The organism is Mycobacterium sp. E342 (genome assembly GCF_001667665.1).
GTDB lineage: Bacteria > Actinomycetota > Actinomycetes > Mycobacteriales > Mycobacteriaceae > Mycobacterium.
This window is the reverse complement of the sequence record NZ_LZJM01000240.1, coordinates 1-56928: the sequence shown is the minus strand read 5'-3', so window position 1 is coordinate 56928 and position 56928 is coordinate 1. Positions and strand designations below refer to the sequence as shown.

The 56928-nt window shown below is 67.3% G+C and carries 54 protein-coding genes, 3 tRNA genes and 1 pseudogene (1 of these 58 only partly in view); 27 read left to right on the top strand and 31 right to left on the bottom strand.

Annotated elements, in window-relative coordinates:
• Both A5692_RS18950 and A5692_RS18945 read left to right on the top strand, forming a co-directional pair.
• Positions 1-47, top strand: the 3' end of a protein-coding gene (locus A5692_RS18950; protein ID WP_068058611.1) for an MFS transporter. The gene continues 1273 nt to the left of window position 1, outside the view; 47 of the gene's 1320 nt are visible here — the last part of the coding sequence; its start codon lies off the left edge, out of view; its stop codon occupies positions 45-47.
• Positions 47-820: a TIGR03084 family metal-binding protein gene (locus tag A5692_RS18945; RefSeq protein WP_068058609.1), complete on the top strand. Its 774-nt coding sequence runs from the start codon at positions 47-49 to the stop codon at positions 818-820. The genes A5692_RS18950 and A5692_RS18945 overlap by 1 nt, the downstream gene beginning before the upstream one ends.
• A gap of 174 nt (positions 821-994) precedes the next feature.
• Here the strand turns inward: A5692_RS18945 and A5692_RS18940 are convergent, their stop codons facing one another.
• Positions 995-1315: a DUF2710 family protein gene (locus tag A5692_RS18940; RefSeq protein WP_156766161.1), complete on the bottom strand. Its 321-nt coding sequence runs from the start codon at positions 1313-1315 to the stop codon at positions 995-997.
• 67 nt (positions 1316-1382) lie between these two features.
• A complete protein-coding gene (locus A5692_RS18935) occupies positions 1383-3410 on the bottom strand; it encodes a DUF5631 domain-containing protein (RefSeq protein ID WP_068058594.1) in 2028 nt (675 codons plus the stop codon).
• Positions 3411-3492: 82 nt separating this feature from the next.
• Here A5692_RS18935 and A5692_RS29540 point away from each other — a divergent pair, with 82 nt between their 5' ends.
• A complete protein-coding gene (locus A5692_RS29540) occupies positions 3493-3636 on the top strand; it encodes a hypothetical protein (RefSeq protein ID WP_197514505.1) in 144 nt (47 codons plus the stop codon).
• 16 nt (positions 3637-3652) lie between these two features.
• On the opposite strand, the gene A5692_RS18930 is transcribed toward A5692_RS29540, so the two are convergent.
• The 6 genes from A5692_RS18930 to A5692_RS18905 form a co-directional block, all read right to left on the bottom strand.
• Positions 3653-3964: a DUF2694 family protein gene (locus tag A5692_RS18930; RefSeq protein ID WP_068058592.1), complete on the bottom strand. Its 312-nt coding sequence runs from the start codon at positions 3962-3964 to the stop codon at positions 3653-3655.
• Positions 3961-4278, bottom strand: coding sequence for an ESX-1 secretion-associated protein (locus A5692_RS18925; RefSeq protein WP_068058590.1), 318 nt, complete (start codon positions 4276-4278; stop codon positions 3961-3963). The genes A5692_RS18930 and A5692_RS18925 overlap by 4 nt, the downstream gene beginning before the upstream one ends.
• A gap of 51 nt (positions 4279-4329) precedes the next feature.
• Positions 4330-5712 carry a DUF4226 domain-containing protein gene (locus A5692_RS18920; protein WP_068058588.1) on the bottom strand — a complete coding sequence of 461 codons (1383 nt, stop codon included), beginning with the start codon at positions 5710-5712 and terminating at the stop codon, positions 4330-4332.
• A 146-nt stretch (positions 5713-5858) separates the two neighbouring features.
• Positions 5859-6221: a DUF4226 domain-containing protein gene (locus A5692_RS18915; protein ID WP_068058586.1), complete on the bottom strand. Its 363-nt coding sequence runs from the start codon at positions 6219-6221 to the stop codon at positions 5859-5861.
• 16 nt (positions 6222-6237) lie between these two features.
• Positions 6238-7053 (bottom strand): C40 family peptidase, encoded by an 816-nt coding sequence (locus tag A5692_RS18910; RefSeq protein WP_068058584.1) that lies wholly within the window; start codon positions 7051-7053, stop codon positions 6238-6240.
• A complete protein-coding gene (locus tag A5692_RS18905) occupies positions 7050-7820 on the bottom strand; it encodes a helix-turn-helix domain-containing protein (RefSeq protein WP_068058582.1) in 771 nt (256 codons plus the stop codon). Before A5692_RS18905 ends, A5692_RS18910 begins: the two co-directional genes overlap by 4 nt.
• A gap of 143 nt (positions 7821-7963) precedes the next feature.
• On the opposite strand from A5692_RS18905, the gene A5692_RS18900 reads away from it, so the two are divergent.
• The 4 genes from A5692_RS18900 (at position 7964) to A5692_RS18885 (ending at position 11180) form a co-directional block, all read left to right on the top strand.
• The gene (locus A5692_RS18900) at positions 7964-8380 is read left to right on the top strand and encodes a WhiB family transcriptional regulator (protein WP_068058580.1); all 417 of its coding nucleotides are present in this window, start codon (positions 7964-7966) and stop codon (positions 8378-8380) included.
• Between the two features lie 91 nt (positions 8381-8471).
• Positions 8472-9854: an acyl-CoA dehydrogenase family protein gene (locus tag A5692_RS18895; protein ID WP_068058578.1), complete on the top strand. Its 1383-nt coding sequence runs from the start codon at positions 8472-8474 to the stop codon at positions 9852-9854.
• A 25-nt stretch (positions 9855-9879) separates the two neighbouring features.
• The gene (locus A5692_RS18890) at positions 9880-10851 is read left to right on the top strand and encodes a pirin family protein (RefSeq protein WP_068058576.1); all 972 of its coding nucleotides are present in this window, start codon (positions 9880-9882) and stop codon (positions 10849-10851) included.
• A complete protein-coding gene (locus tag A5692_RS18885; RefSeq protein WP_068058574.1) occupies positions 10848-11180 on the top strand; it encodes a GNAT family N-acetyltransferase in 333 nt (110 codons plus the stop codon). Before A5692_RS18890 ends, A5692_RS18885 begins: the two co-directional genes overlap by 4 nt.
• A 161-nt stretch (positions 11181-11341) precedes the next feature.
• Here the strand turns inward: A5692_RS18885 and A5692_RS29185 are convergent, their stop codons facing one another.
• The 3 genes from A5692_RS29185 to A5692_RS28465 all read right to left on the bottom strand — a co-directional run bounded on the left by A5692_RS29185 (position 11342) and on the right by A5692_RS28465 (position 13703).
• Positions 11342-11653, bottom strand: a complete 312-nt coding sequence (locus tag A5692_RS29185; RefSeq protein ID WP_156766159.1) for a hypothetical protein — start codon at positions 11651-11653, stop codon at positions 11342-11344.
• Between the two features lie 13 nt (positions 11654-11666).
• The gene (locus A5692_RS18880) at positions 11667-13214 is read right to left on the bottom strand and encodes a hypothetical protein (RefSeq protein WP_068058572.1); all 1548 of its coding nucleotides are present in this window, start codon (positions 13212-13214) and stop codon (positions 11667-11669) included.
• A gap of 99 nt (positions 13215-13313) precedes the next feature.
• Positions 13314-13703 carry a hypothetical protein gene (locus A5692_RS28465; protein WP_082962866.1) on the bottom strand — a complete coding sequence of 130 codons (390 nt, stop codon included), beginning with the start codon at positions 13701-13703 and terminating at the stop codon, positions 13314-13316.
• A gap of 528 nt (positions 13704-14231) precedes the next feature.
• Here A5692_RS28465 and A5692_RS18875 point away from each other — a divergent pair.
• Positions 14232-16847 carry an AAA family ATPase gene (locus A5692_RS18875; protein WP_068058570.1) on the top strand — a complete coding sequence of 872 codons (2616 nt, stop codon included), beginning with the start codon at positions 14232-14234 and terminating at the stop codon, positions 16845-16847.
• A 154-nt stretch (positions 16848-17001) separates the two neighbouring features.
• On the opposite strand, the pseudogene A5692_RS28460 reads toward A5692_RS18875, so the two are convergent.
• A pseudogene (locus A5692_RS28460) lies at positions 17002-17205 on the bottom strand (recombinase family protein); the annotation flags it as partial.
• A 320-nt stretch (positions 17206-17525) separates the two neighbouring features.
• Positions 17526-17608: transfer RNA gene (locus tag A5692_RS18870), tRNA-Leu, on the bottom strand.
• A gap of 242 nt (positions 17609-17850) precedes the next feature.
• On the opposite strand from A5692_RS18870, the gene A5692_RS18865 reads away from it, so the two are divergent.
• The 7 genes from A5692_RS18865 (at position 17851) to pknB (ending at position 27678) form a co-directional block, all read left to right on the top strand.
• Complete coding sequence (locus A5692_RS18865) at positions 17851-19494, top strand: DUF3662 and FHA domain-containing protein (RefSeq protein ID WP_068058568.1); 1644 nt, start codon at positions 17851-17853, stop codon at positions 19492-19494.
• A 128-nt stretch (positions 19495-19622) separates the two neighbouring features.
• On the top strand, positions 19623-20090 hold the full coding sequence (locus tag A5692_RS18860; RefSeq protein ID WP_046183038.1) for an FHA domain-containing protein: 468 nt from the start codon (positions 19623-19625) through the stop codon (positions 20088-20090).
• Positions 20087-21604, top strand: a complete 1518-nt coding sequence (locus A5692_RS18855; RefSeq protein WP_068058566.1) for a protein phosphatase 2C domain-containing protein — start codon at positions 20087-20089, stop codon at positions 21602-21604. Before A5692_RS18860 ends, A5692_RS18855 begins: the two co-directional genes overlap by 4 nt.
• A complete protein-coding gene (locus tag A5692_RS18850) occupies positions 21601-23010 on the top strand; it encodes an FtsW/RodA/SpoVE family cell cycle protein (RefSeq protein WP_068058565.1) in 1410 nt (469 codons plus the stop codon). Before A5692_RS18855 ends, A5692_RS18850 begins: the two co-directional genes overlap by 4 nt.
• Complete coding sequence (gene pbpA, locus A5692_RS18845; protein ID WP_068058563.1) at positions 23007-24485, top strand: D,D-transpeptidase PbpA; 1479 nt, start codon at positions 23007-23009, stop codon at positions 24483-24485. The genes A5692_RS18850 and pbpA overlap by 4 nt, the downstream gene beginning before the upstream one ends.
• Positions 24482-25807 (top strand): serine/threonine-protein kinase, encoded by a 1326-nt coding sequence (locus tag A5692_RS18840; RefSeq protein WP_068058561.1) that lies wholly within the window; start codon positions 24482-24484, stop codon positions 25805-25807. Before pbpA ends, A5692_RS18840 begins: the two co-directional genes overlap by 4 nt.
• Positions 25804-27678: a Stk1 family PASTA domain-containing Ser/Thr kinase gene (gene pknB, locus A5692_RS18835; RefSeq protein ID WP_068058559.1), complete on the top strand. Its 1875-nt coding sequence runs from the start codon at positions 25804-25806 to the stop codon at positions 27676-27678. The genes A5692_RS18840 and pknB overlap by 4 nt, the downstream gene beginning before the upstream one ends.
• On the opposite strand, the gene A5692_RS18830 is transcribed toward pknB, so the two are convergent.
• A complete protein-coding gene (locus tag A5692_RS18830; RefSeq protein WP_068058557.1) occupies positions 27656-28342 on the bottom strand; it encodes an aminodeoxychorismate/anthranilate synthase component II in 687 nt (228 codons plus the stop codon). The two genes, pknB and A5692_RS18830, sit on opposite strands and share 23 nt — an antisense overlap.
• Before the next feature lie 26 nt (positions 28343-28368).
• Positions 28369-29112 (bottom strand): DUF881 domain-containing protein, encoded by a 744-nt coding sequence (locus A5692_RS18825; protein ID WP_068058555.1) that lies wholly within the window; start codon positions 29110-29112, stop codon positions 28369-28371.
• A gap of 118 nt (positions 29113-29230) precedes the next feature.
• On the opposite strand from A5692_RS18825, the gene crgA reads away from it, so the two are divergent.
• Entirely contained in the window at positions 29231-29512 is a 282-nt protein-coding gene (crgA, locus tag A5692_RS18820; RefSeq protein ID WP_068058552.1) for a cell division protein CrgA, read from the top strand.
• Between the two features lie 155 nt (positions 29513-29667).
• Entirely contained in the window at positions 29668-30093 is a 426-nt protein-coding gene (locus tag A5692_RS18815) for a PH domain-containing protein (RefSeq protein WP_068058605.1), read from the top strand.
• Between the two features lie 22 nt (positions 30094-30115).
• On the opposite strand, the gene A5692_RS18810 is transcribed toward A5692_RS18815, so the two are convergent.
• Complete coding sequence (locus A5692_RS18810; RefSeq protein ID WP_067919596.1) at positions 30116-30664, bottom strand: peptidylprolyl isomerase; 549 nt, start codon at positions 30662-30664, stop codon at positions 30116-30118.
• A 128-nt stretch (positions 30665-30792) separates the two neighbouring features.
• On the opposite strand from A5692_RS18810, the gene cwsA reads away from it, so the two are divergent.
• A complete protein-coding gene (gene cwsA / locus A5692_RS18805; protein WP_068058550.1) occupies positions 30793-31227 on the top strand; it encodes a cell wall synthesis protein CwsA in 435 nt (144 codons plus the stop codon).
• A 4-nt stretch (positions 31228-31231) separates the two neighbouring features.
• Here the strand turns inward: cwsA and A5692_RS18800 are convergent.
• The 9 genes from A5692_RS18800 to dnaA all read right to left on the bottom strand — a co-directional run bounded on the left by A5692_RS18800 (position 31232) and on the right by dnaA (position 42430).
• A tRNA-Ala gene (locus tag A5692_RS18800) sits at positions 31232-31304 on the bottom strand.
• Between the two features lie 151 nt (positions 31305-31455).
• Positions 31456-31529, bottom strand: a tRNA-Ile gene (locus A5692_RS18795).
• A gap of 59 nt (positions 31530-31588) precedes the next feature.
• Positions 31589-32488, bottom strand: coding sequence for a DUF3566 domain-containing protein (locus A5692_RS18790; RefSeq protein WP_068058548.1), 900 nt, complete (start codon positions 32486-32488; stop codon positions 31589-31591).
• Positions 32489-32602: 114 nt separating this feature from the next.
• Positions 32603-35122 carry a DNA gyrase subunit A gene (gyrA, locus tag A5692_RS18785; protein WP_068058546.1) on the bottom strand — a complete coding sequence of 840 codons (2520 nt, stop codon included), beginning with the start codon at positions 35120-35122 and terminating at the stop codon, positions 32603-32605.
• A 38-nt stretch (positions 35123-35160) separates the two neighbouring features.
• Positions 35161-37194 carry a DNA topoisomerase (ATP-hydrolyzing) subunit B gene (gyrB, locus tag A5692_RS18780; protein ID WP_068058544.1) on the bottom strand — a complete coding sequence of 678 codons (2034 nt, stop codon included), beginning with the start codon at positions 37192-37194 and terminating at the stop codon, positions 35161-35163.
• Positions 37195-37449: 255 nt separating this feature from the next.
• A complete protein-coding gene (locus tag A5692_RS18775) occupies positions 37450-38007 on the bottom strand; it encodes a DUF721 family protein (protein WP_068058543.1) in 558 nt (185 codons plus the stop codon).
• The gene (gene recF / locus A5692_RS18770; RefSeq protein ID WP_068058541.1) at positions 38004-39161 is read right to left on the bottom strand and encodes a DNA replication/repair protein RecF; all 1158 of its coding nucleotides are present in this window, start codon (positions 39159-39161) and stop codon (positions 38004-38006) included. The genes A5692_RS18775 and recF overlap by 4 nt, the downstream gene beginning before the upstream one ends.
• Positions 39162-40361, bottom strand: a complete 1200-nt coding sequence (gene dnaN / locus A5692_RS18765; RefSeq protein ID WP_068058539.1) for a DNA polymerase III subunit beta — start codon at positions 40359-40361, stop codon at positions 39162-39164.
• 539 nt (positions 40362-40900) lie between these two features.
• Positions 40901-42430, bottom strand: a complete 1530-nt coding sequence (dnaA, locus tag A5692_RS18760) for a chromosomal replication initiator protein DnaA (protein ID WP_068058603.1) — start codon at positions 42428-42430, stop codon at positions 40901-40903.
• A 600-nt stretch (positions 42431-43030) separates the two neighbouring features.
• Here dnaA and rpmH point away from each other — a divergent pair.
• The 9 genes from rpmH (at position 43031) to A5692_RS18720 (ending at position 49418) form a co-directional block, all read left to right on the top strand.
• Positions 43031-43174, top strand: coding sequence for a 50S ribosomal protein L34 (rpmH, locus tag A5692_RS28455; RefSeq protein ID WP_073880743.1), 144 nt, complete (start codon positions 43031-43033; stop codon positions 43172-43174).
• Between the two features lie 23 nt (positions 43175-43197).
• Positions 43198-43560, top strand: coding sequence for a ribonuclease P protein component (gene rnpA, locus A5692_RS18755; RefSeq protein WP_068058537.1), 363 nt, complete (start codon positions 43198-43200; stop codon positions 43558-43560).
• A 29-nt stretch (positions 43561-43589) separates the two neighbouring features.
• Entirely contained in the window at positions 43590-43889 is a 300-nt protein-coding gene (gene yidD / locus A5692_RS28450) for a membrane protein insertion efficiency factor YidD (RefSeq protein WP_082962868.1), read from the top strand.
• Positions 43873-44982, top strand: a complete 1110-nt coding sequence (gene yidC / locus A5692_RS18745) for a membrane protein insertase YidC (RefSeq protein WP_156766158.1) — start codon at positions 43873-43875, stop codon at positions 44980-44982. The genes yidD and yidC overlap by 17 nt, the downstream gene beginning before the upstream one ends.
• Before the next feature lie 70 nt (positions 44983-45052).
• Positions 45053-45622, top strand: a complete 570-nt coding sequence (locus A5692_RS18740; RefSeq protein WP_068058531.1) for a R3H domain-containing nucleic acid-binding protein — start codon at positions 45053-45055, stop codon at positions 45620-45622.
• Positions 45623-45677: 55 nt separating this feature from the next.
• The gene (gene rsmG, locus A5692_RS18735; protein ID WP_068058529.1) at positions 45678-46409 is read left to right on the top strand and encodes a 16S rRNA (guanine(527)-N(7))-methyltransferase RsmG; all 732 of its coding nucleotides are present in this window, start codon (positions 45678-45680) and stop codon (positions 46407-46409) included.
• Positions 46406-47404 carry a ParA family protein gene (locus tag A5692_RS18730; protein WP_082962862.1) on the top strand — a complete coding sequence of 333 codons (999 nt, stop codon included), beginning with the start codon at positions 46406-46408 and terminating at the stop codon, positions 47402-47404. The genes rsmG and A5692_RS18730 overlap by 4 nt, the downstream gene beginning before the upstream one ends.
• Positions 47405-47427: 23 nt before the next feature.
• The gene (locus A5692_RS18725; protein ID WP_068058525.1) at positions 47428-48411 is read left to right on the top strand and encodes a ParB/RepB/Spo0J family partition protein; all 984 of its coding nucleotides are present in this window, start codon (positions 47428-47430) and stop codon (positions 48409-48411) included.
• A gap of 254 nt (positions 48412-48665) precedes the next feature.
• Positions 48666-49418, top strand: coding sequence for an acetyltransferase (locus A5692_RS18720; RefSeq protein ID WP_068058523.1), 753 nt, complete (start codon positions 48666-48668; stop codon positions 49416-49418).
• Here A5692_RS18720 and A5692_RS18715 read toward each other — a convergent pair.
• The 6 genes from A5692_RS18715 to A5692_RS18690 all read right to left on the bottom strand — a co-directional run.
• Positions 49415-50635 carry an N-acetylmuramoyl-L-alanine amidase gene (locus tag A5692_RS18715; protein WP_068058521.1) on the bottom strand — a complete coding sequence of 407 codons (1221 nt, stop codon included), beginning with the start codon at positions 50633-50635 and terminating at the stop codon, positions 49415-49417. The two genes, A5692_RS18720 and A5692_RS18715, sit on opposite strands and share 4 nt — an antisense overlap.
• A gap of 134 nt (positions 50636-50769) precedes the next feature.
• Positions 50770-51123, bottom strand: a complete 354-nt coding sequence (gene trxA / locus A5692_RS18710) for a thioredoxin (RefSeq protein ID WP_068058520.1) — start codon at positions 51121-51123, stop codon at positions 50770-50772.
• On the bottom strand, positions 51120-52127 hold the full coding sequence (gene trxB / locus A5692_RS18705; RefSeq protein WP_068058518.1) for a thioredoxin-disulfide reductase: 1008 nt from the start codon (positions 52125-52127) through the stop codon (positions 51120-51122). Before trxB ends, trxA begins: the two co-directional genes overlap by 4 nt.
• A 90-nt stretch (positions 52128-52217) precedes the next feature.
• The gene (locus A5692_RS18700) at positions 52218-52946 is read right to left on the bottom strand and encodes a hypothetical protein (protein ID WP_068058516.1); all 729 of its coding nucleotides are present in this window, start codon (positions 52944-52946) and stop codon (positions 52218-52220) included.
• Positions 52939-53550 (bottom strand): RNA polymerase sigma factor SigM, encoded by a 612-nt coding sequence (sigM, locus tag A5692_RS18695; protein ID WP_068058514.1) that lies wholly within the window; start codon positions 53548-53550, stop codon positions 52939-52941. Before sigM ends, A5692_RS18700 begins: the two co-directional genes overlap by 8 nt.
• A gap of 64 nt (positions 53551-53614) precedes the next feature.
• Positions 53615-56928: murein biosynthesis integral membrane protein MurJ (locus tag A5692_RS18690; RefSeq protein ID WP_068058512.1), on the bottom strand; the 3314-nt coding region annotated here is incomplete at its 5' end.

Sequence of the window (56928 nt, the reverse complement as noted above, 5' to 3'; positions counted from 1 at the left end):
CGAATAATCGCTACCCGGCGGGGGCGATGGACGAGCGGAGGCAATGATGGCGGGTCCCGAACTGATCGTGGCCGATCTACGTGCGGAAAGCGATGAGCTTGACGCCCTGGTGGCGCCGCTGCCGGCCGAACGCTGGGCCGATCCGACGCCCGCGCCGGGCTGGACCATCGCGCATCAGATCGGCCACCTGTTGTGGACCGACCGGGTCGCGCTGACCTCGGTCACCGACGAGGCGGGGTTCGCCGAACAGCTCAAGGCCGCCGCGGCCGATCCCACGGGCTTCGTCGACGCGGGCGCCGCGGAGTTGGCGACTCTGGCGCCCGCCGAATTGCTCGCCGATTGGCGGGCCACCCGTGGCCGGCTGCACGACGAGCTGCTGAACGTTCCCGCCGGCCGCAAGCTTCCCTGGTTCGGGCCGCCGATGAGTGCGGCGTCGATGGCGACCGCGCGGTTGATGGAGACCTGGGCCCACGGGCTGGACGTGGCAGACGCGCTGGGCGTCAAGCGGGTGGCGACCGACCGGCTGCGGTCGATCGCCCACCTGGGGGTGCGCACCCGCGACTACGCCTTTTTCGTCAACAATCTGCCCGCTCCGGCCGAGCCGTTTCTGGTCGAGCTCCGCGCACCCGGCGGCGACACCTGGAGCTGGGGACCTCCCGACGCGGCGCAGCGGGTCACCGGTTCGGCCGAAGACTTCTGCTTTCTGGTCACGCAGCGCCGCCCGCTCAGCGCCCTGGACATCACGGCGCACGGGACCGACGCCCGGCGCTGGCTGGAGATTGCGCAAGCCTTCGCGGGGCCGCCCGGCGCCGGTCGATGAGCGCGCGCGCGAAGAGAGCCGGCGCCCATCCAACCCAAGCGCCGGTCGATGAGCGCGCGCGCGCGCGAAGAGAGCCGGCGCCCATCCAACCCGGCGCCGGTCGATGAGCGCGCGCGCGCGCGAAGAGAGCCGGCGCCCATCCAACCCGGCGCCGGTCGATGAGCGCGCGCGCAGTTAGTGGAGCGGGCCGCCGTAACTTGCCCGGTTCTCGGCCTCGGCCTCTTCGCGCAGCGCCGAGATCGCCAGATTTAGCCTCTCGGCGAGCTCGCCGTGGGCATATCCGGTCATCACGCTCGGGTGCAGGGTCAGCTTGAGTAACCGTCCGTCGGAGTTCGCCACGGCATAGATGTCGCCGAGGTCGACGCTGTAGGTGACGGCCTCGGCCTGGGCCACGAGGGCTTCCCATTTGTCGGCGGCCTCGCTCAGTTCGCGAAGAACTGATTCGACGAGATCCTTATCGCTGAGATTCGCGCGCCTGCCCGAACCCGACACGATCACAGTATGTCGACCCCTCCCACCAGCGTCAATTCAAAAATCGCGGTTGCGCGCAACCACTCGTGGCCTATGTCCCGGGCGGCGGACTGGCGAGTTTCTGATACCAGGCGAGGTGATAGTTCGCCGACACCGGGTCTCCGCTCGCAATGCCTTCAGTGGCGGCCATCAACAGACACTTGAGCAGAAGTGCCGGATTCACGGCCGGGTACTGGACCAGAAGCTGGTAGCGCGCCGTATCGAGGTGCACCCGCAGCACGTCGACCTCCTGGTCGATGATCACGGCATCCGCTGCGGCCGCGTCGGCCAGCCTCTGCACGATCCGGGGGAGTCCGTCGAAGCGGCGCGTGGTCGCGCTCAGCACATTGCCCAGGTCCTCGATGGCCGGCAGCTCGCGCGGTTCCAACGAAGATTTGGTCGCGGCGAAGTCGACCGAGCGGCGCAGCGAATCACCGGGCGCGTAGGTCACGACGCGCACAGCGTCCCCGATCAACGCAGTGACCCTGCCGCTGCGCTGCTCCGGTTCCAACAACCGCACGCCGGCCGGGAGGGTGATGCCGGCCGGTATCCATCCGTGGGCGAGGTCGGTGACCAACACCGTCGTACCGTCGGCACGATCACCGACCGCCCAGTTCAATCGCGGCTCCTGGCGGACCACAAACTCGAGGAGCCTGTTCAGTCGCTCGACATCGAACCCCGTTGCCGCCATGCTCTTTTCGGACGCCGGGTGCGGCGGCTCCGGGCGTGGCTGAGGCTCATCCCGGCTCGCGACGGGCTCGCCGACGACCGCATGGTGACGACCGCTGTCCGCCGGCTCGTCGGCGACGGGCAGGGCCTCGGTGATCGCGGGGATGATCTGCGTCTCATCGAGGGAAGCCACTTCCGCGTCGTCGGCGGGCGGCGGTTGCTGGGCCCGCCGCGACTCGTCGGGGACCGGCGCCGCCTCCGGCGCCTCCACGTGGTGGCGACCGTTGCCGACGGGCTCCGCGCTCCCGGCCGGCTCATCCATGACGGGCACGTCCCCGGCGATCGCCGGCATGACCTGCGTCTTCTCCGTCAAGCCCACCGCGGTGTCGTCCACCGGTTCTGCAGCCCACCCGGGTGCGGCCTGATCCATTGCCGGCTCTTGCGCCTCCATGTGGTGGCGACCGTCGGCGACGGGCTCCGCGCTCCCGGCCGGCTCATCCATGACGGGCACGGCCTCGGCGATCGCCGGCATGACCTGCGTCTCCTCCGTCAAGCCCACCGTGGTGTCGTCCACCGGTTCTGCAGCCCACCCCGGTGCGGCCTGATCCATTGCCGGCTCCGCGCTGCCGGCCGGCTCGTCAATCGCGGGCACGGCCGCGCTGATGGCCGGCATGACCTGCGTCTCCTCAAGAGCAGCCACCGCTGCGTCGGGCGCATGCTCCTGGGCGGGCCGCGTCTCGTCCGGGACCGGCGCCGGCTCCTGAGCCTCCACGTGGTGGCGGCCGTCGGCGGCGGGCTCCGCATCAACGACAGGTGGTATGACCTGGGTCTCCTCCTGGGTAGTCGGTTCATCCGGAGGCGGTTCGGCATCATCACCACCGCCTTGCGGCACGACCGGAGCCGGCTTGTCGGCGATACGCCAGCGCGGCTTACGCACAGTCCTGGTGGGCGCATTGGAAGGTTCCGCGTCCGTCACCGAAGGAATGACTTGGGTCTGGTCCATGCCCGGTGACGGTGGTTCGGCGAAGTGCGGGCGGGGATGCCCGACGGTCACCCCGGCGTTCGACGCGCGCAGCTGGCGAATCGTCGATTCGACGCGCCGCACGGCGCGGGCACGCGCTTCATCGATGACCCGGGTCTCCTCCGCCTGGCGGGGCAACTCGGCCAAACCCGCACGCTTGACGATCTTCAGCTGCTCGTTGGCGCTGTCGGCGATTCGCCGTAGGTCGGCCCTCAGATAGTCTGCAAGCGCGGCGTTTTCGCCGGTGATCGTGGAAAGCTCGGCAGGCCAAAGCCCACCGATCACCCACGGGGTGCAATCGATGGGAGGGCTGAAGGCCGGTATCGACAGTGATTCCCGGGTAGCTCTCCGGAGGCGCTGACGCGCCGTCATCCGACCGAAGATCGCCACCGGCTAAGCGTACCGGGAGCTGATGAATCGCCTATTCGGTCGGTGAATTGTGCAGCTGTCACAGCCTGGGTAGCGTGCAGATATGGCTGAATCTGCCCTGCAGCAGCAACTCGACGAAGTGCGTGCCCTGCTCGCTCGCGCACGAGAGTTGTTCGGCCCCAATCCCGTAGAGCCACCCACGGATATCGTTCCCGATCCCGAGGCGGCCAAGACCTGGGTGCTTTAGGCGGGCGGAAGCCGGGTTAGGTCGAGCCGCCGCGGCGGCGCAGCTTGTGCGCTAGTAGCTTCTCGATCGCCGCATCGAGGTCCCGCGGGGTCGGCACCTCGGCGGAGGGAGTGTGTCCGGCCGCCAGGATTTCCTCCCGAATTTCCAGCAACGCCTTCAGCCAAGACACGTCTGCGGTCAGCAAAATGCCTCGTGCCAGTGTGTCAGCGTCGGTCTCCATCGCCTCTTCGCTCAGGGCGACGCTGTGCATGTACCCGCCGCGGCAAGAGCGGACGAGGATGTGCCCACTCGGGTGAACGGTGTCAAAAGCGGGGTTCGCGTCCGTCATCGACCGCGGTCAGCAATGCCGCCGAGGTTGCGCGCCGCATCCTGCTCGTGCTGTTCCCACATCGTTGCCGAGGCCGCCAGTTTGTCCGCCAAATCGGCGTGGTCGGCGGCTTGTTGCTCATAGCACTGGCGTCTGAGCTCGAGCAGTTCGCGTCCGGCGTCACGCAGTTCACCGAAGATGGGGCCCAACGAGTCCAGGCTTTCCTGGATCGCCTCGTGCGAGGACGGCACCGTACGCAAATACTCGGAGGTCTCCTGGTGCCGCGCAGCGGCTTGACGCAAGTGCGCGGGCACCACATGGATCGAATCTGCCATCCGCTATCTCCTGTTCCCCGTCCGCCGGCCAGACCGGCGGGATCACTATTGTCAGGTGGTCGGCCAACTCGCCGGCCGGGTGGGTGCCGGTGCGTCGGGCTTCGCCGGTGCGGTCACGGCCGCGGCCGCCGCCGGTGGATGCTCCCAGCCTAGGAAGCTTGGCCCGCTCACGGTGGCGATGTCTTGGATTTGGCCATCGAGAAGGGCCTTGCCCGGGCCGAGGGCAAGGGCGTGTCGGTCGACGAACATTCCGATGTCGGCCGGAGTCACGTGCGACACGTCGACTGGTTCGGCGACCGCGGTGCCGGGCGGTGGAATCGTTATTCCCTGCTGTTGGAAGGCATCTGGTATCGCCACTCCACCGACCGCGGCCTTGATCGCCGCCGCCAGCTGAGGGCTGGCCGCCGTCACCGTCTCACCGTCGGGCAAGGTCACCGTGGTGGGACCGGCCGGAGTCGATTCATCTTCCACCGCCGACGCGTCCTGGGCGGCGTCGCCATCTTGGTCACCCGGTTCGTCCGACGATGGGTCCGTCTTCGCATCGTCGTGGTCGGTCGGGTCCAGCAGTCCTTCGTCGTCGAGGCCCCGCAGGGCGGGATCCGTTCTGTCGTCACCCTGCAGTCCGGGAAGCGAAAACCCACTCGGCGGCGCACCGAGGCTCGGCAGTCCCGGCGAAAGGCCGGGCATTGTCGGCGACACGGGAGCCAAGGGCGCCACAGGAGCGGTCGCGCCCTCCGGCACAACCGTTCCCGACGAATCATCGGTTGGCAGGCCCGGGTCGTCGGTCAAGAATGAATCCAGCAGCGGATCCCAGTCGGAGTCGCCCGTGGATGGCGCGGTAGCCGCGTCGGCGTCGGACGACACCCGGGCCGACGGGCGTTCGTCGGACGTGTTCGATTGACTCTTGGACGCGTCGTACAGCGACGTCCACGCCGCCATCAGTGCCGATTTCGACGTGTCGTCGAGGCTCGCGTCGAGGACCACCGCGCGAATGTCACGGAGTTTGCCGATCAGAAAGCGCTGAAAATCGCGCGCCCCGGCCGGAGTGTCCAAATCCGACCGCGTTCGCACCGCCGCTTCGGTGTCCTGCTGCAACTTCGTCAATGCCTGGCCACCCTCGACGGTGTTGAGGTGGGCGTTCAAGATCGCCGTAATCACCTGCATGTCCAGCTGCGAGCTCGCCGAATTCTGCTGCGACAGTGCGGCTTCGGCCCGCGAGATGGCTTCCGCCGCCTCGCCCCGCTCTCCCTGCGGTGCGGCCGCATGCTGCTGGCGGATCTTGTCAACGATCGCCTGCAGCCGCTCGGGACGCGCCGTTGGGGTGATCACGGCGGCCAGCTCACTGCGCGACAGGCCCGCCTGCCACGCGTTGGGGTCACCGGTGCGGTCTCGGGCATATTTCACCGCGGCAAGCAGCTCCTCGTACGCCGACATCAGCTAGACGACCAGCGCTGTGGTCACCGCTTGTCTTTGCGGCAGGTGTCGCGGCCCCTCCATGCCCGGCGACAGTACCCAGACCCTTTCCGGTCGACAATTCACTGCGCCAAGCGATTGTGGATGACACGGCGACGTTTGCCTTGCTAGCCGTTGTCCGAGCTGTACCGGTCCCGAAGACCTTCCAGTACAGCCTTTTTCGCTCGACCGAGTTCGCGCGCCTCCTCGACGACCGCAGTGATCTCGCGCTGCTTGGCGAGCAGAAACCGCTGAAACTCACGCGCGCCCATGGGCGTGTCCAGGGCAAGGTTGGCTTGATGCGTGGTGGCATGGTCGATCTGCTCGGCGATCGCATCGAGTCGCCTGGCGCCTTCGCGGGTGGCGGCGTGGGCGCTGGCCAGCACGTCGGCCAGCACGCGGTCGGCATCGGCTGCCGTACCGTGCTGGCCGGCCAGGTCCGATTGCCGCGCCTGCATGGCGGCTACCGAGGGTCCGGCTTGTTCCGTCATCGGCTCACCCTGTTCGTCATAGCGGTCGGCGAATTGCGACGTTGGCGCCCAGCCGGCTGATCCGGACCGAGGCTCCCGAGTAGGGCGCTTCGACCACCAGGTTATTGCCGATGGCCAGCTGGACGTGTCCGGCGTGCGGAAAGACGAGATCACCGGCGCGGACGTGCGAGCGGGGCACGGGGATCCCGTCGTTGATCTGCTGATAGGTGGTGCGCCCCAGGTGAATTCCCGCTTGCGCGTAGCTCCACTGCACCAGCCCCGAACAATCGAACCGGTCGGGGCCGGTCGCGCCCCAGACGTAGGGTCGGCCAAGGCGCGACAGTGCGGCGCGCACCGCGATTGCGGCGCGCCCGGCCGATCCCCCCGCGGCGCGGTGGCGCAGGAGTTGGTAGCGCAGCGCACGCAGTTCCCCGACGCGTCGTCGCGCCCGGAGGCGGGCCGACAGGACGTGGACGCGTTGGGTCCGCAGTCGCGCCGCGCGGCGGCGCATCGCCTCGCGCTGGGCCATCGGCGTCACCGGGACGACGGCGGCGTCGGCTCGGGCTTCGTCGAGGACGCTTCGGGTCAGATCACGGGCCTCGGCCCGATCGCGGAGAGCACCGGCGATGACGCCCGCTGCGGCGGTATCCGTGGCGGCGGCCGTTGCGAGCCGTTGCCGGCCGTGGTCCACGGCGAGCCGGTAACCCCCGTGCGCCATTGCGTCGTTCAACCCGCCGGCCGCGCGCAACAGGGTGCGATGGTGTCCCGTGCCCGCATCCAGTGATGGGGGCACTGTGCCGCCGGCGAACAGGTCATGAGCGCGGCTCAGCACCTCGATTTCGCTGTGGGTCACTGCGCCTCCTCGCCTTGCAGGGCTTCGGATTCGACGGCGGCTGTGAACGCACGGACGCGGGGGAGCGCTCCGGGTGGAATAACACCCCGGTTGCGGATGTCCCACATTTCCCCAACATCGACGCCGACCAGCGCGGCGATGATCGTCTCCGGCAAGGACGATCGGGCGCATGCCCGGTCGAAGCGCGCGCTCAAGCTGGTCGGCATCCGCTTGAGCAGCGCGGTTCGAGTCGCCTCGAGGGCTCGGAGATGCTCCATCAGGCGGTCGGTGGAGTCCGCGCCGGCGTTCACCGCGACCCGCCAGGAACCGGCGGCGAGTAGTTCCGCCTTCACGCACTGAGCGATCACAGACAGAATATACGTCTCATATTCGTTTGATGTTGTCGCAGGCAAGCGATCGATGACGGATTTGAGGGCTTCGAGCTGAGCTTCGGCATAGCCTTCCAGCACTTCCGTGTCGCTGTGCCGGTCCACGACCACCGGCCCGGTGCGCCGTGCGGGCACGGCGGCGGGCGGTTGCGCGGCCATCAGCCGGGCTAGTTCCGCATCCGGATCGGCGGCCACCAACAGCCGCGAATAGGTGCCGGGTGGGAGGCCGAGCCCATTCTCAACCTTTTGAACTGTGCTTTTGTGGGGCTTGCGGGCGCCTCGCTCCAGGAAGCTCAAACCCATGATGCTGACGCCGGTGGCGGCGGCCAGGTCGGCCAATGACCAGTCGCGTGACTCCCGCAGGGCGCGGATCGCCGCGCCGGCCGATTCACGGCTCACCGCACGCTCCGGCCATAGGCCGGATATTACACACGCCGGATCATATCGCTGCGGATATACGTTTTTGTCACGTTTCTCTTGCGCGGGGCCGCCATGTCTGTATACGCTTTTGCCTACGTTTCACGCTCGACAAGGAGACCGACATGGGACACCCCTGCGCTGCCAACCCGGAACTTTGGTTCGGCTACCCCGACGACGACGGTGGTGACGGCGCCGCGAAGGCCCGTGCGTACGAGCGGTCGGCCGTCGAGGCGCGGATCCAGTGCCTGCGTCGCTGCCCGCTGGCGCAGCAACGCCAGTGCGCCCAGCACGCCATCGCGCATCGTGAGGAGTACGGGGTGTGGGCCGGCGTGAAACTGCCGGGGGGCCAGTACCGCAAGCGGGAACAGCTCGCGCAGGCCCACGAGGTGCTGCGGCGCATCGCGTCCGGCGAGATCAATTCGCGTCAGCTGCCGGAGAACGCGGCCCTGCTCGCCAACCACGAACACGAGGCCGTCCCGGTGGCCGCGGTGGTGCTGCACCTGCCCCTCGCGCAGGTGGGTCCGCGCTCGGCCGCCTGACGTTTCATCGCGGGACGGGCGCAGTTTGCTGACCTGGTCGACGGGGTAGACGGGCGGCACGACCGAGTCTGCCGACCCGAAGGCGGGATCCATGACATTCGACCTGACCCCGACCGCAGCGCAGCACGACCTGGCCCGACGAACCCACGAGTTCGCCGAAGAAGTGATCCGCCCCGTGGCGCTCCACTACGACCAACGCCAGGAGTTCCCGTGGCCGGTGTTGGAGGAGGCGGCCCAGCGTGGCTTCTACAGCCCCCTGTTCTACCGTGACCTGATCGGCGATCCGACCGGCCTCTCGCTGCCGATGTTCATGGAGGAGCTGTTTTGGGGCTGCGCGGGGATCGGGTTGGCGATCGTGATGCCCGCGTTGGCCCTGTCGGCGATCGGACAGGCCGCGTCTGTAGAGCAGATGATGGAGTGGGCGCCCGAATGCTTCGGCACCCCAGGCGATCTCAAGCTCGCCGCGCTGGCGATCTCCGAACCCGAGGGCGGCAGCGACGTACGCAATCTGCGCACCCGCGCGCGTCGCGACGGTGACGACTGGATCATCGACGGCCACAAAATGTGGATCGGCAACGGCGGGATCGCCAACGTGCACGTGGTCAACGCCGTCGTCGACGAGGAACTCGGTCACCGCGGTCAGGCGCTGTTCGTGGTGCCCGGTGGCACGCCCGGGCTGAAGCTGCTGCGGAAGCTGGACAAGCTGGGCTGCCGCGCCTCCCACACCGCCGAGCTGCTGTTCGAAGGCGTCCGCGTGCCGGGCGCGAATCTGCTTGGTGGACAGGAGAAACTGGAGCACAAGCTCGCAAAGGCGCGTGAGGTCATGGCGGGCGGGACGCGTTCGGGGTCGGCGACATTGGGCACGTTCGAGCAGACTCGGCCTATGGTCGCCGCCCAGGCCATCGGGATTGCGCGCGCCGCGCTGGAGTACGCGACGGCGTACGCCACCGAGCGTGAGGCCTTCGGTGGTCCGATCATCGACAACCAGGGCATCGCCTTCCCGCTGGCGGAGCTGGCCACCCAGATCGACGCCGCTCGACTCCTGACATGGCGAGCGTCGTGGATGGCGGCCAACAACGTTCCCTTCGAACGCGGGGAAGGTTCGATGTCGAAGATGGCCGCCAGCGAGGTGGCCGTGAAGGCCACCGAACGCGCCATTCAAACCATGGGCGGCTGGGGCTACATCACGGATCACCCGGTGGAGAAGTGGTACCGGGATGCCAAGCTGTACACCATCTTTGAAGGCACCAGCGAAATCCAGCGGATGGTGATCGCGAACGCGCTGGGGGCCACCGTCGGCACGCCGCCACTGCACGTTGTCCTCGAGCCGTCGGGCGGACCGTTGAACCGGGTTTTCGGCCGCGGCACCCCGCTGCGGTCCCGCGCCGCCGACACCGCGCTGTCGATGCAGGACCGAGTGCCCGAACCCGTCATGCGGCTGGCCATGAAGGTGCTCCGGCCGCCACGCAAGTAACGGCGTCTGGGTACCGTCGGGTGCGATGAGCAACCTCGAGCCGGCGCCGGTCGAAGTCGCATGCGCTGCTTCGGCAAGCGCGGGCGTCGAAGTGCTGCGTCCCCGGGAGGTTCCGTTGGGCGGGCCCCGTGCCATGCGCGTGCATCGCACGCTTCCCCAACGCCAGCGCTCGCTGATCGGGGCGTGGTGCTTCATCGACCACTACGGCCCGGCGGCGACGCGCATGGACGTTCCGCCGCATCCGCACACCGGACTACAGACGGTGAGTTGGTTGTTCGAGGGGGAAGTGGAGCACAACGACAGTGGGGGCGTGCACGCGGTGGTGCGGCCCGGCGAGCTGAACCTGATGACCGCGGGCGCCGGTATCTGTCATTCCGAGGTGTCGGTTGAGTCGCCGGCCGCCATGCACGGCGTGCAGCTCTGGGTGGCGCTCCCGGGAGCGGCTCGCGACACCGGTCGCGACTTCGCCCACTACGCGCCGGAGCCGGTGGCGATTTCCGGTGCGGCTGTGCGTGTGTTTCTCGGGGAGCTGGCCGGCACCCGTTCCCCGGTACGCGCCTTTACTCCGCTGCTGGGCGCCCAGATCGATCTCCGCGTCGGAGCTCGCCTGGAGGTCGGCGTCGACCCGATGTTCGAGCATGGTGTGCTCGGCGATGTGGGTTTCGTCCAGGTGGAGGACGCCGCTCTGGCGGCCGCCGAGCTGGCCTACCTGGGCCCCGGCCGATCCGTGCTGCGCCTGCGGAACGTGGGGGAGGGGCGGGCGCGGGTACTGCTACTCGGTGGGACACCGTTCACCGAGGAGTTGGTGATGTGGTGGAACTTCGTCGGACGAAGCCACGAGGACATCGTGGTGTACCGCCAACTGTGGGAGGACGGCGACGATCGTTTCGGCGCCGTCCACGGTTACCGGGGTTCGCTTGCCCGGCTGCCCGCCCCGCCGCTGCCGACCACGCGGCTGCGGCCTCGACCCGTACCGCAACGAAAGGGAGACACATGACCGCCGACAAGACAGGTGCCGAAGCGACCGTCAGCCTGGAGGACGGCCGCTACACCATCGCCGTGGAAGGCAAGCAGGTCGGCCTCGCCGACTTCGCCGACCGCGGCGACCAGCGCGTCTTTTACCACACCGAAATCGACCCGGCCTATGGCGGACGCGGCCTGGCCACGATCCTCGTCGAGGAGGCGCTCAACGAAGCGCGGGACGAAGGCAAACGCATCGTCCCCGTGTGTTCGATGATCGGCACCGTGCTCAAGAAGCACCCCGAATTCGACGACATCACCGACGCCGTTACGCCGGACGTTCAGCGGTGGCTGCAGACGTCGTAGCGAGGGCTAGTGCTTCTATTGGCCAATGAACCGCCCGTCTTCGGGCGCGTCACGCTAGTCCCTCCCTGACCATCCGTCGTATTTCGTCAACCGAATTGGACATAAGGTGACTAAAAATAGTTGCGTACGATTCCATTAAAATCGCTTTTCCACTCAGGTGATCATCGTTCCGCGATCCCCTCCGTTAGCGGGTTTACAGTCACATCCGGACTAAACCCGGAAGAATAGAGTTGCGGCCCCAGAGGCGCTGCGCCGATTACTCCCCGTGCCAACGAGGACCAGATCCAGATCAGGTATTTTTCGGCAAGCTCAAGCGAAGACGATTTCGCGGTGTCATTGCGACGTTGTCCACAATCGTCGACCGTATCAACGATCCACCACTCGGTATCGCGACGAAGATAGGTTGAGAAATCGCCAGAGGTGAAGGCGATTTCACAATCATCGCATTCCAATGAGACAGCCGGGTTGGTCAAGCGAGGCCAAGCCTTAAGGCGCGTGCTGCGACCGGGTATCCCGATTGCGCCCCAAGAGCTCGCTGCCCTCGACGTTTGGAGCGCGCCGTAGGCGGCGCACGATGGCCCTGACCGCGCTAACACCCGCAGCACCACCCAAGCCGAGCAGGAGAAGGGGTTCCCACCAAGTGTCCTTGATGGCAAAGGTGCCGGTGCGGTGGACCTCGATGTCGTGACCGACGTCGCCAGGCAGGGCACTGATGACCGACCCTCGGTCGTGCGGCGCGTCGCTCGGGTGCGCGTAACAATTATTGAAGGGCAGGTCGTCACTAGCCGTCGCACGGTCCCAACAGCGCTCGACTGTCATTCGAGCGGGAGCGCCGAAGTGCTGATTCCACACGAGGAATGTCGCGATGGCGATCAGCGCGAGCGAAAGAACCGACGAGCCCAGGATCGTGAGAATTCGGGGACGATCCCTACGTCGGCTGCGCGCTGTGTCACCGTGATCCCGTCCTGATAGTGGTTCTCTGACATCGGCGGTCGGGTTGCCGGTGGGTAGGTTGTGGGCGGTTGCCGCTCTGTCTTCCAGATGCCAGGTCAAGGCGAATTTCTCAGTGAGCGTCAGCCAATCCGCGGCGGAGACCACATAAGCAGGGCGTTCATTCGGGCTCGGCACATTGCCGCGCCACGAAAATCGAAATCCCGATCCCACTTGGACGAGACATCCGATAGGCAGTGGCTGCACACCGGGAACGCCCACGACCATGCCGGTGATGGCGGGGTAGTTATACGTGCTGCCATCGCCGCTGGTGACACTATCGGGCTGGAAGATTGCTGGTGTCGCGGTCACCTGCGCACCCGAAGCCGAGGCCTTGAGCGTATTGCCGTTTGGGTCGATCACCCGGATCGCATCGTTGTCCACGTCAAGGACCAGGCTCGGTTGCGACAGTGATCGCTGAAGTCGTAGTTGTTTTCGGATGGCATACGGCGAGATCTGTTCGGCCAGATAAGGGTTGGGAAACAGTAGGCACCGAGTCGGTTCCCCGGGTGCAGGCCCGCGTACATCCATTCCACAGCGGCGCCCGCCTATGGCGAGAAGCTCATCGAACTCTGAGTCCGACAACCAGGCGTCGACGGTCTGGACGGGCTGCGCGTCGAGCCGTGTTGCGGGAGCAATGCGACGATCTCGTGCGCCGAGAACAAACCGGTGTGAGTCACATTGCAGGTGAAGCGCCACGCCCGTCGTCACCCATGCGCCGATCTTGGCGTCAACGAATGAAAAAACACGACCCGGCCGCTGATTGACCGTCAGGCCATCGCTCGTGACGTCAATGAGGACCTTTCGGTGCGAACGCCACCACAAGTAGGCCAACCAGGGCAGGGGGATTACGAAGAACAGAGCCATCCCCACGGCCAAGCCCACGCGGGCCCCGAAGGCGACGCCGACCCCCAAGCCCACGCCGATCGCCAAGCCGTACAGGACGGCGGTTTGCTTTCCGGCTATCGCGGTCATTGTGGAGCCAATGGACGGGGAGGAGGCCACGAACTGGCGCGACGCAGCCGATCTGTCGTTGACGCTCATCCCGATCCCAACCTTTCGCGCAGTCCCACCAAAGCAGCAAGTACGTACGATCCACCCCCACGCCGTTCACCCATGGAAATGCGATGCGTCGCCGACGTTTTACGGGTGAAAGCCCGGAGGCGTGCCCCCTGGGTTGGGGCAGAACATCAGGCCGCATTGGACGTTGCCGGGATTATCACCCGGTGGATTATCGCCGTCCCAAAGTGCGGAAAGTGACAGCGTGTTCTGCCCGTTCGGTTCGGTCCGAGGAACATTGCCCCACCCGGCGGGGACCTTGTACCAGGTATGACAGACAGTCATATCCCAGGCGTAATGATCGAAGCGCAGATTCGGGCCCGACGGCCAGTCCATGGACTGCCCTGGGCACCACGTGTGTGGGCCCGAGATGGCACGGGCGGTACCTGCGCCCAGCGCCAGACCGGCTACCGCGACCCCGACGGACAGCAGTGCTCCCGTCATGATCTTGTTCACGGGGTGATTGGTGTTCATATTGTCTTTCCTTCGTGATCCGTTGCCGTCCTCGGTATGTCGTACGAACATTGCAGACCGTTCGGGTCGCTACCGATCTCAAGAACACTGCGCTGCTGCACGTCATGGGTCATGCTTTGTAGGTGTCTGGACATTGACCATCGGCGTTCAGTTGGTTGGGCGGACCTCTAGACGCTGATCATCGACACGGTGTTGTCGCCGTAGTCGGCGACGTAGAGCTCGGCGCCGTGTTGGCTCTAGCGGCCTTTGCGGCGTTGGTGATTCGCCGACGACTCATCTGCATCGACCTCGATCCGCTTGACTGGTCAATGTGTGGTGCTGACCCCGCCGGTGTTCGCGGTTCGGGGCGCGGCCCGGGGGCATTGCGGCTACAGTAGGCCGCATCATGTCCCGATGTGCGGTGCTGTTTGCCGCGCGCCCTCCGGGGCGCTCGGTATGTAGTCTGCGTTGGCTGGTGGCCGAGGTGCATGGGGCGTTTTCCCTATTTTTCGGTGCCGCCAACAGCGGCTGAACGCGGGAGCCGGTCGGGTGGAGCGGTTGCTGGAGCGCCAGGAGGCGCTCGCCGAGCTGGGCGGGATCACGCGGGACGTTGCCCGCGGCGGTGGCGGGCGGCTGGTGTTGGTGAGCGGGGAAGCCGGAGTCGGCAAGACCGTGGTGCTGGGGCACATTGTGGCCCAGTTGGATTCCGCCATGCAGGTGCTGCGCGGCTGGTGCGACCCGTTGGCCACACCGCGCCCGTTGGGGCCGCTCATCGATGCGTTGGCTGGCGTGGGTCCAGCCGCGGCCCGAGCATTGGACGCGGCGATCCTGTCCGGTGACACCGGCGTGCTCTACCGCCGGTTGTTGGCGTTACTGCGCGATGGACACCATTGGCTGTGGGTGATCGAAGACGCTCATTGGGCCGATGGCGCGACCCTGGATCTGCTGCGGTTTCTGGCCCGACGCGTCGATTCGCTGCCGCTGCTGCTGGCAGTGTCCTATCGCGACGATGAACTTGACCGACAGCACCCACTGTCGGTCGCCCTGGGAGATATGGCCACCTGCGCGGCAGTCAGTCGTATCCAGTTGGAGCCGCTGAGTCCCCAGGCGGTGGCCCAGATGGCCACCGGCAGCGGGGTAAACGCCGAGCAGCTGCACCAACTCACCGGCGGTAACCCATTTTTCGTCACCGAGGTGCTGGCCACCGGCCCGGCCGCGTTGAGTCGGCAGGGCTTGCCGCGCAGCATCACCGAGGCGGTCCGCGGCCGGCAGGGCCGCCTGTCGGTGGCCGCACGTGAGACCGCTGACGCGGTGGCAGTCTGTGGCCCACGTGCGCCGGTGGATCTGGTGGAAAAGGTCTGCCCGATGGCCGGCACGGGGCTGGGCGAATGCCTCGACGCCGGGGTGCTGGTCGCTGACGCGAACACGATCGGCTTTCGCCATGAGCTGGCCCGCCGCGCCACCACGGAACGGATACCCGGATACGAGCGGCGAGCGCTGCACAAACGGGCATTGGCGGTGTTGGCCGAACCGCCAATCGATCCGGATACGTTGGTGGCGTTAGCATTTCACGCCCAGCGCGCCGACGATATCGGCGCCGTCATCCGCTACGGGCCTCCGGCCGCCGAGCGGGCCTTGGCGCTGGGCGCGAACCGCGAAGCCGCCGAGCTGTACGAGGTCACGCTGCGTTACGCCAAAACCGCCCCGGCCGAGCAGCGTGCCGTGTGGCTCGAACAGCATGCGTTCGCCAGCTATGCCTGCGGGCTCGCAGAGGCGGCTGTGTCCTCGTGGCGGGAAGCGGCGATGCTACGCCACGATCTGGGTCATCGACTCGCACAAGCCGAGGACCTTCGTTGGCTGTCCCACCAACTGTGGGGGACTGGCCGCACCCGCCAAGCCGCCGAAGCGGGACGCACCGCATTGGCGTTGGCCCAAGGCGACGGTGCGAGCCGTCAGCTGGCCTCGTCGCTGGTGAACATGACCCAGGTGGGGGTGTGGGGTTTCGACGCGGCTGCCGCCGAGTATGCCGCCCACGCAATGACGGTGGGTGCCCAGCTCGGGGATGACCTGACCATCGCGCAAGCTCGCGGTTTTGCCGCCCTGGCCCGCGTGTTGCGGACCGACACCGGATGGGACGAGTTGGAAGCTGCCTGGCGCGACACCATGGCTGCCGACGTGCGCGGCGAACACGCCGGCCTGCTCGGGACGTGCGTGTGCGGGTTCGCCGCGATGCATTATGACTTGGACCGGGCCTACAGCTGCCTTGCCGATGCCGTAGCGCATTGCCGTGACCGTAACCTGATCACGTTCGAGGCATTGAACCGCGGCATCGATGCCTTGCTGGGTCTGCATCGCGGCAACTGGGACACCGCCCGCTCAGCTGCGGAGGACGTACTCACCCGCCCGGGGTTGGTCGCGGTGAACACCACCGTGCCGCGACTGACCCTGGCCCTCATCGACGCCCGCCGCGGCGAACCACCCACCACATCGCTGCTCGACTACGACACGGCCATACCCTTCTCCGACCATCTGCGGCTGTTTCCGGTGTGGGCGGCGCGTGCAGAGGTCGCGTGGTTGGCCGGCGACGACGACACCGCGCGCACCGAGGCTCAGACCGCCCTGGCAGCCCTCGAAGACGAGGCCGATGCCTGGCTGATTGGGTCGTTGCGCCGCTGGGCGCAACTGCCCGGCGCCGGCGCGGCGCCCATCGCCGTCGAGAACCCGATCACTCCCTTCCACTTAGAAGTGAGCGGCGACTGGCAGGCCGCCGCCACCGAATGGACGCGCCGCGGCTGCCTGTACGAAGCGGCCGTCGCCCAACTCGGCGGCGACATCGCTGCGGTGCAGTCAGCGCACGACACTTTCCGCCGGCTCGGGGCACGCGCAGCGGCCCGCCGCGCCCAACAGCGTCTCGCCGCGCTGCGCGGTCCAACCCGCCGCGGCCCATACGGTCAAACCCTTGCCGACCCCGACGGGCTGACCCGCCGCCAACGCGAGGTCCTCGAACTGCTCACGTCCGGCCACAACACCGCAGGCATCGCCGCCACCCTGCACATCAGCACCAAAACCACCGACAACCACATACAGGCCATCCTGGCTAAACTCGGGGTCAGCACTCGCGCCCAAGCCGTCGCCCACGCCCTGCGAGATCCGGTCACGACTTAGCCTGAAGAGCGCACACCGACAGCCCGCCGCGTGAACCACGTCGGCTACATCTGTGCACCCGGAGCCGCCGCAACCGTGCCGTCTTGTAGATGACACTGACGAACTGAACAGCTCAAACATTCCAATCAGGCCATCTCGTCACAGATAACGCAGTGCGGGCGTAATCCAAGAGAGCAGCAAGCCCAACTCGCTCCTCGCCCGCGGACATGCCCGAAAGCTTGTCGCTGTAGACGCGATTCGCGTCGACACCTGCCGAGATCAGCGCATCGACTTGTTGGTCGAGGGACTGATGCCCGGTGCTGACGCGGGCGTACCCGAGTTGGGCTCCGGTCGTGGCTGGAGTGGTGATCGTTGCCATGCAATCACTGTCTCAACAGGCCGAGCTCATCGCCGGTAGGTTCGGCCGCCAGGATCTCCTTCGACAGGTTGATGGTGTCGAAGATCCTGCGGCGCGTCACTTCGGTGATGAGCTTCGTCGCCACGCCCCTATAGCTCCTTTGTGGCCGGCGCCCGACCCCGGTGGATCAGGTGCGCTTCAAAGATTACGGGGATCTACGCGACCATGTCCCGACCGCGACGAAAGTCGCGTCCGCGGCCAGCTTCCCCACCAAACACAAAGGTCACGAACCCAAATGAGTTCGTGACCTTTAGCGCCGCAGTTCGTAGAACCGCTCGCTGTGGGCGAAGGGGGACTTGAACCCCCACGTCCCGAAGGACACTGGCACCTGAAGCCAGCGCGTCTGCCATTCCGCCACTCGCCCGGAAAAACAACCGATGGACCATATCACTCTAATAGCCGCATTCCCCAACTGCCTGGTCGGGCCCGGCGGCTGGGCGGCGCTGCGGGCCAACGTCTCTGAGCAGGGCGGACGCAGTTCTCAGAGTTTTCACGGTGCCGCGAGCTCGCGCGGTGTCGATACCATGCTGGAGTGAGAGGTCACCGCGCGCATCGTTTGCCGCACGGCAGCGACACGCATTGGCAAGTGCGGGTGAACGGCAGGGCATGAGTAGCCAACGGGGGCTGGCGGCGCGGATCGAGCGCAAGCTCGAGGCCACCGTCGACAATGCCTTCGCCCGAGTCTTCGGCGGATCGATCGTCCCGCAGGAGGTGGAGGCCCTGCTGCGCCGCGAAGCCCGCGACGGCGTCCAACGGCTGCACGGAAATCGGTTTTTGGCCCCCAACGAATACATCATTACCCTCGGAAGGCACGACTTCGAGAAGGTGGGCGCCGACCCTGATCTCACGTCGGGCGCTTTCGCGAGGTACTTGGCCGACTACATCCGTGAACAGGAGTGGCAAACGTATGGTGATGTGGTCGTCCGCTTCGAGCAGTCGTCGAACCTGCGTACCGGCCAGTACCGCGCCCGTGGTGCTGTCAACCCCGATGTGCAGCCCCGCCCGACGGTCAATGAGCCCGTCCGGCCACAATCAAATAATGCGTTCGGCGCAGAACGAGGAGTAGCACCAATGACTGACGATTCGAGCTACCGCGGGGCTCAGGGGCCGGGGCGGCCCAGCGATGAGTATTACGACGACCGCTACGGGCGTCCGCAAGAGGCTGGCGCAGAACCGCAGGGGGGGCCTGAACCGCGCGGTGGGTATCCACCGCCGCCCGAGCAGGGCGGCTACCCGCCGCAGCAGGGCTACCCGCCGCCGCGGCACCCCGAGCAGGGCGGCTACCCCGAGCAGGGCCAAGGCGGCTACCCGGAGCAGGGCGGCTACCAAGCGCCGGGCGGCTACCCCGACCAGCGCGGGTATCAAGCCCCGGGGGGATACCCCGAGCAGCGCGGCTACCAGGGCCAGGGCGGGGGCTACCCCGAGCAGGGCCAAGGGGGGTACCCGCCGCAGTACGAGCAGCGCCCTCCCGCGCCCGGTGGGTACGGCGGCCAAGGTTACGACCAGGGCTACCGCCAGGGCGGCGGTTACGGCCCGCCGGGCGGCGGTCAGCCCGCAGGCGGCCAACAGGGCTACGGCGGGTACGGCGAATACGGCCGCGGACCGGCGCGCCAGGATGAGGGTGCCTACGCTCCGCCCGAGCAGCGGCCGGCCTACCCCGAGCAGGGCGCCGGGTACGAGCAGGGCGGCGGCTATGAGCAGGCCGGCGGGTACGAGCAGGGATACCAGCAGGGCGGTGGTGGCTACGGGCGGCAGGACTACGCCGGCGACTACACGCAGTATGCGGAGAACGTCCCGGGCGGGGGATACGGCGGCCAGGGCGGCTATCCCGAGGCGCCCCAGCGCGACTACGACTACGGCCAGCAGGCCGAGTACGCCCAGCCCGCCGACTACGGGCAGCCGGCCGACTACGGTCAGCAGGCCGGCGGCTACGGCGCTTACGGCGGCGGCTATGGCGCGGCCGGGACGGCGGTCACGCTGCAGCTCGACGACGGCAGCGGCCGCACCTATCAGCTGCGTGAGGGCTCCAACATCGTGGGCCGCGGCCAAGACGCCCAATTCCGGTTGCCCGACACCGGCGTGTCACGGCGTCACCTCGAGATCCGTTGGGACGGGCAGGTGGCGCTCCTGTCGGACCTGAACTCGACCAACGGCACCACCGTGAACAACGCGCCCGTGCAGGAGTGGCAGTTGGCCGATGGTGACGTGATCCGCCTGGGCCACTCGGAGATCATCGTCCGGATCCACTGAACCCGCTGGGCTCGACGCTGCCCTGCCTCGCCCCGAGTCGACCGCCGTCCAAGTATCGTGACGTTGCCGATGTGCTCGGGGTCACGGGCGCCGGGGGGATGACGCCGCCAGGACGGAAAGGACGCCAGATGCAGGGACTCGTACTGCAGCTGACGCGTGCCGGATTTTTGATGTTGTTGTGGGTATTCATCTGGTCCGTGTTGCGGATCTTGCGGACCGATATCTACGCCCCCACCGGCGCCGTCATGGTTCGCCGGGGCTTGGCGTTGCGCAGCACCCTGCTGCCGTCGCGGCAACGCCGGCACGCCGCGCGCTACCTGGTGGTGACCGAGGGGGCGTTGGCCGGTGCCCGCATCACACTCAGCGGGCAACCGGTGTTGATCGGGCGGGCTGACGACTCGACCCTGGTGCTCACCGACGACTACGCCTCGACCCGGCACGCCCGGCTATCTCAGCGCGGTTCGGAATGGTACGTCGAGGATCTAGGATCGACCAACGGCACTTACCTTGACAGGGCAAAGGTGACGACTGCGGTACGAGTTCCCATAGGGACGCCGATTCGGATCGGCAAGACGGCGATCGAGCTGCGCCCGTGACCCTGGTCCTGCGATACGCCGCGCGCAGCGATCGCGGCTTGGTGCGCGCCAACAACGAAGACTCCGTATACGCCGGTGCGCGGCTGCTCGCCCTGGCCGACGGCATGGGCGGCCACGCCGCGGGCGAGGTCGCCTCCCAGCTGGTGATCGCCGCGCTGGCCCACCTTGACGACGACGAACCCGGCGGCGACCTGCTGGCCAAGCTCGACGCCGCGGTGCGCGCCGGCAATGCCGCCATCGCGGCGCAAGTGGAGGCGGAGCCCGAACTCGAGGGCATGGGCACCACGCTCACCGCGATCCTGTTCGCAGGCGACCGGATTGGCTTGGTACACATCGGCGATTCGCGCGGCTATCTGCTGCGTGACGGTGAACTGACGCAAATCACCAAGGACGACACCTTCGTTCAGACCCTGGTCGACGAGGGCCGCATTACCCGCGAAGAGGCACACAGCCACCCGCAGCGGTCGCTGATCATGCGCGCCCTGACCGGTCACGAGGTCGAACCCACACTGACCATGCGCGAGGCGCGGGCCGGCGACCGCTACCTGCTCTGCTCCGACGGGCTCAGCGACCCGGTCAGCGACGAGACCATCCTCGAAGCCCTGCAGATCCCAGACGTGGCCGAGGCCGCCTACCGCCTCATCGAGCTGGCGCTGCGCGGCGGCGGTCCGGACAACGTGACCGTGGTGGTCGCCGACGTCGTCGACTACGACTACGGCCAAACCCAACCGATTCTTGCCGGCGCGGTTTCGGGTGACGACGACCAGATGACGTTGCCCAACACCTCCGCGGGCCGTGCCTCCGCGATCAGGCCTCGCGAAGAGGCCGCGAAACGCGTTGCGCCCCAACCAGAAACCCCAAGCCGACCGCGCTGGCCGCGGCGGCGGATGTTCTTCGTCGTGACGTTGGCGGTGTTGTTCGTTCTGTCGGGCCTGGCCATCGCGTGGTGGGTGATCCAGCGCAACTATTACGTCACCGAATACGACGGCAAGGTCTCGATAGTCCGCGGAATTCAGGGATCATTGTTGGGTCTGCCGCTGCAGGAGCCCTATCTGGTCGGCTGCCTGAGCGCGCGCAACGAGCTGTCGCTGATCAGTTACGGCCAGTCCGGTCACTCGAACTGTCAGCTGATGACGCTGCGGGACTTGCGCCGTCCCGGGCAGGTCCAGGTGCAGACCGGGCTGCCGGGCGGCAGCCTGGACCAGGCCGAGTCACAGCTCCGGCAATTGCTGGCCGAATACCTGCTGCCCACCTGTCCTTCGCCGCGCGCCACGTCGCCGCCGGGCGCCCCGGGCCCCGGGAGCGGCACCCCCGAGTCAAGCGTCGCGGCATCGCCAGCATCAACCACTCCACCTACCACCGCTTCTCCCGGCCCCAGCGCCCCGGCCCCCACCAGCACCGCAGCCGGCCCCGCGACCCCTTCGCCGGTGGGCCCCACGACCACTTCCCAGACGGTCACCGCGCTTCCTGCGCCTCCACTCCAACCGGGCATTGACTGCCGGACAGTGGCATGACCACACAACTCCAGCCGCCCGTCGCTGTCACGCCGCCGCTGCCCACTCGTCGCAACGCCGAGCTGCTGCTGCTGTGCTTCGCCGCGGCCATCACCGTCGCCGCGCTGCTGATCGTAGAGGCCAACCAGGACCGCGAAATGCACTGGAACGTCATCAGCTATGGGCTGGTGTTCCTGCTCGTGTTCGGTTCGGCGCACATGGCCATCAGGCGCTTCGCGCCCTATACCGACCCGCTGCTGTTGCCAATTGTGGCGCTGCTCAACGGACTTGGCCTGGTGATGATCCACCGGCTCGACCTCGTCAACAACCAGATGAGCGGCCACCATCACCCCAGCGCCACCCAGCAGATGCTGTGGACGGTGGTCGGGGTCATCACGTTCGCGCTCGTGGTCACGTTTCTCAAAGACCATCGACAGCTGGCACGGTACGGCTACATATGCGGGATCACCGGCCTGGTCCTGCTGGTCATTCCCGCGCTGTTGCCGGCATCGCTGTCTGAGCAGAACGGCGCGAAGATCTGGATTCGCTTCCCCGGCTTCTCGTTTCAGCCCGCCGAGTTCTCCAAGATCTTGCTGCTGATCTTCTTCTCCGCCGTGCTGATCGCCAAGCGGGGCCTATTCAACAGCGTCGGAAAGCATTTCATGGGCCTGACCCTGCCGCGCCCACGCGACCTCGCGCCACTGCTGGCCGCGTGGGTGATCTCGGTGGGAGTGATGGCCTTCGAGAAGGACCTCGGCACCTCGCTGCTGCTCTATGCGTCGTTCTTGGTCGTGGTTTACCTTGCGACACAACGGTTCAGCTGGGTTGTGATCGGCCTGGTGCTGTTCGCGGTGGGCAGCGTCATCGCGTATTTCATCTTCGCGCACGTGCGGGTCCGCGTGCAGATGTGGTGGGACCCGTTCTCCGACCCCGACGGCAGCGGCTACCAGATCGTGCAGTCGCTGTTCAGTTTCGCCACGGGCGGCATCTTCGGCACCGGGCTCGGCAACGGCCAACCCGACACCGTGCCGGCCGCGTCGACCGACTTCATCATCGCGGCGTTCGGTGAAGAGCTCGGACTGGTCGGATTCGCCAGCATCTTGATGCTCTACACCATCGTCATCATCCGTGGCATGCGCACCGCGATCGCGACGCGGGACAGCTTCGGCAAACTGCTGGCCGCGGGTCTCGCCTCCACCCTGGCCATCCAGTTGTTCATCGTCGTCGGTGGCGTCACGCAACTCATCCCGCTGACCGGGCTGACCACGCCGTGGATGTCCTACGGCGGATCATCGCTGCTCGCCAATTACATACTGCTGGCCATCCTCGCTCGCATCTCGCACAGCGCGCGGCACCCCCTGCGCGGCCGCGATCGCAAGGACGCCCCGATCGCGGCGGCCAAGACCGAGGTGATCGAGAAGGTATGAACACCTCGCTGCGCCGCATCTCGCTCACGGTCATGGCGTTGATCGTGCTGCTGCTGCTCAACGCCACCATGACGCAGGTGTTCGCCGCCGACTCGCTGCGGGCCGACCCGCGCAATCAGCGGGTCCTGCTGGACGAGTATTCGCGGCAGCGCGGCCAGATCGTCGCCGGCGGCCAACTGCTGGCCTACTCGGTGGCCACCGACAGCCGGTTCCGCTTTCTGCGGGTCTATCCCAATCCCGCCGTCTACGCGCCGCTCACCGGCTTCTACTCCCTGCGCTATTCCAGCACCGGCCTGGAGCGTGCCGAGGACCCGCTGCTGAACGGCTCGGACGAGCGGCTGTTCGGGCGCCGGCTGGCCGACTTCTTCACCGGCCGCGATCCGCGCGGCGGCAACGTCGACACCACCATCCGGCCGCGGGTCCAGCAGGCCGGGTGGGATGCGATGCAGCAGGGCTGCGGCGGGCCGCCGTGCAAGGGCGCCGTCGTCGCCCTCGAGCCGTCCACCGGCAAGATCCTGGCCATGGTCTCATCGCCGTCGTATGACCCCAATCTGCTCGCGTCGCACGATCCTCAGGTGCAGGCGCAGGCGTGGCAGCGGCTACGCGACGACCCCGACAACCCGCTGACCAACCGCGCCATCTCGGAGACCTACCCGCCCGGCTCCACGTTCAAAGTGGTCACCACCGCGGCGGCGCTGGAGGCCGGTGCGACCGACGCCGAGCAGTTGACCGCGGCGGCGTCCATTCAGCTTCCGGACAGCACCGCGACGCTGGAGAACTACGGCGGCCAGCCCTGTGGCAATGAGCTCACAGTGTCGCTCAAACAGGCGTTCGCCCTGTCGTGCAACACGGCGTTCGTCCAGCTCGGCATCCACACCGGCTCGGATGCGCTGCGCAGTATGGCGCGCTCGTTCGGTCTGGACACCACACCGAGCGTGATCCCGCTGCAGGTCGCCGAGTCGACGGTCGGGATCATCCCGGACGCAGCCGCGCTGGGCATGTCCAGCATCGGCCAAAAAGATGTCGCGCTGACACCGCTGGAGAACGCTCAGATCGCCGCGACCATCGCGAACGACGGCATCACGATGCAGCCCTACCTGATCGACAGCCTCAAGGGCCCCGACCTGGCGAACATCAGCACGACCGTTCCGTATCAGCAGCGCCGCGCGGTGTCACCCCAGGTCGCCGCTAAGCTAACAGAGCTGATGGTCGGCGCCGAGAAGGTCGCGCAGCAGAAAGGGGCCATTCCCGGCGTGCAGATCGCATCCAAGACCGGTACCGCAGAGCATGGCACCGATCCGCGAAATACGCCGCCGCACGCGTGGTACATCGCCTTCGCGCCCGCGCAGACGCCCAAAGTCGCCGTGGCAGTGTTGGTGGAGAATGGCGGCGACCGCCTGTCCGCGACGGGAGGTGCACTCGCCGCGCCGATCGGACGGGCTGTGATCCAAGCCGCGCTACAGGGAGGACCATGAGCCCGCGAGTTGGTGTGACGCTGTCTGGCAGATACCGCCTGCAGCGCCTGATCGCCACCGGTGGCATGGGCCAAGTCTGGGAGGCCGTGGACAGCCGGCTGGGCCGGCGCGTCGCGGTCAAGGTGCTCAAGCAGGAGTTCTCCCAGGACCCGGAATTCATCGAGCGGTTCCGCGCCGAGGCGCGCACCACCGCCATGCTGAACCACCCCGGCATCGCCCAGGTCCACGACTACGGCGAGAGCCAGCTGGACGGGGAGGGCCGTACCGCCTACCTGGTGATGGAGCTGGTCAATGGCGAGCCGCTGAACTCGGTGCTCAAGCGCACCGGCCGGCTGTCGCTGCGGCACGCACTGGACATGCTCGAGCAGACCGGCCGGGCCCTGCAGGTCGCGCACGCCGCGGGCTTGGTGCACCGCGACGTCAAACCGGGCAACATCCTGATCACCCCGACCGGCCAGGTCAAGATCACCGACTTCGGTATCGCCAAGGCCGTCGACGCCGCGCCGGTCACCCAGACCGGGATGGTCATGGGCACCGCCCAGTACATCGCCCCCGAACAGGCCCTCGGGCACGACGCGACCCCCGCCAGCGACGTGTACTCGCTGGGTGTCGTCGGCTACGAGGTCGTGTCGGGCAAGCGGCCCTTCACCGGTGACGGCGCCCTGACGGTGGCGATGAAGCACATCAAGGAGCCCCCGCCCCCGCTGCCCGCCGAGCTGCCGCCCAACGTGCGGGAGCTCATCGAGATCACGCTGGTCAAGAATCCCGCGATGCGTTACCGCAGCGGCGGCCCCTTCGCCGACGCCGTGGCCGCGGTGCGGGCCGGCCGCCGCCCGCCGCGGCCCAGCCAGTCGCCGCCCCCCGGGCGCGCGTCACCGGCGGCCATCCCGTCCAGCCCGACGACCAGGGCGGCCGCCGTCACCAGCACTCGGGCCGCGGCCCCGCGCCGGTCCCGGCCGGCCACCGGCGGTCACCGCCCACCCCCGGCGCGGCGCACCTTCTCCTCGGGTCAGCGCGCGTTGTTGTGGGCCGCCGGGGTGCTGGGGGCGCTGGCGATCATCATCGCGGTGCTCATCGTCATCAATTCCCGCGCGGACACCCAGCAGCCGCCGCCTCCGACGGTCACCGACACCGGCGGTCCGCCGGCGCCACCGGCGAGCAAGACCCCGAGCGGTTCCGCGCCCGGCCCCGCGCTGCGGCTCAATTGGACGGATCGCGCGACGATAGGTAATTCTGGACTGCAACGAGGGCCGGCCGAGCGCGGGTGGGGTGAACGACCGGCGCCCAGCGTCTCACCGGCCCGACACGAGATACCACGATGACCACCCCTCAGCACCTGTCTGACCGCTATGAACTGGGCGAAATCCTCGGATTCGGGGGTATGTCCGAGGTTCACCTGGCCCGCGATGTCCGGCTCCACCGCGATGTCGCGGTGAAAGTGCTGCGCGCCGACCTGGCCCGCGATCCCAGCTTCTATCTGCGGTTCCGCCGCGAGGCTCAGAACGCCGCCGCGCTCAATCACCCGTCGATCGTGGCGGTGTATGACACCGGCGAGGCGGAGACCCCGACGGGTCCGCTGCCCTACATCGTCATGGAGTACGTCGACGGCGTCACGCTGCGCGACATCGTGCACACCGACGGCCCGCTGCCCCCGCGGCGGGCCATCGAGATCATCGCCGACGCGTGCCAGGCGCTGAACTTCAGTCACCAGAACGGCATCATCCACCGCGACGTCAAGCCGGCGAACATCATGATCAGCAACACCAATGCGGTCAAGGTGATGGACTTCGGGATCGCCCGCGCGATCGCCGACAGCGGCAACAGCGTCACGCAGACGGCGGCAGTGATCGGGACGGCCCAGTACCTGTCGCCCGAGCAGGCCCGCGGCGACACCGTCGACGCCCGCTCCGACGTCTATTCGCTGGGGTGTGTGCTCTACGAAATCCTCACGGGCGAGCCGCCTTTCACCGGTGACTCCCCGGTCGCGGTCGCGTACCAGCACGTGCGTGAGGACCCGATTCCACCGTCGCAGCGGCACGAGGGCATCTCCGCCGACCTCGACGCGGTCGTGCTCAAGGCACTGGCCAAGAATCCGGACAACCGCTACCAGACGGCCGCCGAGATGCGCGCCGACCTGGTGCGGGTGCACAACGGCGAAACCCCCGAGGCGCCCAAGGTACTCACCGACGCCGACCGCACCTCGCTGCTTGCCACGGGCGGAAACCTGCCCGGCCACCGCCCCGATGCGCTGCCGCGGCAACCTCTCCGCCGCGTCGAGGACCGCAACGGTGGCTCGGTCGGTCGCTGGATCGTCGCGGTCGCGGCACTGGCGGTGCTGACGATCGTCGTCGTCATCGCCTTCAACACCTTCGGCGGCACCACCCGCGACGTCCAGGTACCCGACATGCGGGGCCAGGTGTCCGCCGATGCCATCGCTTCACTGCAGAACCGCGGCTTCAAGACGCGCACCCTGCAAAAGCCCGACTCGACGATCCCGCCCGACCATGTCATCAGCACCGATCCGGGCGCCAACGCGTCAGTGAGCGCGGGCGACGAGATCACCATCAACGTTTCGACCGGTCCCGAACAGCGCGAGGTGCCCGACGTTTCCTCGCTGAGTTACTCCGACGCGGTCAGCAAGCTCAAAGCGGCGGGGTTCGGCAAGTTCAAACAGGCCAATTCACCGTCGAGCCCAGAGCTGCTCGGCAAGGTGATCGGCACCAACCCGCCGGCCAACCAGACGTCGGCGATCACCAACGTGATCACCGTCATCGTCGGCTCAGGCCCCGAGACGAAGCAAGTGCCCGACGTCGCGGGCCAGACCGTCGACGTCGCGCAGAAGAATCTCACGGTCTACGGCTTCACCAAGATCACCCAGGCGCAGGTTGACAGCACCCGGCCGGCGGGTGAGGTCATCGGCACCAATCCGCCCAAGGGCCAGACGGTCCCGGTGGATTCGGTGATCGAGTTGCAGGTGTCCAAGGGCAACCAGTTCATGATGCCCGACCTGAGCGGCATGTTCTGGACGGACGCCGAGCCACGGTTACGGGCGCTGGGCTGGACCGGGGTGCTGGACAAGGGCCCCGACGTGGACGCGGGTGGCTCCCAGTCCCACCGGGTCGTGTATCAGAACCCGCCGGCCGGCACAGGCTGTAACCGCGACGGCATCATCACGCTGAAGTTCGGCCAGTAGCGGCCGGGTCGGCCGGGAAGTAGGGCTGCACCGCGGCGCGGACCTCGTTCTCGAGCCGGCGGACCAGCGTGTCGTTGCGGGCCCAGCCGCAGTACGCCAGCCAGTTCGCCAGCATCCGGTGTCCGCCCTCGGTCAGGATCGACTCCGGGTGGAACTGCACACCGTGAATGGGCAACTCGCTGTGTCGCACGCCCATGATGACGCCGCCGCGGGTGCGCGCCGTCACCTCCAACACCGGGGGCAGCGACTCCGGCAGTATGGTCAGCGAGTGATAGCGGGTCGCCGTGAAGGGATCCGGAAGCCCTTGCAGCACACCGGTATTGGTGTGGAACACGCTGCTGGTCTTGCCGTGTAGCAGCTCGGGCGCGCGGTCGACGGTCGCGCCGAAGGCGACACCGATGGCCTGGTGTCCAAGGCACACCCCGAGCAGCGGGGTGCGCTCGGCGGCACACGCACCCACCAGAGCGATGGAAGCGCCCGCGCGTTCCGGCGTTCCCGGCCCGGGGCTGAGCAGCACACCGTCGAACCCCCTGGCGACGGCGGACTCGTCGGAGAGCCTGGCGTCGTCGTTGCGCCACACCTCGGCCTCGACGCCCAGCTGGCCCAGGTACTGCACCAGGTTGAACACGAAGCTGTCGTAGTTGTCGACGACCAGGATCCGCACCGTGCCAGGTTACCGTCCGCGGAAAGTCAGTAGCCGATGGTTCCCATGGGCTGGGCGAAATGTAGCCGGTCCGGCTCGGTGTGGCCAGCGACCTGGACGTCGGGCTTGACCTCTTCGCGGTAGCCCAGCCCGAACCGGACCACGTACTGGCGGTACAGGACGACCAGGGGAGCGGCGGCCAAGGCGGCTTGCATCGCGGCCGCGTTGCCGATCGCGGTGATCGTGTAAGGCGGGCTGTAGGTGCGCCCGTTGAGCAGCAGGGTGTTGCCGACGCAGCGGGGCACCGAGGTGGCGATGATGCGCTGGTCCTGCATCTGGATCGCCTCGGCGCCGGCGCTCCACATCGCATTGAGGACGGCCTCGATGTCCTGCTGGTGCACCACAAGATCGTCGGGGGATGCATCGCGCGGGAACCGGCCGTTGGCGTCGCGTGGGGCGTCCTCCAGGGTCACCACCAGGCCCGGCCCGTGCACCGGATTCATGCCCGCCTCGGCTGCCAGCTCGGCCGAGCGTCGCAGCATCGCCGCCAGCGCGCGATCCGAGGACCGTCCGTGCGCGGTGTCGATCTTGCCCGACAGTTCGTCGCGCTGGGCGTTGAGATGGTTCACCGACGACTGGGCCTCGCGGACCAGGTCAACCAACCGGGGGGCGTCACTGCGGCGGATCTCGGCGCCGCCGGACACCCCGTGAGTGGCGGCCAGCAGCAGCCCGGCCAACAGGCACACCACCGGGACACCGAAGCGCCACGGTGACGGGCGTCCGTCGTTCATCGGGTCTCCAATTTCCTGGTCACCACGCCAGGTGGGTTAGTCTCGTAGCCAAGCTGTGCGTGCAGCTGCGGTCTTCATCGTTGCACCCCGTCCCGCTCACCGTCTTGTTGAGGTAATCATGCCCAAGTCAAAGGTCCGCAAGAAGAACGACTTCGCCGTCAGCTCGGTCAGTCGCACGCCGGTGAAGGTGAAGGTCGGGCCGTCGAGTGTGTGGTTCGTGGCCCTGTTCGTCGGTCTCATGCTGATCGGGCTGGTCTGGCTGATGGTGTTTCAGTTAGCGGCCGTCGGCAGCCAAGCGCCCGCCGCCCTTAACTGGATGGCGCAACTGGGGCCGTGGAACTACGCCATCGCGTTCGCTTTCATGATCACTGGCTTGTTGCTGACGATGCGGTGGCACTGAGCACACGACGCGCCGGAATGAATTCATTTTTGGGTTGCTCCGTTACTGCGCCAGCAACGTTCCGACCACCCAATCACACGCGTGTGATTTATCCCCACTGTTGATAGCGTCTGTGGATAACTCCATTGCCCGTGGTCGGAGGGGTTGAGGACCGCGTGCAGCAAACGCACTGGGAGCCGCACGCGGCAGGAATCGCTGGTTGCGGGGTCGCCGGGGTTTTGATGGCTATCGCGAGTGTGACCGTAATCACAGACCCGCCCGGGCGGGCTCTGGCGGGGATTGCCGCGGCGGGTCTGATCTTGTTTGCGGGTGCGACGTGGCGCGCGCGGCCGAAGCTGGCAATTACGGCCGACGGTCTTGTGCTCCGCGGATGGTTCCGGACGCAGGTATTGCGGCCCTCCGACATCAAGATCATCCGGATCACCGAGTTCCGCCGCTACGGACGCAAACTCCGGCTCCTCGAGGTCGAGAACGCCGACGACGGGCTGGTGCTGTTCTCCCGATGGGACCTGGGGACGGATCCGCTGGAGGTGCTCGACGCACTGACGGCGGCCGGCTACGCGGGCCCTCACCCGCGCTGACCGGACCGCCGTAGGTCGGGGCCTACGAGATCGTGATCGACTCGATGACGACCGGCTCGGTGGGGCGGTCGTTGGCGTCGGTGGCCGTCGTCGAGATCGCCTCGACGACGCGCTGCGACTCCGGGTCCGTCACTTCACCGAAGATCGTGTGGCGGCGATTCAGGTGGGGCGTCTTGCCCACGGTGATGAAGAACTGGGAGCCGTTGGTGCCCGGACCCGCGTTCGCCATCGCCAGCAGGTACGGCTTGTCGAACTGCAGCTCGGGGTGGAACTCGTCGGCGAACTTGTAGCCGGGGCCGCCGCGGCCGGTTCCGGTCGGGTCGCCACCCTGGATCATGAAGCCCTGAATCACCCGGTGAAAGACCGCGCCGTCGTAGAACGGACCGGAGGACCCGCCCGAGGCGTTCTGGGTCGAGTATTCCTTGGTGCCCTGCGCCAGGCCGACGAAGTTCGCGACGGTCTTGGGCGCGTGGTTTCCGAACAGGGCGACTTTGATGTCGCCGCGGTTGGTGTGCAGCGTGGCGGTAGCGGTCTGAAAGGGGCTGTTGGTCACGGCATGAGAGTCTGCCATTACACGCGGGCCCGCCCGCACCCGGTGTCGTTCAAGCCGGCCCGCCACCGAAACCGCGTCGCGCACACAAGGGTTCCGTCGGCGTCCCTATGCTGGCAGTCTGTTCAGCACGCACAGAAAGGTGGCAGATGAGCGCGAAGGCGGATTCCCGGCTGACCCCGCGGGAGCGACTGGCCCGCGGGCTGACCTACTCGACCCTGGGGCCGGTGGACGTGACACGGGGCGTCGTCGGTCTGGGTGTCCAGTCCGCGCAGTCGACCGCAGCGCAGATTCGTCGCAAATACCAGGACGGGCGCCTGGCCAAAGAACTCGCGGCCGCGCAAGAGACGCTGGCCCAGGAGTTGGCGGCCGCCCAGGAGGTGGTGGCGGGGCTGCCGCAGGCGCTTCAGGACGCGCGCCGCGCTCAGCGCCGGACCAGGCGACCGTTGATCTTCGCCGGGGTCGCGGTCGTGGTGCTCGCCGGCGGCGCGGTCGCGTTCAGCATTGTGCGGCGCCAGGTGCGGGAGAAGCCCCAGGAGCCGCAGTCTCGGCCCCCCAGCGTTGACGTGCAGCCGCGCCTGTGATCTGTGGAGCCTAGGGGAATCGAACCCCTGACACCCGCCTTGCAAAGGCGGTGCTCTACCAACTGAGCTAAGGCCCCTCGACGTGATCGGGTGGCTGACCGGATGTGTCGTCCACCGCCACGTGCCAGACCTCGACCCCGCGTCGGTACCGCGCCACCGCCGCCGCCACAGCGATCACTGTGATTGGCAGGGCGAGTCTTACACAACGTCGTGACGGGCACATGGTTGTGGGCCTAGGAGGACTCGAACCTCCGACCTCTTCGTTATCAGCGAAGCGCTCTAACCGCCTGAGCTATAGGCCCGTACACGCGTACGGCCGAGCGACGAGATTACCGCACTCGCCGCCCCACCCCCAAAAATGCTAGTCGCGGTCGGCCAACGTCACTTCGATGCCGCCGATCAAGTCGGTGGTCAGGTTGTAGACGAAGGCGCCGATCGTGGCCATCGCGGTCAGCAGCACGATGTTGACCAAGCCGATCAGCACGGCGCCGCCGAAGATGGTCCCGCTGGACACCAGTTCGCCGCTGCTGCCGCTGGTGTTGTTCAACAGGTCGCCGACGTTGCTGTTCAGCTTCGACCACACGCCCATGCCCCCGAGCACCAAGTACAGGAACGCGACGGCGATCATCCAGACGAAGAACAGCGCGACCGAGAGCAGCAGGGACACCTTCAGCGTGCTCCACGGATCGATCCGCCGGACCTGCATGCTGGCGCGCACGGGGCCGCGCGGACGCCGGGACACCTGGGTGCGGCTGTCGCGCCCCTCCCGGTTTTCGGGGGCCGACGAACGGCCGGGCCCCTGCTGGCCCGACGGCTCGCCGGAGCGGTCGGGGGCCGTCTTGCGCTGCGGACCCCGCGGCGTCGGGCCGGACAGGTCCGGCAACTCACTGGCGTAGGCCTCCGCGGGCGGCCCGTCGCCGCGCCCCGCGGGAGCGTCGGTGTCGTGCGGCGGGGTCTTGCCCGGCGGGGGCGCGCCGCCGCCCGGGGCCGCGGTGCCGGAGACGAACCGGTTGAGCCGTGCCTCGACGCCGGTCGGCGGAGCCGACGGCCGCGCCTCGGTGGGGGGCTCGTTCTGGCGCTGGGGTGCCTGCGGGGGCCGGGCCCCCCCACGCTGCTGCCACGGCGGTGAATCACCGGCGTCCGGGGCGCGGCCGGCCTGTGCGGGCGGTGTCGCGCGGTGTATACCGGCGCGCTCGGCCGAACCATCCCCATTAAGGCCGTCGCCCTTTTTGGGGGCGCCCGGCTCGTTCGGTGAGGTCACCCCGACTCCTTACATCTCCTGCCGCGGCCGCGCGGGCGACGGCAGTCGCATTTTGTCTGGTCGGGCCGAGTCTAATTGCCCAGCTGTGGCCCGGGCCGCCCGGATTGTCACCGGTCAGCCGTCGGACTCGGTGTCGCCTTCCGCTTCCTCGACGACTTCGTCCGCGTTTTCCTCGGCATTGCGCGCGATGGCCAACAGTGTGTTGTCCTCGCCCAGGTTCATCAGCCGCACGCCCTTGGTCTGTCGTCCGGCCTTGCGGACCTGGCGCGCGGCGGTGCGAATCACGCCGCCTCCGGAGGTGATGGCGTAGAGCTCGCTGTCGTCGTCGACGATCAGCGCGCCTACCAGCCTGCCGCGCCGACGGTCGTACATCACGGTGAGCACGCCCTTGCCGCCGCGGCCCTGTACCGGGTACTCCTCGATCGCCGTGCGCTTGGCGTAGCCACCAGACGTCGCCACCAACAGGTACGTGCCTTCGCGAACCACGTTGAGCGACAACAGGTAGTCGTCGGTGTTGAACCGCATGCCCTGTACGCCGGACGTGGCGCGCCCCATCGGGCGCAGCGCCTCATCGGTGGCCGAGAACCGGATGGACTGGCCATTGGCCGACACCAGCAGCAGGTCCTCGTCCGACGAACACAGCACCGCGCCGACGAGCTCGTCGTTGTCGCGCAGGTTGATCGCCACGATCCCGCCCGACCGGTTGGAGTCGAAGTCGGTCAGCTTCGTCTTCTTGACCAGGCCGTTGCGGGTCGCCAGCACCAGGTACGGCGCGTCCTCGTAGCCGCGGATCTGAATGACCTGGGCGATGCGCTCCTCGGGCTGGAAGGCCAGCAGGTTGGCGACGTGCTGACCGCGCGCCGTCCGGGACGCCTCGGGCAGTTCGTACGCCTTGGCGCGATATACCCGGCCCTGCGTGGTGAAGAACAAGATCCAGTCGTGCGTGGAGCTGACGAAGAAGTGTCGCACGATGTCGTCCTGCTTGAGGCCGGCGCCCTGCACCCCCTTGCCGCCGCGTTTCTGGCTGCGGTAGAGGTCGGACTTGGTTCGCTTGGCATAGCCGGTCTCGGTGATGGTGACGACGACCTCCTCGCGGGCGATCAGGTCCTCGTCGTTGACGTCACCGTCGGCCGCGATGATCCGGGTACGACGGTCGTCGCCGTGCTTGTCGACGATCTCGGCGAGCTCGTCGTGAACGATCGCGCGCTGCCGTTCCGGCTTGGCCAAAATGTCTTCCAGGTCGGCGATCTCGGCCTCGATCTTGGCCAAGTCGTCGATGATGCGCTGGCGCTCCAGAGCCGCCAGCCGCCGCAGCTGCATATCGAGGATGGCCTGGGCCTGGATCTCGTCGATGTCGAGCAGCTCGATCAGGCCGGCTCGGGCGATATCGACGGTCTCCGACGCCCGGATCAGGGCGATGACTTCGTCCAACGCGTCGAGCGCCTTGACCAGGCCGCGCAGGATGTGGGCGCGTTCGTTGGCCTTGCGCAGCCGGTAGGTGGTGCGCCGGACGATGACGTCGAGTTGGTGCGCGACGTAGTAGCGGATCATCTGGTCGAGCCGCAGCGTGCGCGGCACCCCGTCGACGATCGACAACATATTCGCGCCGAAGCTGGTCTGCAGCTGGGTGTGCTTGTAGAGGTTGTTCAGCACCACCTTGGCCACCGCGTCACGCTTGATTTCGACGACGATGCGCAGGCCGACCCGATCGCTGGATTGGTCCTCGATGTTGGCGATGCCGGTAAGCCGGCCGTCGCGGACCTGCTCTGCGATCGACGTGATGAAGTTGTCGTGGTTGACCTGATAGGGCAACTCGGTGATGACGATCGAGGTGCGGCCCCGCGAATCTTCTTCTATCTCAACGACTCCGCGCATCCGGATCGATCCGCGACCGGTGGTGTAGGCATCGTGGATGCCCTGCGACCCGACGATCAGACCGTGGGTGGGGAAGTCGGGGCCCTTGACCCGCTCGCAGACTGCCGCCAGGGTGGCTTCTTCGTCGGCCTCATGGTTGTCCAGGCACCAGTAGACGGCTTCCGCCAACTCGCGCAGGTTGTGCGGCGGGATGTTGGTCGCCATGCCGACCGCGATGCCGCCGGAGCCGTTGGCCAACAGGTTGGGGAAACGGCTGGGCAGCACCGTCGGTTCCTGCACCCGGCCGTCATAGTTCGGAATGAAATCGACTGTCTCCTCGTCGATTTCACGCAGCATCTCCATGGCCAGCGGGGTCAGCCGCGCCTCGGTGTACCGCATCGCGGCCGGAGGATCGTTGCCCGGCGAGCCGAAGTTGCCCTGGCCGTCGACCAGGGGGTACCGCAGTGACCACGGCTGGGCCATGCGCACCAGGGTGTCGTAGATCGACGCGTCACCGTGGGGGTGGTAATTGCCCATCGTCTCGGCGACCGAGCGCGCGGACTTGGCATGGCTGCGGTCCGGGCGGAAGCCCGAGTCGTACATCGCATACAACACGCGGCGGTGCACCGGCTTGAGGCCGTCGCGAACCTCGGGCAATGCGCGCCCGACGATCACGCTCATCGCATAGTCGATGTAGCTACGCTGCATCTCCTGCTGGATGTCAACAGGTTCGATGCGGTCGCCGGCCTCGTCGCCCGGTGGCAGCGTGGTGTCAGTCATCTAGTCCCCTTTGTGGGTTGGCGTGCCCGACGAGTCCGTCAGACATCCAGGAAGCGAACGTCTTTGGCGTTACGGGTGATGAAGCTGCGGCGGGCATCGACGTCTTCGCCCATCAAGATGGAGAACAGCTCGTCCGCGGCCGCGGCGTCGTCCAGCGTGACCTGGCGCAGCACCCGCACCGACGGGTCCATCGTGGTCTCCCACAACTCTTTGGCGTCCATCTCACCCAGACCCTTGTACCGCTGAATGCCGTCCTCTTTGTTGATCTTCTTGCCCGACTTCAGCCCCGCCTCGAGCAGACCGTCGCGCTCGCGGTCGGAGTAGGCGAACTCAGGATCGGTGCGCTGCCACTTCAACTTGTACAGCGGCGGCTGCGCCAAGAACACGTGTCCGTTCTCGATCAATGGCCGCATGAACCGGAACAACAGGGTCAGCAGCAGCGTGGAGATGTGCTGGCCATCCACGTCGGCGTCGGCCATCAGCACGATCTTGTGGTAGCGCAGCTTGGTGATGTCGAACTCGTCGTGAATCCCGGTGCCCAGCGCGGTGATGATCGCCTGGACTTCGGTGTTCTTCAGCACCCGGTCGATGCGGGCCTTCTCGACGTTGATGATCTTGCCGCGCAACGGCAGAATCGCCTGGAACATTGAATCGCGACCGCTCTTCGCCGAGCCGCCGGCCGAATCGCCCTCCACCACATACAGTTCCGACTTGCGCGGATCGGTGGAGCGGCAGTCGGCCAGCTTGCCCGGCAGGCCGCCCAGGTCCGTGGCGCTCTTACGGCGCACCAGCTCTCGCGCCTTGCGCGCCGCGATGCGCGCCTGTGCCGACGACACCGCCTTGTTCACAACGGTTTTCGCCTCGGAGGGGTTTGCCTCGAACCAGTGCGTCAGCTGTTCGTTGCACACCCTCTGCACGAACGACTTCACCTCGGTGTTGCCCAGTTTGGTCTTGGTCTGCCCCTCGAACTGCGGCTCGGCGACCTTGACCGAGATCACCGCAGCCAAGCCTTCCCGGATGTCGTCACCGGTCAGGTTGGCGTCCTTCTCCTTGAGGAGCTTCTTGTCCTTGGCGTACTTGTTCACCACCGAGGTCAGCGCGCTGCGGAAGCCCTCCTCGTGGGTGCCGCCCTCGTGCGTGTTGATGGTGTTGGCGAAGGTGTGCACCGACTCCGAGTAGCCGCCGTTCCACTGCATGGCGATCTCGACCTCGTGGCCGGGGCCCTTTCCGTCGAAGTCGATCACGCTCTGCTGGATCGGGCTCTTCGTCCGGTTGATGTGCTTGACGAAGTCGACCAGGCCACCCGGGTAGTGGAACGTGCGGTGCTTGACCTTATGCGGCGCAGTCGATTCCGCCGCCTTCTCTTCGGCGGACTTGGGCGCCTCCGCGGTGTCGCTGACCACCTCGTCGACGACCTCGTCCTGCTCAACTCGTTCGTCGGTGAGGTTGATCGTGAGGCCCTTGTTCAGGAACGCCATCTCCTGCAGGCGCCGCGCCACGGTCTCGAAGTCATATTGGGTGGTTTCAAAGATTTCGGAATCGGCCCAGAACCGGATGGTGGTCCCGGTCTTCTTGGTGGCCTCGCCCTGCTTGAGGGTGCCAGGCACGGCGCGGTCGTAATACTGAAACCACTCGTGCCCGTCACGCTTGATGTTGACTTCCAGGCGGGTCGAGAGCGCGTTGACCACCGAGACGCCCACCCCGTGCAAGCCGCCGCTGACGGTGTAACCGCTGTTCTCGCCGCCGAACTTGCCGCCGGCGTGCAGCTGGGTCATCACCACGTCGACCGTCGGGGCGCCGGTGGCATGCATCGCCACGGGAATGCCGCGCCCGTCGTCGGCCACCTCCACACTGCCGTCGTCGAGCAGCCGCACGTCAACCCGTGTGGCGTAGCCGGCCATCGCCTCGTCCACCGAGTTGTCGACCACCTCCCAGATGAGGTGGTGCAGACCACGCTCACCGGTGGACCCGATGTACATGCCGGGACGTTTGCGGACCGCTTCCAGCCCTTCGAGCACGGTGATCGCTGAAGCGCCATATTCGTCTTGCGCCTTCTTCTTCTGGGCAGCCACGGTCGGAATGCTCTCCTTGGGGTTTCATGCGGGCGGTTCCAGTCACCGCGTCAGTCGCATCCCGCCAGTCTACCGTGATGGGCCGTCCGTACCGATTCTCCGGCCGCGTTTCTACCCAGCTAACTGCGCCGTGCGGGCAATTTCTCTATTCCCGCCGCGTCCCGACGTGCGTCCAGGCACTTCATGTCGTCCTAGCGGCTTTGAGCGGCCTGTTAATAAAGGCGGATCTGGGGATCGTCCGAGCCGGTCGACGGCCTAGCCGTAAGTATCGCGCGGACCCCTGCCGGGGATATGACGCGGCCCCTTGCGCCATGACGGTGCCGCCGGGCCGGTGATCTTGAGCGACGTCACCACGCCGTTGCCGACCGCCGCGGCGATCTTCGCCAGCAGTTGTGCCTGGATCATCCGCAACTGGGTGGCCCACGCCGTCGACTCGGCCGCCACGCTCAGCACGCCGTCGCTCAGCGCGGTCGGTGTCGCGTGGTCGGCGATCTGCGCCCCCACCACCGAGGACCAGTTGCCCAGCACCGTGCCTTCGGCAACCTGCGCCGACCAACCACGCTTCTTGGCCAAGTCACGCGCCAGCCTGCCCAGCGGCTGCGGATCGCGCGCATCGGGCCCCGGGCCCGACCAACTGCGTCGCTGGCCCGCCACCCGCCGGGTGGCCGGTGGCATCGACCGCCCACGGCCCGCATCCTTTCCCTGGGCGCGCGCCGCGGCGCGCGCCTCTTCGAGCGTGCGCCGGACCAGGTCCATGCCACGCGCCAGAGCCGGGTCCCTCGCGCCGGTTGATTCTTGTTCGTCGCCCGTCATGACCGCACCGCCGAGACGCGCCCAAGGTCGTCGTCCCGCAATTCGATGTCCACCTGCCTGGCGGACCAGCCCGCCGGGACGTCCTCTGCCACCGCCGCGGTGACCAACACCTGTTCCGCCGACTCCGCCACCGTCGCCAACGCCTGCCGCCGGGCGGCGTCAAGTTCGGCGAAAACGTCATCCAGCAACAACACGGGTTCACCCCCGTCGGCCCGCAAGAGCTCGTATGACGCCAACCGCAGCGCCACCGCGAATGACCACGATTCCCCATGGCTGGCAAAGCCTTTCGCGGGTTGCTCACCCAACCACAATTCGAGGTCGTCACGATGCGGGCCCACCAGGCACATGCCGCGTTCCAGTTCGGCGTCGCGGCGTTCGGCCAGCGCGGCCAGCATCGCGGCCTCGAGAAATTCGGCAGAGTTGCCGCCCGCATCTGCCGCCACTAGCGCGCCCAGACTGGTCCGATAGGCGATCGAAGCCGGCCTGGACGCCGGTGCCAGCAGCTGATAGGCCTTCTCCACCTCGGGCGCCAACTGGTTGACCAAGTCGATGCGCGCCGCCATCAACTCGGCCCCGTATTCGGCCAACCGGCTGTCCCACACGTCGAGGGTGTCCAGGGCACTTCGGTCACCGCGATGCCGTATCCCGGAGGCGGATTTCAACAGGGCCGTACGTTGCCGCAGAACTTTGTCGTAGTCGGCGCGTACCGCGGCCACCGTGGGCCGCCGCACCGTGGCCAGATCATCGAGATATCGACGCCGTTCGGCGGGATCGCCGCGCACCAACGCGAGGTCTTCCGGGGCAAAAAGTACGGCGCGCAAAACACCGATCACCTCACGCGTGCTGCGCACCGGTGACCGGTTCAACCGAGCCTTGTTGGCGCGCCCCGCGGCGATCTCCAGGTCGATCGCACATTCCCTGCCCTCGTTCACCACGATTGTCGACACCACAGCCCGGTCGGCCCCCGACCGGATCAGTGGTGTGTCAGTGCCCACCCGATGCGATCCCAAGGTCGTCGAAAACCAGAGCGCCTCAATGAGATTCGTTTTACCGAACCCGTTGGAACCGACAAACACCGTCCGGCCCGGCTCCAATTCGAGGTCGGCATGCGCCCAGGACCGAAAATCGCGCAGTCCCAAATGCCGGACGTACACCTATCCGGGCAACCGAACTGGCATCAACAGGTAGACGTAATCCGTCGGCAGGGCCGCGAAGGGACCATTCCCGCTGGGCGAACTGTCGTCACCGGAAGCCGGCCGCAGCAGCGCCGGTTTGCCGGGGGTGGTGAAACCGAATGACACCCGCTCGGAATGAACCGCCGCGAGCCCGTCTGTCAGGTAAGTCGGGTTGAACGCGATCGTCAACGGCTCGCCGACGAAATCGACGGCAAGGTCTTCCTCGGCCCGGCCGACGTCGTCGGCACCCGCGGACAACCGCAACGAGCCCTCGGAGAATTCCATCCGCACCTGTGCACCGCGATCGGCCACCAACGCCACCAGCTTGATCGCCTCCGTCAGCTCGGCCACGTTGATGGTGGCCACGGCCGTGTGCTCCGCCGGCAAGAGTTGGCGAAACTTCGGGAACTCCGCGTCCAGAAGGCGCGTCGTGCTCCGTTTCCCGTTGCCACTGATCCCGAGCAGCCCGTCCTTGCCGACCCCGCTGCCGGCGCCCAACGACAACCGAACCTCGGCGCCGTCGGCGCCCGCCCTGGCGGCCTCGGCCAACGTTTTCGCGGGCACCAACACCGCCGCTTCGATGTCGGGCGACGACGCCGACCAGGTCAGCTCACGCACTGCCAGCCGGAACCGATCGGTGGCCGCCAAAACCACCGTGTTACCGGAAATCTCGACCCGAATCCCAGTCAACATCGGCAACGTGTCGTCCCGGCCGGCCGCGACGGCGACCTGGCTGATGGCTTCAGCGAACAGATCGGCGGGCAGGGACCCGGTCTCCTCCGGTAGCGCCGGCAGCGTCGGATAATCCTCGACCGCCATGGTCGGGAGCGAGAATCTGGCGCTGCCGCAGTTCAGCGCGACCCGGTTACCGTCGACGTAGAAGTCGACGGGCTTGTTGGGCAACGCCCGGGTGATGTCGGACAACAACCGACCCGACACCAAAACGCTTCCGGGAGAAGCTATTTCGGCTGCGACCTGCGCTTCGGCGGAGACTTCGTAGTCGAACCCGGAGATCGTCAGTCCCTCGTCGGTGCCGGATAACAGCACTCCCGACAGCACCGGCACCGCCGGCCGGGTCGGCAGATTCTTCGCCACCCACGAGACCGCATCCGCGAAGGACTCCCGCACCAAACGAAACTTCAAGTCGCTGAGGCCAGCTCTCGTCGTCGCCGCGTCCATAGCGTCCCTTCACCTACCAAGCGTTCAAAAGTTCAGTGGCTAGCCTCTCCCCGCTAGCACGGGGCTCCGCCGCGAACGCCACTGACACGTCATGCCAACGACAACCGCAACGGCAGTCGAAGAACAACCGTAGATCGTCGGAGGCCATCTTGAAAGCTAATCGCGAAGCCCGACAAGGCGGGTTACCGGCGGCTGCCGGGCGGACGCGGAACCGAACGTCCCCAAAGCTGTATTTCAAAGAAGAAACGACGAAGAGATCTCAGTACTAGTAATAAGTGCTGTGCATTCTGGGGACAGCTGTGGTTCGGCCCAGCTAGGGCGGCGATCGGGCTGTGGATGGCAAGGTGCACAGCTGTGGGCCGAGTGTTGGGCCGTTGGGGACGAAGCGCGGCTGTGCACGCAGCGGCGGTTACTACACGGCTGTTTGATTGCGTTGTGCACAGTGCTGCGCACAAGGTCTTGACTGTGGCCCGTGTGACAGGCGTGCGAGAAGTTTTTTGAAATTAATCACCGGGCCGCGGCCCCAGAGGAGCCCGGCGTCAGCGCTTGGAGCGCTGGCGGATGCGAGTGGTGAGTTCCTTGACGTGATCGAAGACCTCACGTCGCTCGGCCATCTCGGACAAAATCTTGCGCTGGGCATACATGACGGTGGTGTGGTCACGCCCGAACGCCTGCCCGATTTTGGGCAACGACAGGTCGGTGAGCTCGCGGCACAGGTACATGGCGATCTGGCGGGACTGCGCGAGCGCCCGTGTCTTGCCGGGGCCGCGCAGTTCTTCCACGGTGGTATCGAAGTATTCGGCCGTGGCCGCCATGATGGTCGCCGCGCTGATCTGCATTGTGCTCGCGTCGGCGATGAGGTCACGGAGCACGATTTCGGCGAGGGCCTTGTCGATGGGGGTCTTGTTCAACGAGGCGAACGCGGTCACCCGGATGAGGGCGCCCTCGAGTTCCCGGATGTTGCGTTCGATGCTGCTGGCGATGAGTTCCAACACGTCGTCGGGGACCGCCAGGCGTTCCATCTGTGCCTTCTTGCGCAAGATCGCGATCCGGGTCTCGAGCTCGGGCGGCTGGACGTCGGTGATCAAGCCCCATTCGAACCGGGTCCGCAGGCGGTCTTCGAGCGTGGCCAGCTGCTTGGGGGGCCGGTCGGAGGAGATGACGATCTGCTTGTTGGCGTTGTGCAGTGTGTTGAAGGTGTGGAAGAACTCCTCCTGAATACCTTCCTTGCCCTCGATGAACTGAATGTCGTCCACGAGCAACACGTCGACGTCGCGGTAGCTGCGCTTGAAGGCAACCTTGCGGTCGTCGCGCAGCGAGTTGATGAAGTCGTTGGTGAATTCCTCGGTGGAGACGTATTTGACGCGCATGCCCGGGAAGAGTCGTTGCGCGTAATTTCCGGCGGCGTGCAAGAGGTGGGTCTTCCCCAGACCGGATTCGCCCCAGATGAACAGTGGGTTGTAGGCGCGCGCCGGCGCTTCGGCGATGGCCAGGGCCGCGGCGTGCGCGAAACGGTTGGACGCCCCGATGACGAACGTGTCGAAGGTGTAGCGCCGGTTGAGGCTGGTGCCGCCGGCGACGGCCGGGTCCGCGGGATGCGGACGCTCGGTGAAGTAGTTCGGCCAACTTTGCGCACTGTCGGCGGCTTCACCGCCCTCATCGGCGTCGTCGGTCTCGCCGGTGTCGTCGTCGGGAATCGGCGCTTCGGTTTGCAGGAACGGGTCGGGTTGCGCAAGCACGACGTCGCCGCTGTCGTCGTCGGGCGGGGCGATGCGTACCCCGAGTTGGATCTGTTGTCCGAGCCGACGGCTGAGGGCGTCGGTGATGGGGGCGCGCAGATGACGTTCGATCTCGTTTTGAACGAAACTGCTGGGGACCGACAACAGCGCGAACCCCTCGACGATGGTCAACGGCTGGACGAGGTTCAGCCAGGCTCGCTGCTGGGGGGTGAGGGGAGTGATGAGGGTGGTGCGGTTGGCGGCTAGCCCGTCCGGGGTGGATTCTCCGTTGAGCTCGGACACGACCGCGTTCCACACGGTGGTGAAACTTGAACCGGGGTCATCGGTCAACGACGCATCCCCCTGGTTCTCGAGCATCCCGGGTCGAAGTACAACCACGCTGGCGACAAAGCAACTGTCCACATAGTTATACACAGGTGTGGACAGGATGAGCGTATGCGAACCAGAACCTACCGGCGACGGCTCGCGATCTCCGTGCTGGAAGAAAACCATGAAGGCTGTCTAGGCAGCTAGTCGATCCACCATCCTCGCTTCATTGTCGAGCGTCGTTGCAGTCTAAAACGACACTGGCAGAAGCTAACAGTTTTCCGTGCGGCTGCCAACCGTTCTGCTGCATTCCAATCGGGTTGTCTAGGGTCCAGTGGGCCTGCTTTGACTCGACACCGATGCGATGCCCGCCGCGGGCCGGGCGGCCGCGACGATCTTTTCGGCCGGGATCGAGCGGGTGCGTTGGGACAGGCCAGGTTTGACCAGGCGAAGCGCGGTCAGTACCCTCAAACAGTCGCCCGAAAGTCGGCGATGCGGCTGCGACCCAGGTCTGCCTGGGGACCGCGCCGGCCAGCAGCAAGCAAGATTACCTCCGACCGGCCTCCAGACGAGCGAGTGCGTGGCCGGCCGGATGGAAATGCGAGACACAACGAGGAGAACGTCGTGGCCAAGGGCAAGCGGACCTTCCAGCCGAACAACCGGCGCCGAGCCCGCGTGCACGGCTTCCGGCTGCGCATGCGTACCCGCGCAGGACGCTCGATTGTGTCGAGCCGGCGCCGTAAGGGTCGCCGCGCGCTCTCTGCCTGATCGCAACGTCGGGTTCTTCCGCGGTGCTTTCCGCACGCAACCGCATGAGGCGGTCAACGGACTTTGACGCGACGGTGAAGCGCGGAGTCCGCGCGTCGCAGCCCGATGTCATTGTGCATCTCCGGCGAGCGGCCGAGGACGCGGGAGCAGCCGGTCCCCGCGTCGGATTGATCGTCGGGAAGTCCGTGGGCTCGGCCGTCGAGCGCCACCGGGTGTCACGTCGGCTCCGCCATGTGGCGCGATCTGTTTTGGGTGAGCTCCACGATCGTGACCAGATGGTGATCCGGGCGTTGCCCGGGAGCCGGACCGCATCGTCGGCGCGGTTGGAGCAGGAACTGCGCCGGGGGTTGCGACGCGCGCTCGAGTCGGCGGGACGGGAGCGGTGAGCGCGCGACTCGTCCGGCCGGTGGGCGCGATGGCCGTGCGCGGCGTGGTTTACGTGATCCAGCTGTACCGGCACATGGTCTCGCCATTGCGACCGGCGACATGTCGTTTCGTCCCGACGTGCAGCCAGTATGCGGTCGAGGCGCTGACCGAGTACGGCTTGTTGCGGGGGAGTTGGTTGGCTGTGGTCAGGCTCGCCAAGTGCGGACCATGGCATCGGGGCGGATGGGATCCGATACCGGAACGCCCGGGATGCCGAGTGAACTTCGAAGATGCCAGCGACGCATGGGCCAGCCCGGCGGCGCGAGGGGAGAGTGGAACTCTTGTTTGATTTCTTTAGCCTCGACTTCGTCTATTACCCGGTGTCGTGGATCATGTGGGCCTGGTACAAGCTGTTCGCTTCGATGCTGGGGCCGTCGAACTTTTTCGCGTGGGCTCTATCGGTGATGTTCCTCGTCTTCAGTCTGCGGGCATTGTTGTACAAGCCGTTCGTGCGGCAGATCCGGACGACCCGCCAGATGCAGGAACTGCAACCGCAGATCAAGGCGCTGCAGAAGAAGTACGGCAAGGACCGCCAGCGGATGGCGCTGGAAATGCAGAAGCTGCAACGCGAGCACGGGTTCAACCCGATCCTCGGATGTCTGCCGATGCTCGCACAGATCCCGGTGTTCCTCGGCCTGTATCACGTGTTGCGGTCGTTCAACCGAACGACCGGGGGCTTCGGGCAACCGCACTTGTCGGTCGCCCAGAACCGCCTCACCGGAAACTACGTCTTCAGCCCGACCGACGTCGGACACTTCCTGGACGCCAACTTGTTCGGCGCGCCGATCGGCGCATTCATGACGCAGCGCACCGGGTTGGACGCCTTCACCCACTTCAGCCGGCCCGCGGTCATCGCGGTCGGGGCACCGGTGATGATCCTGGCCGGCATAGCGACCTACTTCAACAGCCGGGCGTCGGTGGCACGGCAGAGCCCGGAAGCCGCCGCGAATCCGCAGACGGCGATGATGAACAAACTCGCGCTGTACGTGTTTCCGCTCGGCGTCGTCGTCGGCGGCCCGTTCCTTCCGCTGGCGATCATCCTGTACTGGTTCGCGAACAACATCTGGACGTTCGGCCAGCAGCACTACGTGTTCGGGATGATCGAAAAAGAAGACGAGGCCAAGAAGCAGGAAGCGCTGGAGCGACGCGCGGCCAATGCACCAGCACCGGGGGCCAAACCGAAGCGCAACCCCAAGGCTGGGCAGCCTGGTGGCAACGGATCGGCAACGGCAGGGGAGAGCGAGACCGGGTCGGACGCCCCCGAAGGGGAGGCACCGGCGGGCAAGCCCCAGGCGGCGAAGCCGAACGTAGGCGGCCAAGACGGCGGGGCGGTCAATCGGACCCCGCGGCCGGGGGCGCGACCCAAGAAACGTAAACGCTGACAAGGGAGACATAGCCGGACCGGGCGGTGCGACCCGGTTGGCGGGACCCGCGGATGAGGGAGAGAAAGACATGACCGACGCAGACACCACCACCGAACGCGACGTGGACACCGAACTGGACGCAGCGCGTCCGTCCGAGGGTGGCGCAGAGACGGACGCCGACGACTTCGACGACCAGGAAGAGCGCTTGGTGGCGGAAGGCGAAATCGCCGGCGACTACTTGGAAGAGCTGCTGGACCTGTTGGACTTCGACGGCGACATCGATCTGGACGTCGAGGGCAACCGCGCGGTGGTGAGCATCGACGGCAGCGACGACTTGAACAAATTGGTGGGCCGCGGCGGCGAGGTGCTCGATGCGCTGCAGGAGCTGACCCGACTGGCCGTCCATCAGAAGACCGGCGTTCGCAGCCGCTTGATGCTCGACATCGCGAGCTGGCGTCGCCGGCGCCGCGAGGAGCTGGCGGCCCTGGGCGACAAGGTGGCGCGACGGGTGCTGGAGTCCGGCGAGCGCGAAGAGTTGGCGCCGATGACGCCGTTCGAGCGCAAGATCGTTCACGACGCCGTCGCGGCGGTGCCGGGCGTGCACAGCGAAAGCGAGGGCGTCGAGCCCGCGCGGCGCGTCGTCGTACTGCACGACTAGGAGTTACAGCGGTGTAGTTCCCACCCGGGGCCAGCATGCGTCAGGCGAGCGAAGGATGTTTCACGTGAAACATGGCGGCCCAGGCGATCCCGCGGCGGGCGCGCCGGCGTCGCCGGAAGCCATGCCGGACGCCGCCGCGACGATCTTCGGTTCGAAGGCGGACCTCGCGTGCCGCTACGCGGAGTTGTTGGCCGGGCCCGGGGTGGAACGTGGACTGCTCGGTCCCCGCGAGGTGGGTCGTATCTGGGACCGGCATCTCCTCAACAGCGCGGCCGTCGCCGAGCTGCTGGATGAGGGGGAGCGGGTCATCGACATCGGCAGCGGCGCGGGCCTGCCCGGCATCCCGTTGGCCCTCGCGCGCCCCGACCTCGAGATGGTGCTCCTCGAACCGCTGCTGCGCCGCAGCGAATTTCTCAGCGAGGTCGTCGACCAACTAGGGTTAGCCGTCGAGGTGGTCCGCGGCCGTGCCGAGGAACTGTGGGTACGTCACCAGTTCGGGGAAAGGGATGCGGCGGTGTCACGAGCGGTTGCGTCGTTGGACAAGTTGACGAAGTGGAGCATGCCGTTGCTGCGGCCGGGCGGGCGCATGCTGGCGATCAAAGGCGAGCGCGGCCGCGAGGAAGTTGAACAGTACCGGCGTGTGATGGCAGCATCGGGCGCCGTTGATGCCAGGGTGGTGACATGTGGCGCGACCTATTTGCGTCCCCCCGCAACCGTAGTTATAGCCCGACGCGGAAAGCAGCCGCGCCACCAGCCGGCACGGACCGGGAAGGCCGGGAACCAATGACCAGTCCGGGAGATCAGCCAACGGCACCGGGGTCGACATCGACCGCCGCGCACATCCCGCCGCCGGCCGCACCCGACGCCGCTCCTCCACCCGTCCAGACGGCCGATCCGGCGGCGAATGTTTCACGTGAAACAGCGGACGAATTCGACACACCGATCGGTGCCGCGGCCGAACGGGCGATGCGGGTCCTGCACACCACTTATCCGCCCTTGCGCCGGCCGAAGCACCGCCGGGTGCTGACGGTGGCCAACCAGAAGGGCGGCGTCGGCAAGACCACCACCGCGGTGAACCTCGCCGCCGCCCTCGCGCTTCAGGGGCTCAAGACGTTGGTCATCGACCTCGACCCGCAGGGGAACGCGAGTACGGCACTCGGAATCACCGACCGGCAGTCGGGCACGCCCTCGTCTTACGAGGTGCTCATCGGCGAGGTCGCGGTCAAGGACGCGCTGCGGCGCAGCCCGCACAACGAGCGCCTGTTCTGCGTCCCGGCCACCATCGACTTGGCGGGCGCCGAGATCGAGTTGGTGAGCATGGTCGCCCGCGAAAACCGGCTGCGGACCGCCCTGGCCGAGCTCGACGACCTCGACTTCGATTACGTCTTCATCGACTGCCCACCGTCCTTGGGGCTGCTGACCATCAACGCACTCGTCGCCGCGCCGGAAGTGATGATCCCGATCCAGTGTGAGTACTACGCGCTCGAGGGCGTGTCACAGCTGATGCGCAACATCGAGATGGTGAAGGCCCACCTCAATCCGCAGCTCGACGTGTCCACCGTCATCCTCACCATGTACGACGGCCGGACCAAGCTCGCCGACCAGGTGGCCGAAGAGGTGCGCCGATACTTCGGAACCAAGGTGCTGCGGACGGTGATCCCGCGCAGCGTCAAGGTCTCCGAGGCGCCCGGGTACAGCATGACGATCATCGATTACGATCCCGGTTCGCGCGGGGCGATGAGCTACCTCGACGCGAGTCGCGAACTCGCCGAACGTGATTGACCACCATCCGTGAAGGGACGACCATGACGCAGCCGTTACGCAAGAAGGGCGGCCTGGGCCGGGGCCTGGCTTCGCTGATCCCGACCGGTCCCGCCGAGGGCGACTCCGGTCCGGCGACCCTCGGCCCGCGGATGGGTGACGCCGCAGCTGACGTCTTGATCGGCGGGCCGGGACCGGACCTGGCCCCGGCCGGTGCGGTGTATCGCGAAATCGCGCCCGCCGACATCGAGCCCAACCCGCGTCAGCCACGGCAGGTGTTCGACGACGAGGCGCTCTCCGAGCTGGTGCACTCCATCCGCGAATTCGGGCTGTTGCAGCCGATCGTGGTGCGCGCGGTCCCGGGTGCCAAGACCGGCCCGCGGTACCAGATCGTGATGGGGGAGCGGCGCTGGCGGGCCGCTCAAGAGGCGGGGCTCGCCACCATCCCCACCATCGTGCGCGAGACCGGCGACGACAATCTGCTCCGCGACGCCCTGCTGGAAAACATCCACCGGGTGCAGCTGAACCCCTTGGAAGAGGCGGCGGCATACCAGCAACTGCTCGACGAGTTCGGCGTCACCCACGATGAACTCGCGTCGCGCATTGGTCGCTCGCGGCCGTTGATCACCAACATGATCCGGTTGCTCAAGCTGCCCATCCCCGTGCAGCGGCGGGTGGCCGCCGGCGTGCTGTCGGCCGGCCATGCCCGCGCCCTCCTCTCGCTGGAAGCCGGGCCCGAGGCGCAAGAGGAACTGGCCAGCCGCATCGTCGCCGAGGGACTGTCGGTGCGGGCGACCGAGGAGGCGGTGACGCTGGCCAACCGCGCCGGCACCACCGCCCCGGCGCCCCAGCGGCGCAAGCCGATCCAGATGCCGGGGCTCCAGGAAGTCGCCGAGCGGCTGTCCAACGCCTTCGACACACGAGTGACGGTGAGCCTGGGCAAGCGCAAGGGCAAGATCGTGGTGGAGTTCGGCTCGGTGGACGATTTGCAGCGAATTATCGACATGATGACCGCCGCGCAGGCCTGACCCGCCATACCCTGTAATTACGTCACTGTGACACCGAAGCGGCAACAACGGGCGCTCGCTGCCGTAGCATTACGAAAACGCATGCGTTCCAAAGATTTTCGGTAACGAACCGGTGGGGACGGTAACGCTTCCAGCGTCGCGGTGCCGTGATCGGCGCCTCGACTGCAAAGCTGGCCCGATGGCGACCCACTCTCTTATCCTGGAGAAGTTGCCGGTGCAATTGGCCGCAGTACCGCACAGGAGCCAGGAGGCTAGTGTCCGCTCGAATCACCCCGCTGCGCCTCGAGGCCTTCGAACAGCTTCCCAAGCATGCGCGCCGCTGCGTGTACTGGGAGGTCGATCCGGCGACGCTCGGTAACCAGGACCATCTCGCCGACCCGGAATTCGAGAAGGAAGCCTGGTTGTCGATGGTCATGCTGGAGTGGGGCTCGTGCGGCCAGGTCGCCACCGCGCCGTCGGATGAGCGGAGCCAAAGCGAGCCGCCCTGCTTGGGCTATGTGTTCTACGCGCCGCCGCGGGCGGTGCCACGGGCGCAGCGCTTCCCCACCGCGCCGGTCTCCGCGGATGCGGTCCTGTTGACGTCGATGGGCGTCGAGCCGGGGCAGGCCAGCGACGATCTGCCGCACGGTCTCCTCGCTCGGGTGATTGACGAGCTGGTGCGACGTGGGGTCCGGGCGCTGGAAGCCTTCGGACGCACACCGGCGGCTTCGGAACTGCAGGATCCGCTGGCGGCGAGCCCGGATGTGCGGCCCGTGCTGGAGGCCGTCGGTGACTGCTCGGTTGACCACTGCGTGATCGACGCGGAGTTCTTGCAGGACGCCGGTTTCGTTGTGGTGGCGCCACATCCGTACTTCCCGCGGCTGCGGCTCGAGTTGGACAAGGGCCTGGGCTGGAAGGCCGAAGTCGAGGCGGCTTTGGAACGCCTGCTGGAGAACGCGCAGCTGCAAGAACCGGTCGGCGCCGGCTCAGTGGCGGGAAATGCGTTGCGCGGGGCCGAAATCGGCTAGGAGCCGCCGAGCCGGCCGGTCCGCTCCACGGACAGTTCGTGGGCCAGCAGTTCGGCAAAGGTGAACGTGCCCGTCGGGCGGTCGTTCTTGCCCAGAAGGTACAGTCGCTTGACCGCGGCGAGAATCCCTTCGGCGATCGCGTCCCGCGTTTGCGTCGAGGTCAACATCGCGCGGTCATGCGGATTGGTGATGTAACCGACGTCAACCTGCACCGTCGGCATGCGGGTCAAGCGTAACAGGTCCCACGTCCGGCCATGCGTGCGGCAATCCCGTAACCCGGTGCGCGCCACGACTTCTCGTTGAATGAAGTCGGCCAGGTTGCGCCCGATCGTGGACACCGACCCGTGCGAGTTTCCGAAATGAAAGGAGGCGACGCCGTTGGCCGCCGGGCTGGGCTGGTTCTCACAGCGCAGGCTGATCATCAGATCGGCACCGACGTTGTTGGCGGTGGCGGCGCGTTCGGCGTCGGATGGGCTGCGGTTCACCGGCCGCGACAAGAAGGTCTCCATGCCGATGGCCGTCATCCGACCCTCGAGCCGGCTTGCCAAGTCCCACAACACATCCGCTTCGCTGAGCGGCCCCGCGGGACCGTGCATCAGCTCGCCGAGGTCGGTACCGCCGCGACCGGGGTCGATGATGATCCGTTTACCAGACAGCTTGGGGCCCGATCTGCGGACCAGCTCTTCCTCGCGAATCGCATGCGGTGAGCCGCCCGTGACGCGCGAACTCAGAAAATACAAGGAGCGCAACGTTTCTGGCCCACAGATGCCGTCGGCGGCCAGCCCGTACTCACGTTGGTACGACATCAGCGCGTTGTGGGTCTGCAACCCGAAGTGCCCATCGACCAATCCGGTGTAGAAGCCGAGGTCTTGCAGGCGCGCCTGCAAGGTGGCGACGTCGTCGCCGTAGAGCGGGGCGCCGAATTGGTGATACAGGGTACGCGCACCGAGCCGGTAGGAAGCCTCCTTCAACGCCCGATACGTCGCCTCGCCGACGATGCCGTCGACCAGGAGCCCGCGGTGCTGCTGGAAGGCGCGGACCGCCTGGTCGAGTTCGGTGTCGAAGAGCTCAGCGGGCACGTGCCGACCGGTCGCGAGATCGTCCTCGGGGCTGTCGAGCAGCCCTAATGTGGCCAACGTAGCCCGGATTTCGGTCACGGCCGCACTGCGGTCACCACAGCGCAGCGCATCGCCGTATTCACGGCGCGGACTCGACATACCAAAGGCCCTCCGGGACACACTGACAGGCACGCATCTGGGCAACAGCTAACCGTTATTGTCGCAGATGCATCGCATATTCGGGAAAACCCCAGGCCGAACGCAGGGCGTGGTGTGGGGAATTCAAACCGCGATCAGCTGAGGTTGGGAACCGCGTCCGAGAGTTCACGCAGCAGGGCTGCCTTGCCTTTGGCGCCGACGATCCGCTTGACCGGTTGGCCGTCCTTGAACAGGATCATGGTGGGGATCGACACGACCTGGAAGTCGCGCGCGGTCACTGGATTGGCGTCCACGTCGAGCTTGGCCACCGTGAGCTGCGCGGCCCGCTCGCTGGCGATTTCCTCGAGAACCGGCGCCACCATCTTGCAGGGCCCGCACCATGTCGCCCAAAAGTCAACCAGCACAGGCTTATTGCTGGACAGCACCTCCGTGGAGAAGGATGCGTCAGAGACTTCGATTGTGGCCCCGGCTTTTTCGGCGTCGGTCATTGAGGTGCTCCAATCATCTCGGTACTGCCAGGAAATTCGGTGGCGTCGCTCTGGGCGGCCGAACTCGACTCGACGTGGTCGGCCAGCCAGCGTTCGGCGTCGATGGCCGCCGAGCAGCCGCTGCCGGCGGCGGTGATGGCCTGGCGGTAGGTGCGGTCCACCAGGTCGCCGGCGGCGAACACCCCCTCGATCGAGGTGGCGGTGGTGTGGCCCTGGACCAACACGTAACCCTCCGGGTCGGTGTCGAGGACGTCGCGCACCAGCTCCGAGCGCGGGTCGTGGCCGATCGCCACGAACACACCCGTGACCGGCAGGGTGGATTCCTCCCCGGTGACGGTGTCACGCATCCGCAAACCCGTCACCGTCTGATCCCCGTCGACCCCCAGCACGGCCTTGTTGGTCAGGATGGTGATCTTCTCGTTCGCGCGGGCGCGTTCGAGCATGATGCGCGAGGCGCGGAATTCGTCGCGGCGGTGCACCAGGGTGACGCTGCGCGCGAACCGGGTCAGGAAGGTGGCTTCCTCCATCGCCGAGTCCCCACCACCGATGACGGCGATGTCTTGATCCCTGAAGAAGAACCCGTCACAGGTCGCACACGAGCTCACGCCCCGCCCGAGCAACTCCTGCTCGCCGGGCACCCCCAGGTAGCGCGCCGCCGCGCCCATCGCCAAGATCACCGACCGGGCGCGGATCGTCTCGCCTTCCGCGGTCGTCACCGACTTGACCGGCCCATCCAGCGACACCGACTCGACGTCTTCCATCCGCAGATCGGCCCCGAAACGCAGGGCCTGTTCCCGCATCTGGTCCATCAGCTCCGGGCCGGTGATGCCGTCGCGAAACCCGGGGAAATTCTCCACCTCGGTGGTGGTCATCAACGCCCCACCGAACGACGTCCCCTCGAACACCACCGGCGCCAGCTGCGCCCGGGCCGTATACAGCGCCGCGGTATACCCGGCAGGCCCCGAACCGATGATGATCACGTCGTGCACAGTGTCGGCGGTCATAGAACCCTTCCAAACGATCGTCCCTGGATTCCTACAAACGCCAGCGTAGGCACGGCTGTTCCCCGGCGCGTCGGCCACCCGTGAATCACACTAAGGGCCGGGAACCTGGGTGTTGGCCAACAAGCCGGTATCGGCCGCGTTGCAGTTGAGCGCGACGGCGTATACCGCGAGGGTGTGCGGACTGTCACCCGCCACCACCAGTACCACGCCCGGGCGGGCGTTGATCTCGACCTGGCGCGCGCCCAGCACCTGTGTGGCCGCCGGATAACCGAGACCGGTGAGGCATGAGGCGCGCCGGGCCGGGTCGCCGAGCGGGCCGTAATCCGGGTTTTGGGTGAGCAGGCCGAGGATCTCCTGCTGCGACAGCGGGATCACCATTGGCGGCGTGGACACCGTGATGTGCTCGGCGGTGACCGGAGTACTGGGGGCGGGCTGGGGCGCGGTGATCAACGCCGCGGTTCCCACGCCGACCGCCGCCAGCACCGCAGCGACGCCGGCCACCGCGGCCACCACCCGCCCCGGCCGCACCCGCGGTCGGACCGAGTGCGCGGCGGGCGGGCCCGCCTCCGCGGATTCGAGCGCCGCCGAAATCCGGGCGGTGACCTCCGGCGCGACGTCGGGTGCCGGTGCGGCGCCAAGGGTGGCGACGTCGCAGCGCACTCGATTGAGGGCGCGCAGCGTCTGCTGGGCCTCCGGGTCGTTGCGAACCCGTTGACGCAGGCGGGCCGCGGATTCGTCGTCAAGCAGGCCGGCCTGCAGGTCGGCGAGACGCTCGGCCGTCAGGGACGGTTCGTCGGCTTGGTGGTCGGCTTCATCCATCCGCCTCAGTGTCCGTCATGCGCTGCTTGACGGCCACGGGCGGGGCCGTGTCGGGGACGGCTTTGAGGTAGCCGAGAAGCTCGGCGAGGCGCACCCGGGCCCGCGCGCATCGGCTCTTGACGGTGCCTTCGGCGACGCCCAGCAGCGCGGCGGTGTCGGCGACCGAGTACCCCTGCATGTCGACGGCCACCACGGCCGCCCGCTGCTCGACGGGAAGCCGCATCAAGGCGCGCTGCACCACCAACGCGGTCTCGACCTGGGCCGTCCGATCGGGCACCGGGAAGACGTCTTCGAGCGGGACGGTGGGGTGGGCCTTCGTGCGGCGCAACCGGTCCAGACAGGCGTTGACGACGATGCGGTGCAGCCAGCTGCCGACGGCGGCGTCATGCCGGAACGCGCCCGCGCCGCGATGGGCCGAAAGCATTGCGTCCTGCAGCGCATCCTCGGCGTCCTCGGCCGTGCGCGTCGTGAGGCGGGCCAGCCGGTGCAGTTGTCGCTGGTGGCGAAGGAACAACTCCCCGAAGGCGTGACGGTCGCCGGCGACGTGGGCTGCCAGCAGCTCGGCATCGCTACGTTCGCGCTGAATGTCTCCCCGGGAGCCCACGGCCGGACAGTATCCAATCGGCTGCGGGGCGGCACTTCACCGCGGCTCGGCGGTGTGAGCGCCGTCAGGACGCGGCCTGGACCGTGATCTCGAAGAAGCCCGCCTGGCTCTTGCCGTTCGTCGTCCCCAGGGTGGAAATCCACACCAGCAGGTTCGACGTGGGGGAGCCGGCCCGGACCGGGATGACGTTGTGGCCGGGTTTGAGTGTGAAGGCCTGCGCGAGCACGGTGGTGTCGTTCAGCGTGGCCGGCGACGCCGTCGCCGACGAGCGGATCTCGACCTTGGTCCCGGTGCTGGGCGTGTCGATGGTGACCTGCCCGACCACGGTCGGGTTGGGCAGTTGCAGCATCAGGCCCTCGCCCTGCTTGAAGCTCGGGAACGGCACGGCGTCGGTGTAGACCTCGGTCGCCCAGGCGGTAGAGGGGTCGCCGTCGATGGCCTGGCCGGCCGTGCCCGCGTTGTCGGGATCGCCGTCGGGGGAGTAGACCGTCGCCTTGATCGGTTTGACGATGCTGCCGGAGGCCGCGGAACTCGGGGCGGACGACGAGGTCGACGACGAGGGACCGTTCAGCCCGAGTTCGTCCTTGTTCAGGCCGCCGCCGACGTTGCCGAAGATCTTGCTCACCACCGACGCCAGCACCAACAACGCCACCACGATCACGACGAGGCCCGCGCCGACGCCGATCAAGACGTTGCGGCGCCGGCGCGCCAGCATGGCGCCTTCGTCTTGATCGGGGGCGACGCGGGCGGTGGCCGGCGAGGGCGAATCGTCGATCGGGCCCAGCACCTCGGTCCGGTCGGCCACCGCGGTCGCTTGCTGGAGCAGGTTCAAAAGCGTTGAGGCGCTGCGTATCCCGCCATCCTCCTGGACCGCCCGCACCGCGACGGCCGAGATCTGGAAGGGAATCTCGCGGTCGATGACCATCGGTTCGACCGGCTGGCCCGCCGAGTCGCGCTCGGCCGGGGCCAGGCCGCTGCGCACGCTCGATTCCGTGAGCGGCCAGCGATTGACCAGCAGGGCATACAGCGCGGCACCGATGCCGCGGATGTCGCCCTGCGGATTGGCGTCGGGCATGGTCGCCGGGTAGGCGAGTACGACATCGCCCTCGATGCTGACGCGCACCCGGCTCGGGTGGTCGATCGACAGCGCGACGCCGGCCCGGTGGGCCGCGTCGGCGGCCGCCGCCAACGACTGCATGGCCCGCACGGCGCCGACCGGCGACGGCGCGGTGTCAGCCACTTCCTGCAGCGAACCGCCCCGCACCCACTCGGAGACCACCAGGCCGCCGTGGCCGGTGTGGACCACGTCGAGCACCCGGGCGATGCCCGGCTTGTCGATGCGGCTGAGCCGCAGGGTGCGGGACAGGATCTCCTGCAGCACGTCGTCGGGCAACGCCCCGTCGGGGTCGACGAAGGTCAGCGCGACCTGCCGGTCCAGCGCGGTGTCGAGCGCCTGCCAGAACTGCAGCGGCGGGGCGCCGCCGTGGAAGACCAGCAGCCGATAGCGGCCGCCGGCGATGCGGGCCCCGGGGACCAGATGGACGTCGTCTCCTGCCGGGTCACTTCCGCGGTCGCGGGGCGCGTCGAACGGGGCGGGCCCGCGCCGCGCGTCGTGTGCGACGTCGCCGTTGCGCTGGTCGGACGGACGCGACGCCGGCGGCTCGGGCTCACGGCCGGCGGGGATGTCGGGTTGGAAGTCGTCGGCGACCGGTCGTGGCAGTTCGGCACCCGACGCGGCGCTCTCGACAGGGCGGTCGGTCACCTCCGGTCCTTTCGCTATCCGGGCTGGGGTTGCCCGCTCCGGAGGTCTGCGCCGGATCGGCTCCTGGACCGCATTTACCCCAGGCGGGGACGAATTCCTCTGCTCAGGGTACGTGACCGGGGACCGGCGAGACGATCGATCCGCTGTCACCGGTTTATGGGGAACCGGCATGCGGCCGCCGAGGCGGCGCCTGACGGCGTCGAGCGAGGCCTGCGCCTCGGGGACGTGTGCGCGCAGCATGACCGCGGCCATGATCGGCAGCATGATGACCGTCAGGATGAGCAGGCGCAGCAACGAGCCCGCGCCGCCGCCATGCGCGGTGAGCAGGCCGAGCCGCAACAGCCGGTCGGCTACTTGGGCCACCAGCCCGGCCAGCATGGAGGCGGTGATCGTCACCAGGATGGTGCGCAGCTCACCCCTGCCGATCAGGTGGCCGCCGGTGGGCAGCAGGGCGTGCCGCAACAGGAGGTAACCGATGACCGCGCCCGCCAGAAAGCCGAGGCCGTTCGCCAGCCCCAGGTACCCGGCGACCAGCTTAGGGTCATGGGTGACGTGCGGCGCCAGCACGGATCCGACGATCTTGACGGCCGTGATGACGAGGATGATCACGATCGGCGTCCAGGGCTGCTCGCGCGCGTAGAACACGCGCAGCTGGAGCAGCACCAGGCCGTAGGGGATCAGCGTGAACGCCGATAGGGCGATCGCGGCGCCCAGGTACCCGGCGTCGACTCCGCCGAAGTGGCCGTAGGCGAACAGCGCGCTGCCGATCGCCGGACCCCCGACGGTCATGAAGGCCACGATCGGGATCAGCGTGATCAGCGTCAGGCGGGTGGCCAGCGAGAGGTCGGCGAGCACGGCCGCGGTGTCGTCGGCGGCGGCGTTGCGGCTCAGCCGCGGCATGACCACGGTCAGCACGGTGACGCCGATCATGCCGAACGGCAGCATGAGGACCAGCCAGGTGTAGTTGTAGATCGCCGGGCCCGAGGCCGCCGCCGTGCTGGCGATCTGGTTGCCGACCACCAGGCCGAGCTGGCTGATCAACACGTAGAGCACCATCGCGGCGGCCATGGTGCCGAAGCGCTTGAGGCGGTCGTCGATTCCCCACATGGGACGCAGGTCGACGCGTTGTCGGCGCAGCGCCACCAGCAGGACGGCGGTTTGCGCGAAGACGCCCAGCGTGGTCCCGATGCCGAGGACCAGCAGCTTGGTGTTGCCCATCCGGACGGGGTCGACGGACAGCTCCCCGGGGACGGCCGCATATACCGCAAGGGTCGCCAGGGCGACGACGTTGTTGACCACCGGCGCCCATGCCGTCGGCCCGAACACGTTGCGGGTGTTCAGGATCGCCATGAACACCGACGTGAGCCCGTACGCGAGCACCTGGGGGAGCAGCAGGTAGGCGAAGGCGGTGGTCAGCGGCTCGTTGACCTGCGGGTCGCGGCCGAGCATGAGCCGCACCAGCAGCGGCGCGGCGAGCACCGATAACGCGGTCGCCACCAGCAGCAGCGCGGTGGTCAGCGTGACCAGCCGCCGCACGAACGCCGCGCCGCCGTCGGGATCGCTCTGCTCGGCGCGGGCCAGCACCGGCACGAAGATGGCGGTGAAGGTCGCCTCGA

Excerpts from the sequence above, each read along its gene's own strand:
- pbpA (WP_068058563.1), top strand. The coding sequence starts at position 23,007 with ATGAACACCTCGCTGCGCCGCATCTCGCTCACGGTCATGGCGTTGATC.
- A5692_RS29540 (WP_197514505.1), top strand. The coding sequence starts at position 3,493 with ATGGCTGAATCTGCCCTGCAGCAGCAACTCGACGAAGTGCGTGCCCTG.
- A5692_RS28465 (WP_082962866.1), bottom strand. The coding sequence starts at position 13,703 with ATGAACACCAATCACCCCGTGAACAAGATCATGACGGGAGCACTGCTG.
- A5692_RS18920 (WP_068058588.1), bottom strand. The coding sequence starts at position 5,712 with ATGTCGGCGTACGAGGAGCTGCTTGCCGCGGTGAAATATGCCCGAGAC.
- A5692_RS18880 (WP_068058572.1), bottom strand. The coding sequence starts at position 13,214 with ATGAGCGTCAACGACAGATCGGCTGCGTCGCGCCAGTTCGTGGCCTCC.
- trxA (WP_068058520.1), bottom strand. The coding sequence starts at position 51,123 with ATGACCGACGCCGAAAAAGCCGGGGCCACAATCGAAGTCTCTGACGCA.
- A5692_RS18775 (WP_068058543.1), bottom strand. The coding sequence starts at position 38,007 with ATGACGGGCGACGAACAAGAATCAACCGGCGCGAGGGACCCGGCTCTG.
- trxB (WP_068058518.1), bottom strand. The coding sequence starts at position 52,127 with ATGACCGCCGACACTGTGCACGACGTGATCATCATCGGTTCGGGGCCT.
- A5692_RS18840 (WP_068058561.1), top strand. The coding sequence starts at position 24,482 with ATGAGCCCGCGAGTTGGTGTGACGCTGTCTGGCAGATACCGCCTGCAG.
- A5692_RS18895 (WP_068058578.1), top strand. The coding sequence starts at position 8,472 with ATGACATTCGACCTGACCCCGACCGCAGCGCAGCACGACCTGGCCCGA.
- A5692_RS18740 (WP_068058531.1), top strand. The coding sequence starts at position 45,053 with ATGACCGACGCAGACACCACCACCGAACGCGACGTGGACACCGAACTG.
- A5692_RS18810 (WP_067919596.1), bottom strand. The coding sequence starts at position 30,664 with ATGGCAGACTCTCATGCCGTGACCAACAGCCCCTTTCAGACCGCTACC.
- cwsA (WP_068058550.1), top strand. The coding sequence starts at position 30,793 with ATGAGCGCGAAGGCGGATTCCCGGCTGACCCCGCGGGAGCGACTGGCC.
- A5692_RS18885 (WP_068058574.1), top strand. The coding sequence starts at position 10,848 with ATGACCGCCGACAAGACAGGTGCCGAAGCGACCGTCAGCCTGGAGGAC.
- A5692_RS18825 (WP_068058555.1), bottom strand. The coding sequence starts at position 29,112 with ATGAACGACGGACGCCCGTCACCGTGGCGCTTCGGTGTCCCGGTGGTG.
- A5692_RS18900 (WP_068058580.1), top strand. The coding sequence starts at position 7,964 with ATGGGACACCCCTGCGCTGCCAACCCGGAACTTTGGTTCGGCTACCCC.
- dnaN (WP_068058539.1), bottom strand. The coding sequence starts at position 40,361 with ATGGACGCGGCGACGACGAGAGCTGGCCTCAGCGACTTGAAGTTTCGT.
- A5692_RS18890 (WP_068058576.1), top strand. The coding sequence starts at position 9,880 with ATGAGCAACCTCGAGCCGGCGCCGGTCGAAGTCGCATGCGCTGCTTCG.
- A5692_RS18850 (WP_068058565.1), top strand. The coding sequence starts at position 21,601 with ATGACCACACAACTCCAGCCGCCCGTCGCTGTCACGCCGCCGCTGCCC.
- pknB (WP_068058559.1), top strand. The coding sequence starts at position 25,804 with ATGACCACCCCTCAGCACCTGTCTGACCGCTATGAACTGGGCGAAATC.
- A5692_RS18700 (WP_068058516.1), bottom strand. The coding sequence starts at position 52,946 with ATGGATGAAGCCGACCACCAAGCCGACGAACCGTCCCTGACGGCCGAG.
- A5692_RS18925 (WP_068058590.1), bottom strand. The coding sequence starts at position 4,278 with ATGGCAGATTCGATCCATGTGGTGCCCGCGCACTTGCGTCAAGCCGCT.
- rsmG (WP_068058529.1), top strand. The coding sequence starts at position 45,678 with ATGTTTCACGTGAAACATGGCGGCCCAGGCGATCCCGCGGCGGGCGCG.
- A5692_RS18865 (WP_068058568.1), top strand. The coding sequence starts at position 17,851 with ATGAGTAGCCAACGGGGGCTGGCGGCGCGGATCGAGCGCAAGCTCGAG.
- gyrA (WP_068058546.1), bottom strand. The coding sequence starts at position 35,122 with ATGACTGACACCACGCTGCCACCGGGCGACGAGGCCGGCGACCGCATC.
- yidD (WP_082962868.1), top strand. The coding sequence starts at position 43,590 with ATGGCCGTGCGCGGCGTGGTTTACGTGATCCAGCTGTACCGGCACATG.
- A5692_RS18715 (WP_068058521.1), bottom strand. The coding sequence starts at position 50,635 with ATGTCGAGTCCGCGCCGTGAATACGGCGATGCGCTGCGCTGTGGTGAC.
- A5692_RS18945 (WP_068058609.1), top strand. The coding sequence starts at position 47 with ATGGCGGGTCCCGAACTGATCGTGGCCGATCTACGTGCGGAAAGCGAT.
- A5692_RS18930 (WP_068058592.1), bottom strand. The coding sequence starts at position 3,964 with ATGACGGACGCGAACCCCGCTTTTGACACCGTTCACCCGAGTGGGCAC.
- A5692_RS18860 (WP_046183038.1), top strand. The coding sequence starts at position 19,623 with ATGCAGGGACTCGTACTGCAGCTGACGCGTGCCGGATTTTTGATGTTG.
- A5692_RS18725 (WP_068058525.1), top strand. The coding sequence starts at position 47,428 with ATGACGCAGCCGTTACGCAAGAAGGGCGGCCTGGGCCGGGGCCTGGCT.
- A5692_RS18730 (WP_082962862.1), top strand. The coding sequence starts at position 46,406 with ATGACCAGTCCGGGAGATCAGCCAACGGCACCGGGGTCGACATCGACC.
- crgA (WP_068058552.1), top strand. The coding sequence starts at position 29,231 with ATGCCCAAGTCAAAGGTCCGCAAGAAGAACGACTTCGCCGTCAGCTCG.
- A5692_RS18915 (WP_068058586.1), bottom strand. The coding sequence starts at position 6,221 with ATGACGGAACAAGCCGGACCCTCGGTAGCCGCCATGCAGGCGCGGCAA.